We start from the raw sequence: 53,641 nt of genomic DNA on the forward strand, positions 1-53,641 counted from the left end.
CCGCCGTGAGGTCATGCCTGGACGTGACCGAACGACGCCCGCATCTGGCCGGCGCGGTCGGCGCGGCGTTGTGTTCTCACGCGTTGCAACAGGGTTGGGTAAGTCACATACCAGGCGGGCGTGCACTCAAGGTGAACGGCGCAGTACAAGCGTTCGGACTCTCGTCCGGAGTCTGAGAAGTGTATAAGGGAACACGCTTTCAGGCAGCGCTCAGCGTCGATAGCACTTAGCCTTCGGCCATGACTGAGTTCGAGCCCGGCACCGAGCTGGTGTCCCGTCTCCCTCTGCCCAGCCATGTGGTCGTCCGCGTTGACGGCCAGTGGCGTCGCGGCTGGCTGATCGGCCGCGACCATGAGAAGTCGGGATGGACCGCCATGGTGCAGTACGAGGGCGATGACGGTACGGAGCGGACGGAACGCCTCCCGGCGGACCGGATCGCCCTGCCGGAGTCGGAAGGCACGGAGAGAGCGTCCTAGGGAGAGGGAACGCACAGACGATGGCCCCCGGGTGAGCATCACCGGGGGCCAACGTCCGTATAACGCCGCCGTGGCGCCTCAGACGAACGAGAGGAACCCCGCCCCAGGCCCTTCGGGCGGTTGACCTGGGACGGGATCCTCAGTGGCGTTACACAGGGTGTATCGCTGATAACGGGGTGAGTGTTACAGGATCCCCCGGAATTTCTTCCGACCAGGTCACGCCACCGCGGCAATGCCGCGACCCCGGTGCACGTCCCTGAACACCGGGGCCTGGATCGGCGGCCTCTCGAGCGACAACCGTTCGTGACCCCCAAGTGCCCCGACAGCGCGTGATCAATCGTCACCGAAATCGACTCAGAAGTGCACGGCGAGCAGGATCCGGCCGGTCTCCGAACTGCGGATGTCCAGCGCCTTGATCTCACTCCGCTGCAGCTTCGTCGTCGCGGCCGGTTTCACCGTCGTACCGGGCGACGAGGTCCAGCTCGCGATCAGCGAAGCCTTGCCGGAAGTGTCGGTGACATACAGCTCGTAGCCGCGGGCCCGTTCGCTCGGCGTCGCGAGTTCGTCGTACCGGCAGCTGATCTCGATCGTCGTGCCCCAGCGCTCCGGCACCAGCCGGGCGTCCGCCGACAGCTTGCTGCTCACGGTTTGTGCGAGTACGACGTAGTCGCCCTGCGGCTCGTCATTGGTCAGTGGGATCGCGACGACGGCGCCGATCGCGGCGGCCACGACCGCGACTCCGGCGATCACGGCGCCGAGCCGGATGCGCTGCTTGCGCCGATCGCGCTGGACATTGCGGACCAGACCAGGCAACAAGTTCGGCGGCTCGGACTCGATGGTCGCCAGCGCCCGCTCGGCCGGAAGGGCGGCGAGTACGCCGGGCACGCCGGCCAGCGATGCCACCGCTGCCGAGCATTCGGCGCAGCCACGCAGGTGCTCCTCGTACGCGTGCCGGTCCTTCGCCGACAACGCCCCGAGCAGGTACGCCGAATCCCACTCCCGGTACGGGTCGCTCACTGACTTGTCACCCCCTTCTCCTGCAGCGCGAGCTTCAACGCGCGCAACCCGTAGTGCAGTCGCGACTTCACGGTGCCCGACGGGATGTCCAGTTCCTCGGCGATATCGGTGACCGTACGGCGGCCGTAGTACGCCCGAACGATGACCTGCCGATGCTCTTCCGACAACTGTGCCAGGGATTCGGCCACCAGCCACGCGTCGAGTACTGCGTTGGCGTGGTCGGCGCTCGGCTTCTCCGGAAGGTCGTCGCTGGCAACCTCCCGGCTGACGCGCGCACTGCGGCGGTCGTCGATGACGAGGTTGCGCGCCACCGTGAACAGCCAGGCCCGGGCTCCGGCCTCGTCCTCGGACAGGATGTGCGGCCGGCGCCACGCCCGGAGCAAGGTCTCCTGTACGACGTCCTCGGCCAGCCGATCGTCGCCGGTCAGCCGGACGACGAACCGCCACAACGCTGGGGCGTGCACGTCGTGCAGCTCACGAAGCAGCGCCGCCCGGTCGTCGGCCATCGGCGCTCCTGCTCTGTCGGACATCGCTCATTTGGCTGCGGTTGCTTGCTGTGGCTGGCTGTGGCGCTTTCCCGCCACCATTCTGCACAGGGAGCAAAGCACCTGTCCGGTGGATGCCGATCAGCGCGTGATTTGAAGATCACATTCCGGATCGGTTGCCTTGCGGGTGGTGAATTGATAGCCGCGGGCGGCGAGCGTGAGACCGGCGCCCCAGACGACGTACGCCGGCACCGCCACCCAGAAGAACGCGTCCGGCAGGCCCACATCGCCGTACACCGGTTTGCCTTGCACTACGTTGGCGATCATCTGGACCAGACCGACCCCGAAGTACGCCGTCATCGCGACGCCGAGCGTGAACCCCGGGACGAGCAGCATCCAGCGCGGGAAGCGCCGCCCGATCGGATGGACCAGCAGGAACGGCAGGAGCGTGCCGACGAGCAGGAAGCCGCCTTCGAACAGGACCAGCGACAGATCCCTGCCGTACGGCGTCGTGCCGAAGCCGACTGCTGCTTGAGCCGCGAGCCTGGTGAGACAGCCGGCAACCGCAAGGCACGCACCGAGGGTCGCAATCCAGTGGGGCCACGGCTTTGCTTTGGATTGGTGGGCCTTGGCGGTCAGGCCCAGCAGGACCGCGCCGAGGATCGCGCCGAGCCGGCAGAGCATGCCGAGGGCATCGAACGGGATACCGAGGCCCGGCAGGACGGCTGCGACGACGTCGAGGAGGATGAAGGCTGCTGCGGCAACCCAGCCGGCAGCCAGGACCCAGAACAACCGCCCAACCCAGACCCCGCCACCAAGCCGCTGACCGCGGTTGGCGGGCCGCTCGTCGCGGACGGTGATTGCAGCCAGGGCTGTGATGACGCAGCCCGCGACTGCAGCCCAGTGCGGGATGAGCAGATCGTTGCCGGGCAGCTTCCAGGTCGGTGCGTGGCCGGTCGCGAACCAGATCCGCAGACCGCCGTATGCCAACGCCCACAGGACAACCGCACGCCTCATGCAGCCAGTCTGTTGAGCCACGGCCGCAACCGGATCACCCGCGCGAGGGAGCAGGCTCCACCGTCAGCGTGAAGCGTGGAGCTGCTGCAAGAGGCGGATGAAGGTCTTGCGGTCCGGAACCGGGAGGCTCTCGAGGACCTGCATTTCCTTGACCTGGATACCCCGGCGGACGGCGCGTCGGACACGGCGGCCCTCCGCGGTGATGGACAACAGTCGGACTCGGCGGTCGTCCGGGTCCGGAGTGCGCTCGATCAGGCCGGCCTTCTGCAGCTCGTCGAGCGTGCCGATGATGCGCGACTTGTCCGCGCCGATCGCCTCCGCGAGAGCGGCCTGGGTCCGGACCGGGGTGTCGTCGAGTGCGGTGAGGACCGAGTAGCCCCACATCGAGACCTCGTGTGCGGCGAGCACCGGCAGCTCGAGCGCGATCAGTTCCCGCACCAGCGGGTAAAGCATCGCAGCCAGATCGGGGCGCTCGGTTGCCATGGATGAAAAGGTAGCACTGGCGCAATCATATGCGCGGGCTTACGATATGCACATGCCTATCGTTGACTACGTCGCACTAGATGCCGAAGCCGTCCGGACCAGCATCGAGCTGGTCTCCACCGTTACCGACGCCGATCTGTCCACGCCGACCCCGTGCCGCGCCTGGACTCTGTACGGTCTGCTCGCCCACATGGCCACCCAGCACTACGGTTTCGCCGCCGCCTCCCGCGGCGAGTCCGACCCGGCGATCTGGAAGCTCCGCGACCTCGGCGACGATCCGGTCAAGGCGTACGTCGAGTCCGCCGAACACGTCCTCGACGCCTTCGCCCAGCCCGGCGTCGCCGAGCGCACGTTCCCGCTGGCCGAGTTCGGACCCGACGCAGCCTTCCCGGGAGCGCAGGCTGTCAGCTTCCACTTCATCGACTACATCGTCCACAGCTGGGACGTCGCGAAGTCCATCGGCAAGACGGTCACCTTCGAGCCCGCCACTCTGGAGGCCGCCACCGCAGTCGCGCAGATCGTCCCCACCGGCGACGTCCGCCGCGCCCCCGGCACGCCCTTCGCCGCCGACATCCCCTGGTCCGGCGACAACCGTCTCGACCGCATCGTCGCCTACCTCGGCCGCAACCCCAACTGGCCGAACTGATCCGTCAGTTGATGTCGAACTCGTTGCCTTCCGGATCCTTCATCCCGACCGCGTAGTGGTCGAGCCCTTCCTCGAACGCGCCGGTGATGGTCGCACCCAACTTCGCCAACCTGGCCGCCTCGGCATCAACACGCTGAATCCGCGCCTCGATGGGGTCCGACCACTCACCGCTCGCGTGAAGGTCGAGGTGCCACCGGTTCTTCACCACCTTGCCCTCCGGCACCACATGGAACCAGATATCCGGCCCCCGACCCTCCGGATCACTGATCCGATCCACCCCGTCACCCAGCTCCTCCTCCGGCACCCCCAACCGCCGATAGAAGTCCTTCCAGGTCGCAAACCCCTCCGGCGCCGGCGCAAACTCATACCCCAACGCCCCAGCCCAGAACCGCGCCATCACCTCGGCCTCAGCACAATCAACCACCAACTGGAACTCCGCACCCATCAACTTCCCCTCACGCCGGCAACCATCCCCACCAGCGTGCCCGACCCCACCGACAACCCGCCTCGACGGAGCCTCAGAGCCAGATGTACTCCTCGGCGATGGCGCCGTCGCGCCACTTTGCGATGGTTACCATCCGACCGCCGGCCTCGAACTCGCCGACCACACAGGTCCAGTCTCCGGAGCCGAACATGATCGGGTGTGAGGCGAGCTGCATCGGCGTACCACCGGCAGACTCGACCAGCGCTTCCATCGCCTCGATGTGCTCCTGAAGACCATGAGTGGTCGGTTGGCCTTTGAGTTCCACGACCACGTCGTCGGTGTGGCAGCGCGCGAACACGCCGTGCCAGTCAGCCCGGTTCCAGCCGTGGAAGTCGAGCTCATCCATTTGCTTGAGGTTGCGGCCCACCTCGTCCTCTGCCATGACGGAGGCCTCCTTCCGGGACCGATCCCGATCCCCTGAGCGGACGTACACCGGCCCACCCGACGTCACCCACAACGACCGGGCAGGGCAACGCGATGTGACATCTGCCGGCTGCGCCTACCGGCGTTGGTGTCCTCGTGGGTGGCGCGATACATTGGATGGGAAATGGACTATATGGTCCATGGTCGACGTTTCCCGCACGAGGACGTAGTGATGACTGATCAGGTTGTTCGGCCCGATGGAACAGGTTTCTATCTCTGCGGTGGGGAGCTGATGGTGGGCGGCGTAGAGGGCGGGACTGTCGACGTCAGCGTGACCGCGCGCCTGCTCGACGGTTTCGATGTGACGCTGGCGAGCCGGAGTACTGCGGATCTGGGCGCCGCACGGTCGGAAGGCGGGCACAGCGTTCTGCCGTTGGAGACGCGGCCGCTGATGCTCAACTCGCTGCCGAGCAGCGTGCGAGTGGAATTGCGCACAGAGGCCGCCGAGAACGACTGGCGACTGGTCCTCCACTTCCGTAATCAGGCCGGATCGAGCCTCACCTGGCGGGCCGACCTTCCGCCTGAAGCGTTCGAGGCAGGGTGGGAGGCTCCCTTGGCCGATCTGCTGACCATCGACCGGACAGCCGATGAACCAGCGCCGCAGTCACCGACGGTCACCGTGGTCCACCACCCAGACGACGAGTACTACGAGCTCCTCGTCGACGGCCAGCAGGCGGGGCTCCTCGTGTATCACGTGATCGGCTCGCACCTGTCGATCACGCACACCGTGATCGAGCCGACGTACCGCGGACGAGGGCTGTCATGGGCGCTCATCGGCGGTGCGCTCGACGACATCCGCACGAAGTACCCAACCGTTGAGAATTACTGTCCGGTCGTCAGCCGATTCGTCGACGAGAATCCGGCGTACGGCGATCTTCTCAGCCGGCCGCGGCAGGTCTGACGGCCGTGATCCACGATGTGGTCGAGGCGCGGTCGCAGCTGGTACTCACCAGGGAAGAAGGCCTGCTGGCAAGTGTGAGAACTCTTGCCGGGTTGCGGCGCTGGCGCGACGCGCTCGTCCAGGCGAACACGCGGCCGGACGGCTCCTACGGATGCGCTCTCGGCACACTGTGCGCCCAGCTGCCCGACGACGACGAACGATCCCGCGCAGCGCTGGCGGCGGCTTTCGAGAGGTGGCATCAGCTGCTCATCGAGACGCTGACCCGCCTGCGCGATCTCGGCGTACTCACCGACGATGCCGACCCGCACAAGCTCGGGACCGGGCTACTGGCCGCTCTGCAAGGCGGATACATCCTCGCTCAGAACGCGCACAACCCCCAGCCGATGGCTGACGCGTTGGACATGGCTCTGGACCGCATCGACACCTTCGCCAACCGCTGAACGGTCACTTGGTGAGGAAGGACCGAATGTGGTCGAGCGCCATGTCGAGCGCAGTCTCCATCGGCGCGATGTCGTGCTGGGTCTCGGCGAGAAGATATCCGCCTTGTAGCGCAGCCATCAGTCCGACAGCAAGCTTGTCGGGGTCGGCTGTATCACTCAGCGAGCCGGCGTCCTGCATGCGGCGAAGGCCGGCCGCGATCAGCCCGGTCCACTCCGCGAAAGCCTCGGCCAGCGTTTGGCGGGCTTCGTCGTCCTGATCGGACAACTCGCTGGCCATCGAGCCGAGCGCGCACCCGTACGCCCCGTTCTGAAGGGCGTTGCGTTGGACCAAAGCGTCCCGCCAGCGCTCCAGTCCGCGAAACGACCGCAGGCGTTCCAGGTACCCCTGTTCGCGCTCGATGACCTGGCCGGCGCGCCTCGCGACAACCGCCCGGACCAGTTCGTCCTTGTCGGCGAAGTGCTGGTAGAGCTGCGACTTACTGGTGCTGCTCGCCGCCCGAACATCGTCGAGCGTCGTGGCATTCACGCCTTTCACGTACATCAGGTCCGCCGCCGCGTCGACGATCCGCGCCCGGGTCGCCAGACCGCGCGCCGTCAACTGGCGTGGCGGAGCTACCGTCGCGCTTCCGGGTCGAGTCACAATCCAACGGTACCTTTTCGGACCACGCCGGTCTCTTCGAATGGCTCAGCATCACCATCGAATGGACCAAATAGTCCATTTTTGGTCAATCATCGCGGCTGACATCGTTGCCTTTGGATGCCCGGTGACGAGCGACCCTCAGCGCTGTTTGCCGACACCACCGTCCCGTACTATTGTGGACGAATTAGTCCAGTCAACCCGGAGGCGCGTGATGAAGGCGATCGTTGTGACGGATGAGGCCGCGGGAACGGCCGGGATGACGCTGGTCGAGCGTCCTGAGCCGCCGGCGGCGATCAACGACGTCATCGTCGAGGTCCACGCGTCGGGATACGTACCGACCGAGGTGACGTGGCCGTCGACCTGGACCGATCGCGCCAACCGCGACCGCCGGCCGTCGATCGTCGGGCACGAGCTTGCCGGCGTGGTCACCTCACTCGGCTACGGTACGACAGGGCTGTCGGTCGGCCAGCGGGTGTTCGGCCTCGCGGACTGGCATCGCGACGGCACGTTGGCGGAGTACGTCGCGATCGAGGCACGCAACCTCGCACCGCTCCCAGGCGACGTCGACTTCACGGTCGGAGCAAGCCTGCCGATTTCGGGGCTGACGGCGTGGCAGGGGCTGTTCCAGCACGGCCGTCTGCAGGCGGGGCAGAGCGTCCTCGTGCACGGCGCGGCCGGCGCAGTCGGGTCGATCGTGGCACAGCTCGCGCGTGAGTTCGGCGCGTACGTGATCGGCACCGGGCGCGCGGCCGATCGTGAAGCCGCGCTGGATTTCGGCGTACAGGAGTTTGTTGATCTCGGCAACGACTCGTTGGAGGACATCGGCGGGGTCGATCTGGTGATCGACGTCATCGGCGGCGACATCCAGAAGCGTTCCGCCGCACTGGTCCGTCCCGGAGGAACGCTGGTGACCGTCGTCGGGCCGCCCGAGGCGCGCCCCGCCGACGGCCTGGCGATCGACTTCGTCGTCGAGGCCGACCGTGCCCAACTGATCGAGATCGTCCAGCGCGTGCGCGACGGGCGCCTTCGGACGAACATCGGCACCGTCGCCTCCCTCGACGACGCCGTCGCCGCCTTCAACCCGACCGAGCGCACCAGGGGCAAGACGATCATCAAGGTTCGGCCGTGAGCATGGACATCAAGGCAACCGCAGCCGGAACGCTGTTGGCAGAGGCCCCCGCCGCCGAGGTCGTCGTCATCGAGGGCAACCACTACTTCCCCCAGGCCTCGCTCACCATCGGCGTACTGCGCCCCTCAACGAAGCCCTACGTCTGCCCTTGGAAAGGCCACGCCGAGTACTTCGACGTCACAACCCCAAGCCGCACCCTCCCCGACGCAGCCTGGACCTACCCCGCACCGAAGCACTCCGCCATTGAACGGGTCGGCCGCGACTTCACCGGCTACATAGCCTTCGACCCCGTGCAGGTCAACGTGGTAATTCAAGGAGAGCGATCAGGAACAGAATGAAGGCCGACCAAGTCGTCGCCAGCTGAATCCAGTTGATGGTGAAGTACCGCTGCCGGTCCGCCTCCCAGCTTGCGGGCAGCGCGTCGGGGTCCCAGGCCAGGATCACCTTGTACTGCGGGGTTTTCCAGACGTTCGACACGACGTACACACCGACGATCACGATGACGAGACCGATCGCGGTCAGCACGAACGACGCGGAGCCGGGATCGTGCCGAAGCAGCACGAGCGCGACAATCGGCCCGATCCCCATCCCGAGCGACCAGGCGTAGTTGTATGCCTTGCCCCACCCGCTGTCGGCGTACCGAAGAAACGTCTCCATGAACCCGTGAAACTCGCGCCCGCCCATCTCCGCTTGCACCGGCCGCAAAATCAGACACAACCCACCCAAGAAACCCGCGGCCAGCCCCGCAAAGAACGAGGCCCCCACCAGCACCCACGCCTCAGCCATAGCGCACCCCCTCCCGAACCACGCCAGCACAAGCAGTCTCGGTCCCCCACGCTCGACTGTCACCCCTGAACAGGCCTCACGGGCGGCTCTGACAGGCTCGCCTGAAAATCGCTTCAGCGTTCGCGCGGCGGGAGCTCCGGCATCGAGTCGCCGTACAGGATTGAGGTCCAGGCGGTGGTGAGGGTATCGATGAGGACTTCCTCGTCATCGAACGGCGGGACAGAGGCTGCGGCGAGGTAGTAGAGGCGTTCGCCCATCCAGGTCAGCGATGCGGCGACGGCGCGCGCCCGTGTGGGGCCGAGTCGCGGGCCGGCGTGGGGGTCGGATTCGATGCGTGCGGTGGCGGCCTCGGTGAACAGGTTCATCTGCTCGAGCCATAGTTCTCGAAGCCCTTCGTCCGATCCCCAACTCTCGACAATCGCCATCAGAACGCCGGCGTTCTCGCGCCAGAGCCGCGCCCCATCGGTCACGCCGGCCCGAAGCGCGGTGATCGGATCTTGCTCCTGATCGGTCCAAGGGCGAGCCGCCTGCTGTCCCTGCGCGACCGCCTCGCGTACCAGGTCACCGAGCACTGCCTGCTTGCTCGGGAAGTAGAAGTAGAAGCTGGCCCGGGACACACCGGCGGCGTCGAGAATGTCCGCCACGCTGAGGTTGTCGAAGCGGGACTCCCGCAGCAACTCGCGTGTCGCGGACAAGATTCGCTCCCGCAGGTCCGCGGCGGCCGGGGATGCTGCGGATCGACGCGCAGAGCGCACGGTGCGTCTGGAAGGCATGCAACTCAGCATAGTGTCCGGACACTATGTATGGACGTCGTGACCAGACACGCTGTATGGTCACAAGCGTGACTCCTGTAGCGATTCATTTGGTCGTCAACGACCCGGATCAGGCCGCCTCCTGGTACGCCGACGCATTGGGCGCGCACGAGTCGAGCCGCGTCACCCTTCCCGATGGCAGGACGCTGACCGTAGAACTCCTCCTCGGCGACACGACACTGGCGGTAGCGGGAGAGATGCCCGACCGGGGCCAGCGCACACCGGCTGCACTCGGCGCTACGTCGGCCGCACTGCACGTCGAGGTCTCCGACATCGACTCCGCCTGGGCCCGAGCGCTGCAGGCGGGAGCCACGGTCGTCGACCCGGTCCACGATGCTTTCTGGGGGGACCGGACCGCCCAGTTCCTGGACCCGTCCGGACACCGCTGGGCATTGGATCAACACATCCAGGACGTGCCACCAGCGGAGATCGCCGCCCGGGCCGCCGAGCTGTTCGGATCGGCCACCCCATGAGATACCGCACCTTCGGCACCAGCGGCCTTCGAATCTCCGAGCTGATCCTGGGCGCAATGACGTTCGGAGAACAGGGCGGCGTCGGCGCACCGATGACGGAGTGCCGACAGATGCTGGATCTGTACTCCGAGGCGGGCGGCAACATGATCGACACCGCCGTCAACTACCGCGACGGAGCCAGCGAAGAGTTCCTCGGCGAGCTTCTGACCGGCCGTCGTGAGTCGTTCGTGCTCGGAACGAAGTACACCGTCTCCAGCGACCGCGCCGATCCCAATGCCGCCGGGAACCACCGCAAGAACCTCCGTGCATCGCTGGAGACCAGCCTGCGCCGCCTGCGTACCGACTACCTGGACCTGTACTGGGTGCACATGTGGGACCGGCACACGCCGCTCGAGGAGACCATGCGAGCGCTGGACGACGCAGTACAGGCCGGCAAGGTCTTGTACGTGGGCATCTCCGACTCACCGGCCTGGGTTGTGGCCCGCGCCAACACATTGGCCCAGTGGCGCGGCTGGAGCCCGTTCATCGGCCTGCAGGTTCCCTACAGCCTGCTCCAGCGCGACATCGAACGCGAACTGCTGCCGATGGCCGAGTCGCTCGGCCTCGGCATCACCGCGTGGAGCCCGCTGGCCGGCGGAGCGCTGTCCGGCAAATACACCCTGCCGACGCCGCCCTCGGGAGGACGACTGGCGCCAGAATCCCTGTCCGCTAGGGATCACGCCGTTGCTCGCGTGGTGCAAGACGTCGCCGATGAACTCGGCGCAACACCCTCACAAGTAGCGATCGCCTGGACGATGGGCCGCTCGCCGCTGATTCATCCGATCGTCGGAGCACGCACCGCCAACCAGCTCCGCGACAACCTCGCCGCCGTCGACCTTGTCCTCCCGCCCGAGACCATCACCCGCCTGAACGAGGCCACCGCCGTCGCCCTCGGATTCCCGTACGACTTCATCGCCCAGACGTCCTCATGGGTCTTCGGCGCCGCTCTCGTCGACTCAGCGGGGTAGCCAACTCCAGGGGCTGTTGGGGCGGCAGTCCTTGGTAGGGGTCTTGCCGAGCCGATCAAGGCGTACGTGCGGCCTGTCGGGTCGGCGCGGCAGGCCATGTAGTCGGCCGTCCGAAGCAGCCGGGGCATGGCCGAGTCGCGATCGAGTACGACGTCGCCGCGCCGCCGCCACGCCTGCAGGGAGACGGCGGACGTCAGGTCCTCGGCATCACTCGAGGACCCGGTCCGGCGGTGCAGGACGTTGTAGATCGCCCGAGCATGCCGGTCATACAGCTGCGCGAACGCCCGGAGTCGCCCTCCGCGGCCTGACCCCAAGATCCCGATCCGACACAGCAGCCACAGCCTGTACGCCGCCCACTCCGTCCTCCCTCACGACTCCCTTGCGATCGTTAGGTGTCGGGCCGAGCAGGCAGGTTCCCGATCCGACAGCGATTTCTCCAGGGGCGGGAGGCGGCCGCGAGCCGGGAGGCAGTGCAAACCAGCGGCCTCCTGCCGTCTGGTTCACCCCACCCGTGGGATCACGGTGCAGGGGACCGGTCTTACTCTTGTTCGCCATGAGGTGGCTGGGCAGGTGGTTGGAAGTTTCCGCGCGGCGCGAACTGGGTGTGTTGTCCAGGCTCGTTCTCAGCAGGATGGTCGTCACGCCGGCGGTTCAGGCCGCGATCGACCAGCACGCCGCGGCGGTCCGCGACATCCTCACCCTCAGCCCGGGCCGGATCGGCCCGGTTGAGTTGGCCGGGTATGCCCAAGGCGTCGAGGACGCCGCCTTTCGTCGGGGTTGGCGGCCCAGCGCCGATCTCAGCAGCGACTGGGTCGGCCTGCGACTCGCGGCGGCGTGTGGCCTCGCCACCGCGAGTGCAGGAGATGTGACGACGACGATTCAGTAAGGTCCGTCGTCCCGGGCAGATCCAGGCGCGGAGCCGGGCGCCTCGCCTGGGAGGTGACCGTGACGCAGGGGATCAGCCGTGCCCTCCGCGCCGTACTCTCCGAACGGCGCAGCGGACTCGCGACCGGTCGCCGGTGTCGGCCAAGCGTCCCGTTCAGCGTCTTCGCGCCCGCGCTGGTAGGCCTCTTCGCGCGACCGCGCCTGCGGCAGATCACGCTCGGCGCGATCCAGCCAGCGCTCCCAGCGCTGCTGCATCGGCCGAACCAGCCCGCCGCCCATACCGACCACGATCACGCCACCGACGGTCGCGAGGACCGCGATCAGGACCGGAGTGGTGACGGCGGTGGCGATACCCATCTGGTTCAGGGCGGCGATGACGCCCAACGCGATGACGAAGACCTGGACGATCCGTGCCACCACTTGGCCCCAGCTCAGCCCGCTGAGCGCACTGCCGACCAGGTCATGTAGTGCGTTGGCGATAGCCGCTGCGACGACGACGATCACGATCGCAACGACTGCCCTCGGTAGCCAGCGGACGATGGTCGCGAGCAGATCGCTGACCGGGTTTGGCCCGAACACGCCAAAAGCGAACTGCAGTGCGATCAGCAGCACCGCGTAGTACACCAATGCCGCGATCAGCCCGCTCGCGTCGTACTTCGACCGTTCGAGCGCGCGGCCGACCCCGCCGCGTTCGACGGCCCGGTCGAAGCCGACGCGACTCAGTACGACGTCGACGAGCTTGCGGAGCGCTTTGGCGATCAGCCACCCGACCAGGAGGATGACCAGGAAGATCGCGAACTTGGGCAGGAACGTGATGATCGCGCCGACCGCGTCATTCCACGACTTGGTGAGATCCATGGGTTTGTCCCTTCGACGAGCCCGGCGGATCTCCCCAGCCGATCTCGGGCACTCTCAATCTGTGCGCACTCCGGTACCCCGGCGAACCGGAAAGATTCGGAACTCCGAATCGCTTGCAGCCGGGCCGGGTACCGGGCGCCGGACGCGACTCACGAGATCTCGGTGGAATGGGGACTGCCCGTTGATCTCGGAGGCGCGGCCGCCCAGCTCGAGTACACCTTGACTGGAAGGTAGACCGATGACTGTCTCAGCCTCGGGTCCCCGGCGCTCCGGCGGCTATCTCGAGCGTCCCGGGTCGAGCAGTCTCGCGGATGTGATCGACAGCATCCTCGACAAGGGACTCGTCATCGATGCCTATGTGCGGGTATCCCTGGTCGGGATCGAGCTTCTCACCATCGACGCGCGCATCGTGGTCGCCAGTGTCGACACCTATCTGCGCTTCGCCGAAGCCACGAACCGCCTCGACCTGGACGAAAAGGACGGCGAGGGCCTTCCGGAAATCCTGGCTGATACAGCCGAGAGCGGCCTGGAAGCCGCAGCGCGCTGGAAGACCCGCAAGGTGATAGAGGGCCTCTTCGGACGAGACTAGATGGCTCGGCGCCGGACGCGTGGAGATAAAGACAGCGGGCAAATACAGCTACGCCCAAGCCCGAGACCAGGTTCGGGCGAAGGCCCTCGCAGAGTCACCGGGGCGGATCATGCCGCGGCGGCATGGACCGGGCCAGCTCTCGTTGCCATTGGTAGAGCGCTTGCAGGGCCTGCGCCCGCAGTTGCTCGGCCAGCGCGGCGGCCAAGGCGACGAGAACGGGCCGGTGAGCCCGCCAGTACGCCTCGGCCGACGCGCGCAGTTCCGCCGTATCGATCTGCCCTTCGCCTGCCCGGATCAATTGCCGATGCAGGTCGTCCAGGTCGGCGGTTGCCCGCTCGACCCATTGCGCGGATTCGTCTGCCGACCCGCCGGCCGCGCCGTTCACGCGGGAGGAACGAGAGGTCGCGCCGCACCGCCGCCGGCACCAAGGCCTTGGAGCAGCCGGATCAGAGCGTCGAGCAGGTTCTGTAGCAGGTTGCCCAGTACGCCGCTGAGATCGACGTTGTCGAGCAAGCCGGCAATGGCACAGAGCAGGTTGCCCAGCAGGTTGCCGGCGCCGGGGATGGCTTCGACGTTCAGAACCACCTCGTTCAGGTGGACATGCAACCCCAGAAGATTAAGGTCGAGAGGTCCCAGATCCAGGTGCAGGATCGGACACGGTGTGGGTGTGGGCGGGGGTTGGGTCATCAGGCACCTCGGTAACTTCAGCCGGGTTTCAGCCCTGGGGCGGAGGGGCCCTCCTGCCCAGTCTCAGACCGCCTCTCAACACGCGCAAGCACGCCCCGCCTCATACACGCCGAGGCCGATGACACCTCTCAGAGAGGCGACGTTCGAATCGTAGGCTGCAATGCCTGGAGAACAATGCCTTGGCCGCCCGTTGGGTCTGACTCGGAAACGAACGCTGTGTGGACGCCGCAGGATTTCGTACCTCCTCGCCGTGGCCGAATCCGCTGGCGACGGTGCGAAATCTCAACGTCTGCTGCGATCCAGTTCAGTCGCTGGACACTCGGCAAGCACGAGGTGGCTTCAGTTCGTGTCACGAACCGTGTCATGCGAGCCTCGCTGTAGTGCTCGCCGATACCTGACGGGCCGCCGACCATGGCCGCCGCGACCGCCGCACAGCACGCCGGCAGCGATGAGTACGGCGGTCGCGGCGACCGTAATCCAGCCGGCCCGGTATTTCAGCGGATCGCCGGTCGCGTCGGCGATGCTGATGCCGACGGCAACCATGATCGCGGTACCGAGCTGCGCGGCGGTGTTGAGGAGTCCGGCCGCGGGGGCCTGCTCGTCCGGTGCCACCGCCGTACCCAGTGCGTAGGCCGCGACCGCGCCGATTCCGTTGCCCAGACCGCTCACGGCCAAGGCGACGAGCACGATCCCCAGACCGGGATGCGCCGCGGCCAGAACCGCGCTGCCCCCGATCATCGCCAAGGCGATCAGCAACGCCGTCCCTGGAGTGATGAGCCGCAGCAGACGGCCCGCGACGGCCGCGCCGATCACCACGGCGAAGCTGAACGGCAGGATCAGCAGGCCAGCGTGCGCCGCGTCCAGGCCGCGACTGTCCTGGAAGTACAGCGTGGTGAGCACGACGAGGCTGCTCGTCGTCGCCGTGATGCCGAAGGATCCGATCACTCCCGCCGCCACCCCGGACCGTTGCCGGAGGCCCCTCGGAATCAGCGGTTCCGCCGTACGCCGCTCGCGGATCACCAGCGGCGGCACGGCGACCGCCGCCACGACCAGCAGCAAGACGGCGAGACGCCAGGACCCGTTGGCTGCGTTGGCGGCTCCAACGAGCGCGGCGACGGCCAGGACCTGAAGCGAGATCGACGGCAGGTTGAGCGGTCGCGACGCGGCAGGCTCGTCCGGTACTACGACGTACACGATGGCGACCGCGAGTACGGCGACAGCCACCAGCCCGGACCAGAAGATGACCCGCCAGCCAAGCGCGGACGTGACCAGACCGCCGACGAGCAGGCCGGACGCGCCGGCCAATCCACCGGTCGCGTTCCAGGCACTCAGGACGCGCCCGCGCCCGCGTTGACTCGCCGGGCGGACGAGAAGCACGAGCGCATTCGGGACCGACGCCGCGGCACCTACTCCCTGCAACAGTCGGCCGGCAACCAGCCAGACCGGCGACGCGGCGACCGCGCAGAGCAGCGAGCCGGCCGCGAAGACCGCGAGCCCGGCAAGCAGCACGCGACGCGGACCGTAGAGGTCGCCCAAGCGGGCCGTCAGGAGCAGCAGCCCGCCGAAGCCCACGGCGTACGCCGGCACCAGGAGCCCGGCGTACGCCGCGGGCGCATCGACGTCGGCCAGCATCCGCGGCAACGCCGCGACGACGACGGTCACACCCATCACGTCGACGAACTGCACGGCGCAGATGATCGCGGTCCGGAAGCGTTCGGAAGACATACCTCGACCGTAGATAATGGTTTTGCTCTCGTAAAGCGTTAGCGTGTCGCGATAGGGTCGGAACGTGAGCGAGACACCGACCTGGGAGTGGCTCGAGGGTTATCCAGCACTGGACCTGGCCAACACCGTGATCCGCCGCGGCTGGACCGAACTGGAGCTGATCCACACCCCCGCGGACCTCGACTCCTGGCTCGACGCCGCAGCCCTGCCCGCCCCACGGCCCTCGACGGTCGACGAGGCGGACATGGCCGCCTTCTTGACCCTCAGAGACCCATCCCTCCGCCTATTGCGGGCCGCGGTCGGCCGAGAGTCCTGGGAGGCCCAGGATGTGGAGACGCTCAACGAAACCATCGCCTCCGCCCCAGAGATCGAGGCGCTAGGCACCAAACCAGGCACCACGGAGCTCCGCCCGATCGGCTCCCCCGCCCCCTTCACCCTCCTGCTGTCCCGCCTAGCCCGCGAGGTCCGCGACGTACTGACATCTCAGCAGGCACTAGCTTTCTGCGACGCCCCCGGCTGCGGCCAACTCTTCTTCCGCCACCGCCCCAACCAATCCTGGTGCGGCCCCGCCTGCGGCAACCGAGCCCGAGTCTCCCGCCACCACAAAACCCCGTAGCGGATCCGCCAGCCCAGGCCGGTGGACGGCGCCACCTCCCGGATCGCCGGTCACTCAACTCCCGATGTCACCAGCCACACTGAGCCGCTCGCAGGCGTACGCGCCTTCTCCCCTGGCTTGCGCCAGCGTTGGCCACGACGCTGGCCAGAACCGGGTCGGTAAGCCGGGCCTCAGCGGCCGGCGAGCTCACGGTCCGGGGTGCGGCGCGCGACCAGTTGCTCGGCGGCCACCTGTTCACCGTCTCCGGTGACGAACGCCAGCCGCACCGGCGCACCGGACTCCCCGACCGCGAACGCCGGGGACGTCCCCTCGGCCAGCGGCCGGCGCGTCCGACCCCAGTCGCTGAGTGCGGCGATCACGACGTTGAGGCTGCGGCCGGCCTCGGTCAGCACGTACTCGTCCCGGGCCCGCGTGCCCGCCTCCTGGTAGGTACGACGGGTCATCAGCCCCTGCTCGACCAGGAACGCCAAACGCTGGGTCAGCAGGTTCGGAGCCACGCCGAGCGCCTCCCGGAACTCCTGGAACCGCGTCGATCCCGCGATCAGCGCCTCCCGCAGGATGAGCAGCGTCCAGCGGTCACCAACCACTTCCAGGCTGCGCGCGATCGAGCAGGTCGAGTCCTTGCCGAGCGACTTGGGCATTTCATCCATCCTCCGAGCTGAGTTATAGAACTATACCCAGGTGGTGCTAGGTTTAAAAAGTCTACTCAGCTGTGCGGCGATCGCCGCACCTTTCCTTGGAGGATCCTTGCGATCGCTCAGAGAGCGCGCCAGTTTCTGGACCGCCGGCGCGGTAGTCGCGCTGGCGCTGTGGACCAGTGCCTGCCCGACGATGATCTACCCGCTCTACCAGGCCGACTGGGGCCTCTCCTCGACGACCGTGGCCTGGATCTTCGCCGCCTACCCGATCGCGCTGATCCCGGTGCTTGTCGTCTTCGGTGATCTGTCCGACCACATCGGCCGGAGGGCGGCGATCCTGCTGGGTCTGGCCGCCGAACTCGTCGGCGTGCTGCTGTTCGTGCTGGCCAGGGACGTCACCTGGCTGCTGGTCGGCCGTGCATTCATGGGGCTCGGTGTCGGCCTGTCCCTCAGTCCGGCGAGTGTGGCGATGGTCGAGTTCAGTGCCGCCGGGGCCGAGCAGCGAGCCGGTGCGATCGGAACCGCCGTCTCCGCGTTCGGGATCGCGCTGGCGATGCTGGTCGGCGGCGGACTGTCGGAGTACGCGCCGTATCCGCTCCGGCTGACCTTCGTCGTCCTGGCGGTAGCGATCGCCGTTGTCGCCGTTGTCGCCCTCGGCCTGCCCCGGCACACCCGCAACGAGACCAGTGCGCGCTGGCGGGTGCGTGCGATCGTCATCCCGCGGGGCAACCGGTGGATCTTCGCTGCCGGCTCGATCGCGTTCGCCTCCTCGTTCGTGCTCGGCTCGCTGGTGCTGCCACTCGGCGCCAAGATCGCTCATCAGCTCGCGGGCTCGGACAACGCCCTGGTCACCGGTGCACTGCTCTCGGTCTTCGCACTCTCGATCGCCGTCACCGCTCTGCTGGCCAAGCGGCTGGACACCTGGACGACCGTGATCCTCGGAGCCGTCTTGTCGGCCGGCGCGGTGTGGTTGTTCGTCCTCACCGGGACCACGCACTCCCTCGTCGTCTTCTTCCTCGCCTCGGCCTGCGCCGGGATCGGGTACTCCTTCGACTTCGCCGGTGGACTGACCATCCTGAACCGGTACGCCGCCCCGCACCACCGCGCGAGCATGGTGTCCGGCGGCTACCTGGTCGGCTACACCTCCCAGAGCATCGGCGCCCCGGCACTGGGCGCCGTCGTAACGGCCAACGGCCTGATGCCCGGGCTACTCACCGGCGCAATCACGTTCAGCGTCGTCTTCGGTATCTCACTGGTCGGAAGTCTGGCCGTGAGCACGTCGCTACGCAAGGCGCCTTCGCAGAAACGCATCCCTGAAGCAATCGCCACCGACTGACCACCTCAGCCCACCAATCCCTGGCAGCATCCGCAATCTGCCAGGGACCTGGCGCTCATGCCCGAAGGAAGCTCCGACGCCCGCACCGCTGAAATGCAGACCTGACGGCCGCGGCCAACGCGCCGATCTACACCTGACCTGCGGACAGCGGTAGGCCCCGTGGGACTCGAACCCACAACCCGCGGATTGGGGATCCACGTCGTGCGCTGACATGTATCACGACTCGAAATCAGCCTCTGACCTGCGAACTCTCACGCAGTGTGGCCGTCACCCGCGATCGTAGTTTTTCAGCACCTTGCATTCAAAGAGGTGGCCAAAGAGGTGGGGGTTCGACCTCAGCCGTGCCATGGGCTTCGGCGCGGGTCCTACTGTTGCCTGATCCAGACCTCTCGAGCTCAGACCCACCAAACTGCGAAGTCGCTGATTTATCGAGTCGGCGGCCGACTGCACGTTTGACAGTAGCCAATCAGTCGCGGCGCTACTTACAGACACCGCCCGTCTCAGCCTGCGGGCGCGCTTTGGAGTGCTTCACCTCTGCCTCGGCGGTCCTACGGCTCGGGAAGGGTGTCGACCTCTTCCCCGAGTTCGACAGCCTCTCTTTGATCCAGTCCGTGGTAGGCGGCAGTTATCTGCCAGCAGCGAACGAAGCACATGATTGCCATCCGGGCGATGCGATAGGGCAGAGTTACATCCTCCAACCCAAATCCGGTGATCTTGCCGCCCACGACATCAAGGGAATCTGTAATTACATGAAGAGTGGGGTGGCTACTGTTGGAAAGATATGCATACATGCCGCTCGTATTCCAAGGTACCTCAGACGCCTCGCCAATATACCCGAGCGCCTCTTCGAGTCCTGGATAAGACTGTCCCCTGAGTTTGATCGTTCCGCGTGGCCCAGGCGCGATTTCCGAAGCATAGAAATAAGACGGTATTGTTCGGCGTCGGAAGTCACTGACTTCGCCTCCGAATATCGGAGACTGCGGGTGGTTTACTGCGAGAGCGGCCGTCTTCCTGCGGGTACCATCCTGAAGACGAGCAAGGAATGTTCGAGCGGCGCGATCTCGAAGGCTCTGCAGTCGTGGATCCAGCAGCCAGAATACGTGGCCGGCGATCTCTAAAATCGAACGGGCGGGCGGCGCCGGGGCGAAGATCACCTCGCGGGCGCGCAAAAGTAAACGAAGGCCTTCCAGATGCTGACCAGAAACTGCCGTGAACAAGACTCCGCTCGATGCAGCGTAGTTGGCTGCGCTGCCATCCCAGTACACATCGGGGCCATAGTGGCGGCTGAGCCACCGCCGTTCATACACGAGTGGCGAATCGTCAGTCTCTGTCCAATTACTACGAACACCGAAGTCATAAAAGCGGTCGAGGATTTTGTCGATATGATCCGCAAGACTATCAAGCACAAACGCTTGGTCCGGAGGAAGCTGTGGGCCGGGTCGCATCGCCCCACCTTCTCGCATTTCGGGCCAGGTGGCGACCGTAAGCCAGTGGGCTCGGAGTCTGGGCCGACGACCTCGCCAGAGCTACCCTCGGTCTGCCACCAAGCAGGCAGACCATGAGCAGGGTCATCCACAGGCGGGCGTTGCCACGTGTGAATCAACCGCCAACTGCCAGTCACTCATCGAACAGGTGTTCCATAGTCCCTGCTTTTGGGGATCAGTCGACGGTACTCTGCCGAGCTGTCGCCGAACCTGATGGCGCGGCGCTGATGACGCTCCGCACGGGCGCACGGGGGCGTTCCGTGGCCGAGCCTGATCTTGGAATGGCGCCGGACGAACTCCGTAGCCTGGACAGCTCGTGTCACCTACATCCCCAACGCAAGTTGCCGGCGCTTGGCGGAGGACTGGTTCACGGCCAGGCATCTGGGATCCGCCGAGACCTGGCCGGACAGAGCAACCCAGGACGCCACGCAACGGTGACTCTGCTCGCAAACGTGTCGGTGGTCGGCGGCATGGTTGGCATGGTGTTGGATGGCTGCGAGAACGGAGGAGTCAGGTGACTGTGGAGACGGAGTTCGACTCGGCGGAGCTTCGCAAGGCCCGAGGAGCGTTCTTCACTCCTCCGGAGGTCTGTGACTTCGTTGTGCGATGGGCCATTCGCTCCTCCGATGACGCTGTGCTTGAGCCCAGCTGCGGCGAGGCAGCATTCATGCTTCCAGCGGCGAGGCGACTCACGACCCTTGGCGCTGAAGTCTCCCGAGTGGCGGGTTACGAGCTTCACGAGCCCAGCGCCAAGCGGGCTCGACACCTGCTCGCGCTAGCAGGTGTCCCTGACGCTCAGGTGCGAGTTGGTGACTTTCTTGCTGCGGCGCCAGAGCCTCGGTACTCGGCGGTCGTTGGGAATCCGCCATATATTCGGTACCAAGGCTTCCACGGGGAAGCCCGGGCCACAGGGCTTCGGGCAGCATTAGCCCAGGGTGTTCGCCTCACCAATCTCGCGAGTTCGTGGGCGTCGTTCGTCGTACACTCAGCCGCCTTTCTGACACCGTCTGGTCGGTTAGCGCTCGTTCTACCAGCTGAACTATTGTCCTCGAACTATGCGGCAGAGATTCGCGAATTCCTCCTCGCTAGGTTTGCGAGTGTGAAGTTGGTGCTTTTCGACCGACATGTTTTTCCGCGGGTGCAAACAGAAGCGGTACTGCTGTTAGCCGAGGGGACTGGTGGCACCGAAGTAGTCTCAATTGGACGGGTTCACAAGGCATCCGACTTGGATGGCTTGACGTTCGATCTCTCACTACAGCCGAGCAAGAGTGGCGGAAAATGGACTCATGCCTTAGTGGATCCGCTTGCAACCTCGGCCATCGAGGAATTGACGTCTGTGAGCGCGTTTTCAGAGTTGGCAGCATGGGGACGTATCTCGCTCGGCGGCGTTACAGGAAACAATAAGTTCTTCACGCTCAGTCCGAACCGGGCTGCCGACCTCGGCCTCAGCCGCTCCGACACTACTCGCATCTCTCCTCCGGGCTCGGGCCATCTCCGTGCCCTCTCATTGTCTCGCGCCGCGTATATGCGGCTCGGAAAAGAAGATCAGGCCACTCTGCTCTTTTCACCCCGGAACCCTAGCGCCGCCGCTATGCGATACATCAAACAAGGAGAGCAGAAGAAGGTTCACGAAGCCTTCAAGTGTCGTGTCCGAGATCCATGGTGGCGTGTCCCGATGCCATCTGCTCCATCTCTCTTCTTTACATACATGAATGCTCAAACCCCGCAACTCTGCGCTAATCCGCTTGGCCTGCAGCATCTTAATTCACTGCATGGGCTCTATCTGAGTGAAGGATTTAGCCAGTTCGCTGACGTTCTTGCTCTCGCATCGCTTAACAGTGTGACGATGCTTAGCGCTGAGATCGTCGGCCGATCGTACGGAGGCGGCATCCTCAAGATGGAGCCTCGAGAGGCCGCTGCCCTCGCAGTACCTGCACCTGCGGTAGTGACGATGCTGACCGACTCCCTCAGCGATCTCTTCCCACGCGCGAAGCGGCTGCTACAGGCAGGTCAGCTGGCCGAGGCGGTAAGCCTCGTCGACCGCTTGGTCCTCGAAGACGGCATGGGAGTATCGAGCGAGATTGTGAGTGAGATCCGCCGAAGCCGTAACCTTCTTGCACACCGTAGGCAGACGCGAGGTAGCAAGAAGGCTGCCGAAACTGGAAGGACGTAGATGGCTAAACCGCCCGGCCAAGCCCTCCGTACCGGCAAGGCGTGCGCGCCGTTCCGGGCACATCTCGAGCAAGTCCGAAGCCCTTCCGCCTCGCCTTCCTCATGGAACACCGTGCAAACCGGGTTCTTGCAGGCTATGCAGCAATTCGACGATCTTGTGGTTGCGGGCATGGCGACGGAGGGCGAGCGACAGAATGGCAAGGGCGACTACTTCAATGACCTTCTTGCCGTCATCCTCGAGAACGCATCGGGCGCGACCCTCAATCGGCGCTCCGGTGTAGGGGGGCTCATTTTTCCAAACCACAATCTCGATGTCACTTACCCTCCCACTGGACAAATCGTAGATGTTCTGGTGGAAGCGAAGATGCTTGGCACTCCACAGCACCCAGGTAATGCGTCCACTCAGAAGGTGACCGGTCGCCCAGGTTCGGCGGACATGCTCAAGCGCTGCAAGGAGGCCGGCTTCAAGACCATCGACCTCAAAGCTGCCTATGGCATGCTTCAGTCGGCGAGCGGAGTGCAACAGCAAGAGGGCATCACGGGTGACTTGACAAGCTGGCTCCGCACAGCGAAGCCAAAGAGCTATTTGGTTGCTGGTATCCGAGTTGTGAGTAAGCAGGACGCGGACGCAGCCATCACCATGTCCGCCGCGATGACTCAAGTGATGGATGGCGTGGGCATCTTTCTCTACAGCCCGCGCGGCTACATGCCGAGAAGCTTACGTCCTGCGGATTATGAGCCGGTCCCGGTGCCCTCGCATCTCGAACTCGTCCGCGTCCTCCAGCGGGTCACGCAGGACCTGAGCGCTGCACGAGTGCGCTTCGCCGCGGCAGGGCCAGAGACGTCAGATGTCCGTCCACCATCAGCGTCCGTCAGAGAGGCGCTCTCGAAGGCTGACGTCGAGCCCACTTCATCCGACTAGGATCCGTCTTCCGAGATCCAGCCGGCCGATGTTGGTCGGGGCCAGACTCGCCCGGTATCTCGTTACCCCTTGCTGGGCAGGGCACGCCGGCTGCCTTGGACGCCCTTGACACGCGAATGTCCGCTTGACGTACTAGTCTGCGCTCATGCTCGAGCACCTCGCGATAGAGAAGACGACCTACCCAGTTGTCGACTTCCTGAACTGGCAACGCTCAGGAGGGCTTGACCTCAACCCTCCATATCAGCGGCGTCCGGTATGGAACAGCCGAGCGAAGAGCCTGTTGATTGACTCGGTATTGCGCGGGTTTCCGTTGCCGCTGATTTTCCTGCACACTCGTCTCGATGTTGGTACCGCTAGCACTGTCCGTCAGGTCGTCGACGGACAGCAGCGACTCAGGACCATCCTCTCTTTTATCGACATCACATGCCTTGACGACATCGAGGAAAGAGATCAGTTTACGGTCCTTCGCGCACATAACTCGGAATTCCATAGCAAGCGTTTCGAAGAACTACCCGAGGATATCCGCAGCAGAATTTTGCAGACTCCGCTGTCGGTAAATGTCCTGCCGCCGGATATTGACGACGTCACAGTCCTGACAATATTCCAGCGTATGAACTCGACCGGGCTGAAGCTCAACGCCCAAGAGCTCAGGAATGGGCGCTATTATGGCGAGTTTAAAGAATTGTCATATTCTCTGGCCTACGAGCAGTACCAGCGTTGGCTCCAGTGGAAGCTATTCGACCTTCAGAAGATTGGTCAAATGGCTGAAGTAGAATTTGTGTCGGACCTCCTCGGACTCGCCGTCCAAGGTGTTCGCGCACGTACACGCTCGGTCATTGACAAGCTCTACCGTGATTATGACGACGGAGTCCCGAATGCCGAACTAATTGCAGCCAAATTCCGAGGGGCATTTTCACAGCTCGACGAGGTCTTTGGCCGGCAGAGTCAGGCTCCGCAACTCAAGAGATTCAGAACCACCGGCTGGGTCTACTCGTGCTTTGCCCTCATCTCACGTCTCGACTATTTCGATCCGACCGGCAAACCGCGGAATGGCAGCGTTGGGGCCGAGCCGCCTCGGATCGACGGCGCAGATCTCACAGACATTCTGCGCGCCGCTGAGGCCGTCCTTCGGAGAGATGGTGCGATCGACGAAGGACTGTCGCGTGTGCTGCGAGGTGCGACTTCCGATCGCGCAAGTCGTGTCCGCCGGATCGAGTTCCTTCGTTCTCTTGCATGAGTACTGCACCTAGCGCCGAAGACATCTTCGCCAACTTTGACAATGAGATCGAAGCGCTGCGCGAAACCCTCAACGAAGCCGCCGCCGCCAATGCTGGCGCGCATCTGGGCCCGACTGCATACGGGTCAGTCGTTGAGATGGTCCATCTTGGGGCGGTGCGACTCTTCGAGGCGTTTCTCGAAGACCTGTTTTATGCCTGCCTATTGGGAAGGTCAGGGCTCGATGACGTTGAACCCATCATTCCGAATCTGGACCAAACTACGGCAGACGCAATTCTGTACTCTGATCGAGCCGGGAAGAATCGGTACCTCGATTGGCTGCCGTATGAGTCGACTCTGACGAGGGCGACGACATACCTTCTGAACGGAAACCCGTTCTCGAGGATTCAGTACCGCGATGCGGAGATGCGCGTGCTGAAGGAGGCTGTAATAGTTCGGAATGCTGTCGCGCACTCAAGTAGCCACTCCCTTGGCGAGCTGAAGAAGTTGGCCCAGGCGAAGAGCTATCAAGTCGAACGGCCGGCGGACTACCTGCTCAGTGTTCGAAGTCAGTCCCAAGAGGCTTTCCTGTTTATCGCGTCATTTCGATTGATTGCTCGGGGTCTGATCGAACCGGATGAGGCCACTGCTGGCGCTGTGTTGGGAGCCGAAAGACCGTTCTCGGAAAGTCAGATTTCGCCATCAGGTACCTACGAGTGCTCCTCATGCGGCGTCAAGATAGTGACCACGAGCGCTGAAAAGATCGGACCATGCCGTGCATGCGCTCCCAATAGGCGCTGCAGCACATGTGGCCGGGGTGGCGCCACGACCTGGATTCGGTTGCTACCCGCTCCGCCTGCGCCGGTCGACTCAGGCGATCACGATGGTTCCTTGGACTCTGCGGGTACGTAGGACGCGACCTGCTTCGGGACAGGCCAGCAGATCTCGTGCTCCTCGAGCATGCGCGCAGCTCTCCGCATCGCCCCGATAGCTGCCGACCCTAGGTTCGGAGCGGTGCGGGTCAAGGGTCGAGCTTGCTCGATCGCTTGCGATGCCGGAGGCACCCTTGACGCGCGCCGGGCCGGACCGCACTTCCCATGATTGCTAGCGGGGCGATGCGGAAACCCACGGCCAGGCGGAAGTGGGCATCAACCGCGGGCAGCGGTGGCCGGCTGTTTTCGGCGAGTACTACATCGGCATGGTGTCGCGCGCGCCTAGCCAAGGGACGCGCCCAGAACGTAGCGAAGCGGAGTGGCGGGCAGGCGTCCCGCCCTGCGGTGGCGGCGCGCTTCGGGCCCTATAGGGCCCGTCTTGAAGACGTAGAGAAACTTGTCAGGGATTACGGCCAGACAGCCGTGTCCTCCGTCGACAGATGCGCGAAACTCGTCCGCCAGATGATCTGCGACAGTCGAAAGCTCGAATCGCGGCATGTGCGAGCATCCCTCTGTGAGCGAACCTCCATTCTCGGATGCGATGAACCAGTGGGTGGACTGGGACGGCGCGGCATGGCTTCTGGCCCGCGCAATCGGGGTGCCGCTGCCCTCCAAGTTTTCGGCGAGCAAGGCAACGTTCTGGACCGACAATCCGATGGGCAACGGCCTCCACGACGCGCTGCTGGCGCTATGCCGAGCGGGCATCTTGGATCGGCGCGACGAGCCCGACGAACAGTTCCGATGGAATCTGAGCGACCGCAGTTGACCCGCAGCAGGCTAAGCGGCACTGAACCCGACAGCCCTCGCGGTTCCACATCAGAAACGGGCACCCGGCGGCGGCGATCAACGATCTGTCATCGGCAGATCAGTGCGTTGGCCGGCTCGCCAGGGGGTCGCCCAGGCTTCTAGCCTGTCGCACGTCAATTGGCGGACGAGTATCGCGAATCTGTTGGCGGATCACAACGGCCAGACAGCCGCGGAGAGCTCTGGTCTAGTCAAGCTTTGCCGCTGGCACGTAGCATCAGCGCATGCCTGGGGAGGGGTTACTAAGTCTGCCGTCAAGACCACCGTTGAGAGGGTCACCTAAGCGGATTACCGACTTGATGGAGTCATTTCAGGAAGGCTATCTGCGGGCTGTCTGCGCGTCTGCAGGTTGCGTCATCGCGAGACCTGAGATTGATGAAGGCATCGACGTAAATCTCACGCACCGGGCCGAGTCTCATCTGGCAACCGATCGCGTGGCGCGGCTCGAAATTCAGCTTAAAGCCACAACTACATCTAATCTGAGTAGCGACTTCGTCAAGGTACGGTTGAGGCAAGATCGATACAACTACTACGCGGTATCTAATCCAAGCGTGCACAAGATCGTTGTGGGCCTGGCGATGCCCACCGATCAGGCTGCATGGATCGCGTCGAATCATAACGCCCTGTCAGTGCACTATTGCGCCTATTGGATCAACCTTGCGGGGGCGGGGGAGACATCAACAGAAGCGAAGGATGTTAAAATACCGAAGGCGCAGATCTTCGATGACGTTGCACTCTGCGACATTATGGAACGTATCGGCCAAGGTGGCGCCCCATGACAGAGTATGCGGACTCCGTCTCCGACCTCGAAGTATTGACTGCGCTTCTCAGACACTTCGACTGGACTCCAACGTCTCGCGTTCCAGGCGCATATGAGGTCTGGACTGAACGCCTGCGGGATTCGGACGACGAGGTCTTGCTTCCGCTCGATCCTTCGCGGGGGGACTTCGGGGCACTGCTAAGTAAAGCGCGCCGTCATCTGACCCGGCAATACGGACGAAACGCTGACGAGCTGTTGGCGATATTCCAGACCCAATCGAACTCTGCGCTCGACTCGACGCATTGGGAGAAGGAAACTTCACTGACGCCCGGCCTGATTGGTTGGGAGTCTGGTGAGCTTCTTTATGAATCAGCAAAGGCGCAGTTGATTGCGTCTGCCAAGTCATCGCGAGAGAATCGGCGCTACCACGGAAATGCGAGTGCGTACCTCGCAAAGCAATTCCTTGAAAGCACGTTGATGGGACAGACTGCAATCGGCAGCTTCATCATCACTGCCTTCACTCCATCGCAGCGGCGCTTCCACCTGACACAACAGAGTGCTAAAGTCGCAGTCTCCACGCCGCGTAATACCGAGACCTTGAGCGGCGGAACTATCTTGGCAACGTTCGAGCGTGCACTCGTGACGGCAAGAGATTGCCTCAATCAATACAGAACGAATCCGAATCTCGCTGTGTTTGTCGAAGCAGTTCCGGATGGAATTTCGTATGAGTTTACGAAGGCGCTCAGCGATTTCTGTGCTGGCAGCGATTCCGGTGTGTCGACGACTAGGAGTCGGAGCCGCGTCGACATCGAGGCCCGACCTGGAGTCAACGTAGGCTTTGAGGCGGTCGATTCACAAGTACTAGCACGGGCGGCAACGGAGTTGGCGCTCGATCCAGAACCTCAAATGGTCAATCTTGTGGGTGAGGTGACATTTCTAAGCCACGAGTCTGGTGATCCCGATCGCCTGATTAGATTGAATATCGAGGAGGGAGGAGTGACGGCTAAGAAGGCTCGAATCAGGCTCAGCGAGGATCAGTACGAGGTTGCGATGTACGCTCATCGCAACGAGCTTCGACTGCTAGTAGGCGGCGAGATGGTCAAGGAAGGTCATCTCTACTGGATTTACGAGCCTCACTATGTCGAGATTCTGGATGACTCCGATCAGCTCGAACGCCAGCCTGACTCGTCGCACGAACAGCAATCCTTCGAGTTTTGAGGCTCGGCTGGATCTAGGACGACATGGGCTTGCCAAGAGATGGTCGGGGGCACGCTCGCAAGCCCATCCAGCTGCCAGCTACGCGGCTTCTGTGACAGCCGCGGCTAGGAGGCCCATGTTCTCTACAACGACATCGGCACCCGCTGCCGCGAGGTCGCTCGACTTACCTGGCTTGTTGGCGTAGCCGATTCGGCCGGCGCCCGCCGCGATCGCAGCCGTCATGTCACTCGCCTGATCCCCGATCAGTACAGTTCGCGCCGGATCGATCCCAAGAACTCCGGCTGCTTGCTCGAGAAGGAACGGGCTGGGCTTCATTCGGTCGACGTGTATTGGATCTCGGGCTTCGATGTGTCGGATGCGCGGCAACAGTCCTGAGTGGTGTAGGTACGAGCGTACGGATGCCTCGCAATTGTTGCTGACGATCGCTACGGGACGATCTGACACATCGCAGGCATTGAGGAAGGCGTCAACGCCTGGAGTGGCCGTCGCGCTCTCCACGGCCTTGATCTCGGCCGCCTGAAGGGCCTCCTCGACTCGTCGCCACAGATCGTCGCCGAACCCTGCCGAGGCAGCCAGAACCTCATGCGGGCCGTTGGCTTCGGTGATCACCTGTGGCCGCTCGCCCAACTGGTCCTGGATGAGTGCTCTGAGTTCTTCTGCGATCTGACTCGCTGGGTAACCCGCGAACACCGAGCACACTGGACCATCGAAGTCCAGGAGCACGGCTTGGGTACGGCGGAAGACAGATGCAGGGGATTCGCCGGTCACGGCGTGTGGGTCCTGCCGATCGTGCCCCAGACGCTCTCGAACCAACTGCGGGCCTGGTCGACGTACTGCGAACCAGTAGCCCGGTCATCATCTGTAACTGAGTGATGGAACAACACGGTGTCCTTACCTACGGCATCGAAGATGGGAACGCTCTTCCCATCGATACGGACTTCCCGCTCAACTACGGGATAGAAGCCGAAGAAGACCTCTTCCTCGTTGAGGAGATACAGCTTGAACATCATCGGGAGACTCACGACGCGGCACTCGACGTTGGCCTTCTGGACCAAGCCGATGTTGCCGAGCTCTTCGATGGACTCGATGATTTGGCCGGCCGATCGATGTGCGATCTGCTCGACTCGGCCACGTACAGCCGGGTCGTCGCCCGGCTTACGTCCCGCTCGTGACGGCACAGCCAGCGGCTGCGACATATCCGGGATGAGGAGCCGAATACTGATCGACTCGGGAGTGAGGCGCCCACGCCGGATTCGGTCGACCGGCTCCTCCAGGGCACCAAGCAGGGTCTCTCCTGTCAGGCCGGCGAAGTCGATGGTGACCCTAGCGTGCTCGAACGCGCGCTCAATCGACGGGCGTAGCCCTACAGCCTGGTCGGCCCGGTCGCGGACGTAAACGCCACTGCCTGCACGAGACACAATCAGTCCCTCGTCCCGCAGGAGACGCAGCGCTTGCTGGATGGTCATCCGAGCAACCCCAAACTGCGTCGCAAGATCGTTCTGCGACGGCAGCTTCTCCCCCGCATTGAAGCGTTGGGTGAGGATCGCCGCACGCAGTGTGTTGGCTACCTGCTTGTACGGCGGACGCGAGTCATTCGGGTCGAGCTCCATACATCGATGGTATCTCCTGGCTAGGCAGCCTAGGAAAAGGTTGTCCAGGTTCTTGACCTGGCTAGGCAGGCTGGGTAGCTTAGGCGCTACGAAATCTGACTAGCGAGGCTAGCTCGCTTGCTCAGTAGCACCGCAGTGGTGCTGACCAAACGCCTAGGAGGGCGATTCCTGATGAAGCTGACCATCGACACCACGGGCAAGACGTTCACGGTCACGAAGGGTGTGGAGGAGAAGACCGAGCAGGCGCAGAACGGCCGGCCGGGTCGTCAGAAGATGGACCGGAACACCGGTGAGCCGCTGTGGTCGGTTCAGGTGATGGCGCTCGACGAGACGGGCGGCGAGGTGATCAGCGTGACTCTGGCGGGCAATGCCATGCCGAAGGTCAACGTTGGCTCCGTCGTCGTGCCGGTCGAGCTGGAGGCCATGCCGTGGGCCACCAACGGGCGGAACGGTGTCGCGTACCGGGCCAAGGCTCTCAACGCCGCGTCGGGTTCTGCGAAGTAGTTCTCCACTCGTTCCCGTGATTCGTGTACTGCTCAGCTAGGGGGTAGTCATGTCGCAACCGATGGAAGACCGAACCGTCACAGCGAATCAGGCACGGGCCGAGTATGTGGCCAAGTGCAACGAAATCATCGAGATCGAGGTCGTACTTGAGTACCTCGAAGTAGCTCTCGTGCGCGGCCTGCGGGTCGCTGAACCGGTCGTGACCGACCATCGCGAGGTGCTCGCCGTCTACGCGTCTGACGCGTTCTGGCAGCTGCTGGATCTGTACCGCGAAGCCGAGAACCGGCGTCGTGATCTGTACGCCGCACGCGACTACGCGCTGCTGGTGTGGAAGTCGGCTTCGCCCGAAGCCACCGCGGCTGACACCTACGTGTCAACGCCGATCAACACCGTCAAGAACCGCTAGAACCAAGAACGGCCCTCGAAAGGGCCGCTCCCTGGAACACAGACGCCAAGTCGGGCCTTCGGCCTAGGAAACCTGTCCCGGCTTGGTGTCTCTCCTGACTCAACCCCCTCATTGGGAGGTCTTGTCATGCCCAAATCTACTCGCTCGAAGTCGTCCTGGCGATCCCGCCGAAGCGGCGGCTCGACGCGTGTCCTGCCAGGTGCGGTCGAAACCATCACCCGCCCGAATCAGACCTGGCCGGTCATCCTTCTGCTCACCCTGTGGCGTTGGCGCTGGGAGCTGGCCTGTGTGGCCGGACTCGCCTACGTCTGGTTCTGCCACCTGGACGAGATCCGGGTGTTCCTCACCGAAAGGATCCCGACCTGGCTCGCGGTCGCGTTCATCATCAACGCGGCCTACTGGCTGTTCGCCGACACCCCGGTTCGCCGGTTCAGCCGTAACCGGTTGTGGTGTGTGATCACCCGGCACCGGGTCAGGGCCTGTCTGATCGAAACCCGGATGCTCAACTATTCCGGCAACTTGCCGTTCATCGTGGGCTGCTTCTCCACCAAAACCGGACAGGTCGTCTGGCTGTGGATGCGCCCCGGCCTGTCGGTCGAAAAGCTCGAGAACCAGGCCGAAACGCTGGCCTCTGCCTGCTGGGCGCGCAAAGCCACCATCGCGCGGCACAAGCGCAACGCCGCCCTCGTGCGGATCGATATCGATCGCCGTGACCCGCTGGCGAGCAAGACCATCGACTCGCCGCTGATCGAAGACACCCGCGACGTGCCGGAAGCGGCAGTCGCCGACGACGCAGTCCTGGCGTTCCTCACGCCTGACAGCGCCCCCGACGAGTCCACCCAGACCGAGAGGCCGGCCAAAACCGGTGCCGGTGGTGAGACCCGCACCCGAACATCCAAGACCAAGACCACCGCTGCCGTAACCGACAACACGACGGTGATCTTGGGCGCCAACGGAGAAGACGTGTCCGACTATGTCTAGCTTCAAACCCGATCGTTACAAGGTGTTCCCCCGGCGCACGCCGGGGGCCACCCCCGTACCCAAGGGCGCGCTGTCGATCTACAACCCGATCTACCTGGGCCTCGACACACGCGGCAAGCCCGTCTACGTGACCCTGATGTATCGCAACATCCTCATCGGCGGCGAACCCGGCGCGGGCAAGTCCGTAGCCCAAGGCAACATCGTCGCCCACGCCGCACTCTGCGTGGACGTGGACCTGGTCCTGATCGACGGCAAGATCGTCGAACTGCTGCCGTACGCGCCCGTCGCGAAAGAGTTCGTCGGCAACGACATGCGCAAGGCGCTGCGCGTTCTGCACACCCTGCAAGACGATCTCGATGAACGCTACCTGCACCTGGCCCGCACGGGCCGTAAGAAGATCGTCGATGGCGACGGCTTCCGCGCCAAGCTCCTGTGCATCGACGAGCTGGCCTACTTCACCGTCACCGTAGGCACCAAGGACCAGCAAGAGGAGTTCCGAATCCTGGTGCGCGACATCGTCGCTCGTGGCCGCGCCGCCGGCATCATCACGGTCGCCTCCACCCAACGCCCGTCGGCTGACATCGTTCCGACCTCCCTGCGAGACCTGTTCGGCTACCGGCTCGCGTTCCGGTGCGCCACCGATTCCAGTTCGGACATCATCCTCGGCACCGGCTGGGCCTCCCAGGGCCACACCGCCGTGGATATCGAACCCGAAGCCCTCGGCGTCGGACTGCTCCGCGCCGAAGGCGGCCTCCCGCGCCGCCTCAAAGGCGCACTCCTCAAAGACCACCAACACCGACAGATCGTCCGCCGCGCAGTACACCTCCGAAAGGCGGCATAACCACCCATGATCACCATCACACCCGTCCCCGTCGACGCCGTCACCAGCGTCCACGACAACAACGGAAACCCATCGATCAAGACAGGCTGGCTCCACGACTGCGGAGCCTTCACCTACTCACCCGACCAACCCCACCGCTGCGGCGTGTGCTGGTCCGCACTGCGCAACGGCCAAGCCCACAACGGTTCTTGGCAACGCGCCTACATCACCCGTTCCACCACACCGACCGAGCAGGTGGCGTCATGACCTACCACGACGCCAATGGCGGCGAACGCGACGACCGCATGTTCATCGGCTACGAGTTCACCGACGACACCGTGGCCGGCATCAACCTCGCCTGCAACGGCGAAACCCCGCTGGTCGCGATCGACCTCGGCAACACCCCGATCGAGCTCGAACTCATCACCGGCTCCGTGACCGCGCTGAGCCAACTGATCGACGCGCTCTACGAGGCTCGCGCACTCCTCGAGGAACACCTCGTCGATCACGCCACCCAGACCGACACCTGGACCCAAGACCAGGTCTACATCCCCAACGACTGGACGGAGGACCAGCCATGAACAACGACCGATCGAGCCGGTTCGAGTCCTGGAAACGAGGGCTCGAAGACATCGGCGCACTCATCGCCAACGACGGGCGACTGCCCGAAGGCATGAAGGTCTGGACCCCGTACGGGGACATGGACTGCGGCGGCGATATCCCCGTGACCTACCGCGACCCCGCGTGGGCCTGGTACCAGGGACGGATCCTCGGTCAGTGCGATACGCACTGGTGGTTCGTCTTCCTGGGCTACGAAAACCTGCCGTTCATCTGCCAACGGCACATCAGCGAACTCCGACCGGTCATCACGACCGAACTCCGACCTGTCCTCACCCAGAACACCATCCAGGACAGCCCGCAGAACAAGGCGGTGGACCGGTCATGAGCACCGTCCGTAAGCCGTCCCCGGCGCAGCTGGCAGCCCGCTACCGGCGACTCGACCAAGCCATGCACGCCGTGTTCCGCGATGTCGTGGCCCACTGCGAGGACATCCGCGAGCAGGCCGAACAACGCCTCGGTTCGGCCGACGAAGACCTCGTCGTCACCGATTCCGAGTACGGCAAGGCACTCGACCTGTTCGGCGAGGCCTTCGACATCAAGACCCGCATCCAACAGTTCCGCACGACCTGGATCGGAGACAACTGATGCACACCGCAACCACCAACGTCTCGGGCGCTCCGGTCGCCGCGGCAACTCTGCAACCGGCAAGGCCGGCCACAACAACCAAGCTCACCGGTCTCACCACCCACAACACCACAGCGCTCACGGGCCTCGACGGATGGACGGTCACCAAGACCACCGCCACCTACGCAGGCAGCCCCACCGCGGCCCTGAATGCCGTCCAGACACGCATGGACCACGTCCGAGCCACCGAAGGCGGCAAAGCCACCGGCTACGCGTCGCTGATCGCGGTCCGCAACAAGCTGAAGGAACTCAGCACCGGCGGCAGTCACCCGGCCGTCTCAGTGACGATCAAGCGAGCCAAGAAGACCACCACCGGTACCGGCTCGAAGACCCGGACCGGGTCACCGAAGGCGCGACTGACACGTAAGCGTCAAAACGAGTACACCACCGCCGAGTTGGTCTCCGCGCTCGAAACCGCCTGGGCGGCCATCCGCAACAACCACACCGAAGTACCTGCCGTGGTGATCATCGTCGGCTCCGGCACTGCCACCAAGCGGGCCAAGTACGGGCACTTCGCACCGACCCGCTGGCAGCACGGCGAACAAGCCCTGGCCGAAGTCCTCATCTCCGGCGAAGGACTCAAACGATCCGTCGAAGAGGTCTTCACGACCCTGCTCCACGAAGCCGCACATGCACTCGCCAACACGCGCGGCATCAAGGACACCAGCCGTCAGGGCCGCTGGCACAACCAGAAGTTCGCCGCACTCGCGGGCGAGCTCGGCCTCGACACCACCAAAGATGACCGCGTCGGCTGGTCACCCTGCACCCTGCGTACCGAGACCGCGACCACCTACAAGAGCGTCCTGATCGAACTGAAGAAGGCGCTCATCGCCTACCGCCACCCCGAGATGGTGGCCGGCACTACCAGCAAGAACAACAACAACGCCATCGCCTGCGCATGCCAATGCCCACGGCGTATCCGCGTCGCCAAACAGGTCCTCGAGCTCGGGGACATCACCTGCGGCGTCTGCGAAGCCACCTTCGTACCCGACGAATAACCCCCAGCCACCGAACTCGTTCGTTGCTGGCTCCCGTCTCCGGATCCCACCAGGTCTCGGAGACGAGGGCGAACACCGAAGACCCAACCACCGAAGGGAACACGACAGTGACGACCGTCGACATCAACGCCTACGCCAACATCACCGCCCACCGAGCCATCGCCGACCACCAGTTCCTCTGCGACTGGGTCGCCAACGACCACCTCGGCGGCCACGACTGGTGCCCCACCGTCCTCGAACCCGGCGACGACTACGCCCTGGTCGTCATCATCAACCCCTCCACCGACCCCGAGCCCTACAAGGTGATCGGCCGCTACTGCATCGGCTGCGGCTACCACCTGTTCGGCACCCCGGACTTCGAGATCGCACCTCCCCCGCTGGCTTGACACATAAGCGTCTACCCGAGCAGTCCCGACGCTTCTGGACTGAACGCCGGGACCTGGACCACACCTCACCCGGGCCCGGACGCAACAGGGCGGCCTTGATCGCCCGGTGGCCCCCACAAACGACACCAAAACGTTCCGGAAGGAGGACCGACGATGACCACCACCAGCAACGACCCACAGCACGCTATCGGCGGCTTCCAGGAGCCACTGGTGGCACTCAAACCGCTGCTGCCCCGGCCTAAGGCTGGCAAGCGCTACAACCCGGCCTCTGGCCTCGAGCAAGCCGTCGCCCGCGCCGCCTCAACCGCGAACTACGCGCAATACACCGCCTGGCTGGACCACACCGGCTCGGCAGGCGGCTGCGTCCGCCCCATCCAGCTGCGCGGTCAAGCCCATGTCGTGTCCGAACGCACCGGACGGATCATCTCCACCCGCCACACCGACGACATGCCCGACCGGGTCATCTACAAGGCCTGCGGGAACCGCCGCGCTGCCGTCTGCCCCTCCTGCGCGGAGACCTACCGAGGCGACACCTACCAACTCGTGTTGGCCGGCCTTCAAGGCGGCAAGGGCATCCCGGCGAGCGTCGCGCAGCACCCGTCCGCGTTCGTCACGTTCACTGCCCCCACGTTCGGTCCCGTGCACGGCACCCGCTCCATCCGCACCCGCCACGGCCAGACCTGGACCATCAGGAACCGGCCCTGTCGCCCCCGCCGCGAGCCCGACCTCTGCCCCCACGGCGTCGACCTGCGCTGCCACCAGACCCACCGCGACGGCGAGAAGATCCTCGGCACACCGCTGTGCCTGGACTGCTACGACCACGACCACCAAGTCGTCTGGAACGCTCTGTCCGGCGAACTGTGGCGACGCACCATGGACCGCGCCAAAGAGATCCTCCGCACCGAAGCCAAGAAGCACGGCTGCTCGGTCAAACTCTCCTACGGCAAGGTCGCCGAACTCCAAGCACGCGGCGTCGCCCACTTCCACGCACTCATGCGCCTCGACGGCGTCAACACCCTCGACCCTGGTGTCATCGAGCCGCCAGCATGCGCCGCGACCTTCACCATGCTCGCCGACGCCGTCCGCCGCGCTGCCGCGACCGTCCGGTTCCGGTCCCTCCCGCACCCTGACCGGCCCGAAGGCTGGCTCATCCAGTGGGGCACCCAACTCGACCTTCGCCCCGTCCGGCTCGCCGTCGACGGAGCGATCACCGATACCGCCGTCGCCGGATACCTCGCCAAGTACGCCACCAAGGGAGCCGAAGCCACCGGGCACTCCTCCGCACGCCTGACCAACGCCACCGTCAACCGCTACGCCACACGAGCAACCCACGCCGGCCGATTGGTCGACGCCTGCTGGCGACTCGGACGCCCCGGCTCCGACCTCGACGAAACCGAAGCAGCCAAGAACTCCGGACGACTCTCCTACCGTCGCTTGCAGCGGTGGGCGCACATGCTCGGGTTTGGCGGCCACTTCTCGACCAAGTCCCGCCAGTACTCCACCACCCTCAAGGCGCTCCGCGCGGCACGGGCGAACTGGCGACGCGACCACCACCGCACCCAAGACCGCACCGACGACACCGAAACAACCCTGATCGTCGGCAACTTCACCTACGCCGGAACCGGCTGGAAAACCATCGGCGACGCACTCCTCGCCAACACCGCCGCGGCCAAAGCCCGCGAACACCGACGACTCACCAAGGAACTAATTGCTGAGAGCAACAACGAATGACACATAACTGTCAAGGAGGAATGAAATGTCTGTGCCGAGGCATCGAGATGAGCGGCTTTGGAGTGTCGAGGATCTGTCCGAGTTCCTCGGGATCCCCGTGCATACGTTGTATCGCTGGCGAACGACGGGCTACGGCCCGAAGGGTGTCCGCATCGGCAGGTACGTCCGGTACCGGCGGGAGGTCGTTGAGACCTGGCTCAAGTCCCTCGATGGAGTGGCCTAGCCATGTCCCGTGAGCTGCTGTCGATCGGTACCTGGGGGATCATCCGGACACACGAGGTCAAGGACTCCAAGGGTCGCAAGGCATACCGAGCAATCACCAACTTCCGCGATTTCAACGGGAAGCTCGTGCGCGTCGAGCGGCGTGGTAAGACCAAGGGAGCCGCGATCTCGAAGTTGCAGGCCGTTCTGATGGAGCGCGCCAAGATGGGCCAGGCCGGCGAGTGGACACCAGGTCACCGATTCGGTGATGTTGCCGACGCGTGGGTCCAAGAGATCGAAGAACTCGTTAGCGGCGGATCGCGTTCGCCTCGAACCGTTCAGAGCTACAAGTTGATCCTGGAGAAATATGTCCTTCCGGCGCTGGGTGAACTGCGGCTCTCTGAGGTGACCACAGCACGCGTTGACACTTTCATCCACAGGGTCAAGACGCAGGTCAGCGTTCCCACTGCCAAGCTTTGCCGGAGCGTGACGTCAGGTGTCATGGGCCTTGCCGTTCGGAGTGGATCTCTCGACGCCAATCCCGTTCGTGAGATTCGTCGAATCGAGACACCCCGGAAGAAGAAGCTCGCCCGGGCGCTCACGGTCGAAGAAGTCGAGCTCTGGCTGAACGAGGTTTACGAAAACGAACTCGCGGTCCGGAAGGACATAGCTGACTTGACCTTGTTCATGTTGAGCACCGGCGTCCGCATTGGCGAAGCACTGGCACTGGTCTGGGAAGACGTCGACCTGTCGGCTCATGTCGTCGACATCGAATGGACACTCGGTCGGGTGACTGGCCAAGGCCTCGTTCGGGGGCCAACGAAGTCTGAGGCTGGCGAACGAACCCTCGGCCTTCCTCAGCGCGCTCTCGACATGCTTCGTCGGCGCTTCGCGGCAGGCGTGCAGCCGGATTGGCCGGTGTTTCCCGACGGCATTGGCGGCTTCCGCGATCCGAACAACACCCTGCGAGACCTTCGTGACGTCCGAGCGCAGATCGGTTCCCTCGAGTGGGTCAAGTCACACAACTTCCGCAAGACGCTCGCGACGCTCCTGGACGCCGCCGGCCATTCCGCTCGACAGATCGCCGACCAGCTGGGGCACAGCCGGGTCTCGATGACGCAGGACGGGTACCTCGGCCGCAAGATCCGCAATGCGCAGGCCGTCGATGCGTTGAACGCGGTGCTCGGTACAGGCCATGACCAGGTGTCAGGCGACGAAAGAGGTGGCAAACGTGTGGGCTGAGCAAGTGGTAGCCGCGGTCATGTGTGCTCTGACCTGCGTGTTTGGTAGGCCCCGTGGGACTCGAACCCACAACCCGCGGATTAAAAGTCCGCTGCTCTGCCAGTTGAGCTAGAGGCCCTCAGTTGGTGAGGGGAACAGTGTGTCAGGTTTGGGGTGGGATTGCTTGGGTGGGGGGTGACCCTGGGGGCGCTTACGGTGTGTAGTGGAGTTGGGGCAGGGTGAGACTGCTGATCCTCGGGGGAGGAACACGTTGTGGGTTTTCGGATCGAGTTCGGGTGTGCTGATCTGGCTCGTACGACGATCGCGCGGGAGCCGGATCCGTTGTGGGAAGTGTTGCTCGGGATGCATATGGTGCAGACCGATGACGAGCCTGAGGTGTTCGGGGCGTGGCGGCTGCGGACTCGGGCGCGACTGACGGCGCTCGAGCGGGAGTTGATGGTGCTGGCGCAGCCGGTCGGGTACTCGCCGGACTTTCTGACGCCGGCCGAGTCCGCGGACGGGTTGGAGGCGGGGCTGGCGGCGGTCGCGGCGACGCCTCCGGGGCGGATCGCGGCCGAGTTGAGCATCTTGGCTGAGCAGGTGCGGTTGCCGAATTGGACGCGGCGCCTCGCGGCCGGCGATCACGACGTACTGGCGAAGCTCTGTCATGGGCTGAAGCATTTTCATCGGACGAATATCGCGCCGCTGATGCCGGTCATCAACGCGATGATCAGCCGGGATGTGAAGGTGCACAGCGACACCGTGACGACCGGCGGGTTCGAGTCGCTCGCGGGGACGTTGCATCCGGTGTTGCAGTGGCAACCGCCGTACCTGCACGTCGATATGGGGCACATCGATCGCGAACTGGAGCTCGGCGGGCGTGGGCTCCGGCTGGTGCCGTCGTATTTCTGCTGGCGGCACCCGATCATGCCCGCCGACCCGAGTCTTCCGCCGGTGCTCGTCTATCCGGTGCAGCACGACCCGGCCTGGGCCGCGCCGATCGAGCAGTACGCCGATCCCGAGCGCGCCGTCGCGGATCTTCTCGGGCGGACGCGGGTGGCGGTACTGCGGACCATCTCGGCCGGCGCGTGCTCGACCAGCGAACTCGCGGCTCGCGCCGGGATCTCGCTGGCCTCCGCGAGCGAGCACGCACGCGTGCTGCACCGGACCGGGCTGGTGACTACGCGGCGCGCGGGTGGCGCCGTGCGGCACACGATCAGCCCGATCGGCTCGCATCTGCTGTCAGGCGCCTATCACTGATCCGAGGGCGGTACTACACGGTAGGTCACAAAACCAACGCGGTCCGCCGTGAGCCCTCGCGCCGCCGTTCGGGATGGTGGTACAGATCAGAATTCGCCCGGGTTGTCCGGGTGCTGACAATCCCGCCGCGGGGGGAACCGACGGCGGGTGGGGGGAACACCGTGTCATTCATTCGGGCTGCGCTGATCACAGCGGTCGGCGTCCTCGCCGTTGGATGTGGAGCCGATTCGGGTACGACTGACGGCCAGCCGGCCGCGATCGCCAGCGTCCACGTCACCAACACACCGCAACCGTCACCGATCATCAGCCAACCCACGACCGCGCCCAAGCCGATCACCAAGGCCACACCGACACCGACACCGACACCGACGCCGACGACTACGACCACGTCGAAGGAGGTCGTCGAGCTGCGCACCATCCCGTTCACGAAGAAAACGGTCACCGACGACTCGCTGCCGAAGGGCGAGAAGAGGATCCGGACCGCAGGCGTCAACGGCACGCGTCGACTGACCTACCGGGTGACGTTCGTGGACGGCGTACAGACGGCGAAACACCTGCTCAGGCAGGAAGTTGCCAAGGAGCCGCGTACGCAGATCACCGCCGTCGGCACGAAGGTCGACGAGCCGGAACAGTCCTCGGGCTGCGACCCGAACTACTCCGGGTGCGTTCCGATTGCGAGTGATGTGGACTGTTCGGGTGGGAGTGGGAACGGGCCGGAGTACGTCGCTGGGCCGATCGAGGTGATCGGTACGGATATCTACCGTCTGGATTCCGATCACGACGGGATTGCCTGCGAGGATTAAGGGGCGACGAAGACCTGGAGGTCTAGGAGGACGGTTGGGCTGACCAAGGCTGTGGTGAAAGCGTTCCAGTTGACCTGCCAGTGGGCGCGTTCGATCGTCAGCGCGGCTGCGAAGGCGATGTCGTCGGTGGGCGTGGAGACGAGTTCGAACGGGACCGTTACCGGGTGGGTGATGCCGCGGATCGTCAGGTCGCCCGTCACCTCGAACGCCGATGAGGAGACCTGCGAGACCTTCGTCGACACGAAGGTAATGATCGGGTACGTCGCCGCGCCGAGAAAATCCTTGCGGAGTTGGGCATCGCGCCGCGGATTGCCGGTCTCGATGCTCTCCGCCCGGATCGTGAGCTGCGCGCTCGACCTGGCCGGCTCGTCGCCGTCCAGGTGTACGGCGCCTTCGAACACGTCGAACTGCCCGCGTACCCGGGTGGCCATCCGGTGGCGCGCGACGAACCCGATCCGCGTCCGCGCGGCGTCGAGTACGTAGTCACCGGTGAGCTGGTTGAGTGTCGTCGTCATGCCGGGTACGACGAGACAGCGAGTCGAAGTGTCAGCCGATGACCCCCGTGGTGATGCGTCGCGGGGTGATGTCGAACATCGAGTCCTCGGGCGGATCGGCCAGGTACGCCGCGCGGAACTCCTTCGGCAGATATTTCTCCACCATCGCGTTGAGCAGGTCGGGGCTCAGCGGAAGCAGCCGGGCAACACCTTGCATATTGACGTACTTCGCGGTCGGTCCGTCGGCTGTCTGGACCGAGAGCGACAACTCGCCCGAGCCCTCGCGGTGCAGCCTGGCCTTCTTCGACTTCGCCGGCGTCATCACCTGGAATCTGTTCTCGCCCGGCAGGTGGTGAAACCACACCGGCGTCACATGCGGCGACCAGCCCGGATCGTCGATCGCCAGCACAGCAACCAGCGGCTGCGCCAGAAACTCGGCTGCCTCGTCGTCCTCCATCGTGCGAAAACCCATGCTTCCTCCACTCGTGAAGTCGGCACCGACCCTTCCATCAGCCACCGACAATTCCAGGAGCCACCGACAATTCCGGACTCGTCACCTCGGCGTCGGACAGGTGGTTCATACTGCCGTCGTACGACGGGAGCTAGGAGGGGTTATGAGTGATCGCGAACCGGATGAGGTCGACCCGGATCTGGCTGAGGAAGAGAGCGAGGTCGGCTTCGACCTGGGGACGGACGTGGCCGAGCCGCAGGCGCAGTACGGGTCGGAGAATTTCGACATCGCCAACGACCTCGGGTACGGCAACGGCCCCTCCTGAGTAGCACCGCCGATTTAGGATCGGGCTACATCGGCGGAGGGACTGTGGTGCTGACTTACAAGCTGACTTCGCGTGATCTGGCGGAGGTGCGGTTTGCGGTCTCGCCGGTCGCGGAGATGGTGTTGTCGTTGCGCGCGTTGCGGGAGCCGGGCCGGTTCCCGTTGCAGCTGGGCTGGATCAGGGCGGTCCAGCCTCGCGTGGCGGAGCTTGACTGGGAGGTACTGCGGTGGCTCGTCAACGACACGATGGGAAGCCCGGACTTCCTGACGCCACGACCAACCTCCCCGCTCACCCAGCTCGCCGACGAGCTGCAGGTGATCGCCGAGGTGGACCGCGAAACGTTCGAGCGGCAGGTCGTGGCGGTGCACGGCGAGCTCCCGGCCGATCTGACTCTGACCATCGACAAGGTCATCGAGGCCCTGCGTCAGTACTGGGACGCCATGATGGCGCCGTACTGGGACCGGATGCGCACCCTGCTCTCGGCAGACATCAGCTACCGCGGCCACGTCCTCACCCAGCACGGCACCGGCGCCATGCTCAACGGACTGGCACCGGCGATCACCTACGCAGACGGACTGCTGAAGGTCGACCGCGTAGCGGCCGTGAGCCGGACCGAGGCTGTCGACGGCCGCGGACTCGTGCTCCAGCCGAGCCTGTTCGGCCCGCACGCGGTCATCCCATTCGACCCAGGAGCCGAACCGATTCTGGGCTACCCGCCACGCGGCCAAGCGAACCTGTGGTCAGTCGTCGAACCACCATCGCAGCAGGACCTGGCCCAGTTGATCGGTACGCCGCGCGCACACATTCTCGAGCTGCTGACGCATCCGCGCACCACGACCGACCTGGCGGGCGAGCTGAAGGTGACCCCGTCGGCGGTGAGCCAGCATCTCCAGCTGCTCCGCCGGACCGGTCTCGTCGAGCCGCAACGCACCGGCAAGCAGGTGCTGTACCGACCCACCGAGCTCGCCGCCCTCCTCACCGGAGCCAACCTCAGCTGAGGCAGGCGGTGGCGAGCTGTTGACACCGCGATCACCCACAGCGATAGTACAAATCGATTTGCATCACGTCGTGGCAGCCGACGTCTCACCTACACCGCCCTGATTCAAGGAGTCGGCATGAGACGTAGTCTTGCCATCGTTCTCGGAGTTCTCCTCCTCTGCTTCGGCACCATCGGCACCACAGCCCCGGCCCACGCGGCGACCCTCGCCCTCACTCCCCTCACCCTGGGCAACGTGTTCACCGACGGCCAGCCGGTGAAGATCGGCCTCAGCACCGATGCGTCCTCGGTGAACTGGTCGGCGGCCGACGTCAACGGCACCGTCGTCGCCACCGGCAGCCAGGCCGCCGCGAGCACGCTGCAGGTCTCGGTCACCACCCGCGGCTGGTACAAGCTGACCGTCCAGGCGGGCACGGTCAGCGCACAAACCACCTTCGCGATCCTCAGCCCGCTCAGTACGGCGTCGATCGCCGGCCTCACCACCAACCGGGTCGGCGATTTCGAGAACACCGCGGAAGGCTGGACCTTCTACCCAGGCAGCGAGTTCCCTGGCGCAACGGGAAGCTTCGCACTCGACACCACCGACAACCACTCCGGCACAAGCTCGGGCAAACTGTCCGGGAACTTCAGCGCCGGCGGTGCCTACGTCAGCGTCAACCGCACCCTCCCGTCGGTCAACGCCTCCAGCGTCAGCTTCTGGGCCAAGTCCCCGAACCTGTCCTTCCTCACGTTCCGCATCACCGACTCCACCGGCCAGGTCCATCAGCAGCGCCTAACGTTGTCTGGGGCAACTGATTGGCAGCCGCTCGGTGTCACCCGGTTCGACGGCGGCAAGCAGTACGTCCACTTCGGCGGCGCCAACGACGGCGTCTGGCACGGTCCCGCCAAGGGCCTCGAGATCGTTCTCGACAAGGGCGCGATCACCGGCGCGACGAGCAGCAGCGTGAGCATCGACGACCTGAGCCTGAACGCCCTGTCGACCAAGCCGACGACACCGCTCGGCAACTACGAGAGCGCGGCGGAAGGCTGGTCGTTCTATCCCGGCAGCGAGTTCCCCGGCGCGACCGGCAACCTCACCTACGACACGACCGGTCCGCAGTCCGGCGCGCAGTCCGCGAAGCTCTCTGGTGACTTCACGGGCGGCGGAAACTACGTCGCGATCCAGCGCAACCTCGTCCCGATCGACCTGGCCGCGCTCAGCCTCTGGGTGAAGACGAGCCAGTTATCAGCCATCGGTCTCCGGCTGACCGACGCGACCGGCCAGGTCCACCAGCAACGGCTCACGCTCTCCGGCTCCACGGCGTGGCAGCAGCTCAATGTCACCACCTTCAACGGGGGCATCGGCTACCTGCACTTCGGCGGCGCCGACGACGGCCTCTGGCACGGTCCGGCCAAGGCGATCATGCTCACGCTGGACAAGAGCCTGATCAGCGGCGGCGGTACGACGGCCTCCGTCAACGTGGACGCGGTCGCGGCAACCACGCCCACGACGTACAACGGAGTCGGCACGCACTTCGCCGGCTCCTGGGCGCCTGACGTGATCCCGTTGGTAAGCCAGGCCGGTGCTCGAACGGCGAGAGATGAGGCGTACTGGTCCGCCGCCGAGACCACACCCGGCACCTACGCCTTCCCGGCCAAGGTGACGACCTACCTGCAGTCGTACCAGTCGAACGGTCTCGACCCGCTCATGGTCGCGGACTACGGCAACTGCCTCTACGACTGCCCCGATCAGCTCTTCAACGCGCCGTACACCGACGCCGGCCGGACCGCGTTCGCCAACTACGCCAACGCGCTCGCGAACCAGTACCCGCAGATCCACAACCTGGCCGTGTGGAACGAGTGGGACGTCAACGCGGCCGGTCCGGCGAACAAATCCCCCGACAGCTACCTGGCACTGCTCAAGGCGACGTACACGAAGCTGAAGGCCACGCACCCTGATCTCACCATCGTCGGCGGCGGTGACACCGACGTGACGCAGCAGGACTGGTTCACGACCTTCTGCCAGCTCGGCGGTTTGAAGTACCTCGACGTCGTGTCCATCCACCCGTACAACTTCCTGCACGCGCCCGAGAGTCTCGGTACTGCGATCGATCAGGTGCGCGCGACGATCCGGCAGTACAACGGAGGCGTCGACAAACCGATCTGGATCACCGAGGCCGGCTGGTACACCGGCTCCGGCAGCGCGGTACCGGTCGACGAGCCCACGCAGGCGATGTACATGGCGCGCGAGATGCTCAACGTTCCCGGGCACGACGTCGACCGGTTCTACATGTACGACTTCAAGAACGACGGCATCGATCCGGCCGCGGCGGAGAACAACTTCGGGCTCGTGCACAACGAGGCCGACGCGCTCGGTAAGTACACCCCCAAGCCGTCGTACGTCGCCTATGCGACAGCCGCACGTCAGCTCCGCGGCGCGACGTTCCTCGGCAAGGAGAATCCGGGCAACGGGCTGATCGACCAGGTCTACGCGGCGAACGACGGTACGCCGTTCCGCGCGATCTGGGCCGCATCCGGATCCAACACGACGGTGACGGTCAACGCGACCGGACCCGTCCAGGTCACAAGCCTCTACGGTCTGACCAGCACGATGACACCTAACGCGAACGGCCAGATCACGGTCACGGTAGGCATCTGGCCGACGTACATCTCGGGCTCGACCGTGACGTCGGTCAGCGCGCCCTAGGCGGATTCCCGCGGTACGACGGAAGGCGCGAACAGAATGCGCTGCGGCAGGCTGGCGGCCGTCCCCTCCAGCCTGCTCAGCAGGACCCGGCCGACCGCGCGACCCTGCTCACGCGGATCGCCCGCGATCGTGGTCAGCGACGGCGAGATGAGCGCTGCCGCCTCGATGTCGTCGAAACCCATCACCGCAAGGTCATCGGGCACGCGAAGGCCGCGGGCGCGGGCGACATCTAGGGCGCCGATCGCGACCATGTCGTTCGTACACAGCACGGCCCGCGGCGGTTTGCGCAGTTCGAGCAACTTCTGCAATCCCGCAGCGCCGCCGGCTCGGGAGAACTCCTCGCGGACGACCAGCTGACTGTTGAACCGCAGCCCGGCCGAGGTCAGCGCGCGACGGTAGCCCTTCACCCGATCTGCGGGCGGCCCGTCCCCCAGGGCGCCGGTGATGAAGCCGATCCGGTGATAGCCGCGCCTGATCAAGTACCGCGTTGCGATCTCTCCGGCTGCGAGGTCGTCGGAGGTCAGTACGTCGATCCCGGCCGAGGCCTTCCGCCCGCCCATCAGTGCCACCGGGATCCCCGCCTCGACGGCGGCCGCCACGTCGCTCGCCTTGCTGTAGTAGCCGGCGAACACGATTGCGTCGACACTGCGAGTCACCATCCGCGCGACCAGATCCTTCTCGGCTGAAGGCGAGCCGTCGGTGTTGCCGATCAGCACCTGGTACCCGGGCTCGCTGACCACGTCGAGCAGACCACGCGCGACCGACGGGTAGAACGGGTTGGTGATGTCCGGCACGATCAGCGCGATCGTCTGGGTCCGCTGCATCCGGAGGCTGCGCGCGAGCTGGTTCGGCTCCCACCCGAGCTCGTCCATCACCGACCGCACTCGAGCCCGCGTCACCTCCGACACGTGCCGTCGCCCCGACACGACATGCGAAACCGTCGTCGGACTGACCCCTGCCCGAGCAGCCACGTCCGAGATCGCGACCCGCTTCGCCAAGACGCTCCCCTCCCCGCGCAGTTCTGGTCACGATAACTGCCCATCGCCACCAGGGCGCTATAGTCGAGAGGTCCGCGGGAGCTCGCATGGAGTGGGCTGAGAGGGTGACTAGCCGTCACCGACCGCTGAACCTGAATCGGGTAATTCCGGCGTAGGGAGGAAGCGCGATGGAATCCGTGTGGGTGAACGGTACGGCGGTTGACGTGCCGGCCGGCAAGTCCGTGGCCGAGTTGATCACGGAGTACTCCGATCGCACCACGGGGATCGCGGTCGCGGTGAATCAGAACGTGCTGACCAAGGCCGAGTGGGCGCAGACCGCGTTGCAGCCCGGTGACCGGGTCGAGATCGTCAGCGCGACGCAGGGAGGCTGACATGGATGACCCACTGGAGCTCGGCGGGCGGACCTACACGTCCCGACTCATCATGGGCACGGGCGGTTCGGCCAATCTGGAAGTGATGGAGGAGGCATTGATTGCCTCCGGCACCCAGTTGACCACGGTCGCGATGCGCCGCCTCGGCACGGGGCACGAGGGCTCGGTGCTCGACGTGCTCAAGAAGCACAGCATCGACGTACTGCCGAACACCGCCGGCTGCCACACCGCAGCCGAGGCTGTGCTGACCGCGAAGCTGGCGCGGGAGGCGTTGGAGACCGACCTGATCAAGGTCGAGGTCGTCGCCGACGATCACCTGCTGCTGCCCGACCCGTTCGAGCTGCTCGACGCCGTGGAAGCCTTGGTGGCGGACGGTTTCACCGTGCTGCCGTACACGAACGACGACCCGATCCTGGCCCGCCGGCTCGAGCAGGCCGGCTGTGCGGCCGTCATGCCGTTGGCCGCGCCCATCGGTTCGGCGCTCGGGATCCGCAACCCGCACAACATCGCGCTGATCGCGGAAGCGGCCGAGGTGCCGGTCATCGTCGACGCCGGGATCGGTACGGCGAGCGACGCCGCGCTGGCGATGGAGCTCGGATGCGACGCGGTCATGCTCGCGACCCCGGTCACCCGTGCGGAGAAGCCCGCCCTGATGGCCGCCGCGATGCGTGATGCCGTCTCCGCGGGACGAGCCGCACGCCTCGCCGGGCGGGTCCCTCGCCGTTGGCAATCCGCGCTGGCGTCGTCGCCTACAACTGGTCTGCCGACGTCCTGACGTACGACGGCGCTCAGGCGAGGAACTCCTCGACGGTGGTCACGTGTCCCACCAGCTTCGCGGTCTCCGCGACGTCGACCGTGACCTGGTTGACCGCCAGCCAGCGCCACATCGTGGTCAGGTCCGTGCCCACGAACCGTTCGAAGAGCCGGACCGGCATCCGGAAGCTCCGTGGCGGTCGGCCCTTCGCGTCGGCCCAGGCTCGCCGGCACCCGTCGATCGAACGGAGCTCGGCCGCCAGCGCGAGCTCCTTTCCGGCGAAAACGGACGGCTCGGCGAAGGCCCGGGCGGCGACCGCACCGAGGTTGTCGACGGCCAGCCAGGGGATCCTTGTGCTCTCGCCGGCGAGCTTGGGCATCACATGCCAGACCGAGACCGCCGGATAGAAATCCTTGTGCGTCATGAGTTCCATGAAGGCCATCGGCCGGAGAACGGTCAGCGGCAGGTCCGAGTCGCGCAGGTAGTCCGCGATGACGAGCTTCGATTCCCAGGAGTCGACGCCGGTACCACGTAACCCTGGTCCGGCCGAGCCGTAAACCACGTGCTGGACGCCGGCGGCGTGAGCAGCGTCGGCGACGTTCTTACCCTGCCGTACCTCGCCTTCATGGCCGGCAGTCATCGGGTTCTGGACGCTATAGACGCCGTAGGCCCCCTTGAAGGCCGGGAGCAGCGATCGCGTGTCCGCCATGTCGCACGGCGCGACCTCGGCGCCGGCTGCCTGCAGCGCGCGGCCGGGCAGGGAGTCCGGCTTCCGTGTCAGCGCGCGAACCCGCCAGCCGTCGGCCAGCAGATGCCTGGCGACCGCTCCACCCTGACGTCCAGTAGCCCCCAGCACCGCGACGAGCCTGTTCGGTTCCATTCCACGCCCCTCGCTGACAGGCTAGGCGCGCGGAAGCCTCCCGACCAGATCATGAGCCTCGGCGACCTTGATCGCGCGATCCAGCAACAACGCCGTCAGCGACAGCTTCAGCTCCTGGTTGGGTTGCAGCGTGAGCGGACTGTCCCAGGCGAGGGCTGGGCACGCGCCGACATACGAGTCGGTGCGGAGGAACCACCGCCGTACGTCATCGGGCTGCACCAGCAGCACGGTCACGTCACCCTGGACGAAGGCCAGCCACGGACTGGTTGAACCGAACGCGGCATCGAGGCCCTCTCCATCAGCTGAAAGCACCGTCGTATCGGCCACAGGTAGTCGCCAGAAGATCCCGCCGTACGCGGCGCCTTCTCGACCGGCCGTGGTCGGGTTCTCGATCTGCACCGATCCGTAGCGCGCGGTCAGGACGCTCTGCCAGTCGAGTCGCCAGCCGCCGACAGCCAGCTCTCCGGCGAGACGACGGCGTTCGACCAGCTGCGGTCGGCCTTGTTCGTCGTACCAGGTGATGTCGTCGATCAGCTCGTGCTCGTTGGCCGTGACACCACGGCTGCGTTGCTGACCGTGGTTGGTCAGCAGGGTCGGGCCCTGGCCGCGGACATACGTCCGGCCGCCCCAGTGCGACGTGCCGTTGACGACCGGTACTGCGAGCGAGACGCCGTAGTGATGCCGGTGATCCACCGGGCTCACCTCGGTCAACGGGTGGCCGCCGAGCGTACGGACCGGGTGCAGGTACGGCCGCGGCGCGTGCACTTGCGGCATCCGCCGCCCGAACTCGTACCGCGCCAGCATCCCGGAATCGCTCCCGAGCGCGAAGATGTCGCCCTGCTGCTGCCACCCGAGCCGACCAGGCGCAGTACCGCCACGCAACCGCGGCTGCTGCGGCACTGGCCCCGTGCTCGCGCGCACCGCCAACCGCAACTCAGGTACGTCGTCCGCGTCGCCGTTCGGTGCAGCGATCGACGCGTGCAAGCGCCGCCACGCCAGCTCCCCGAGGTCCTTCTGCGGCACGCGAACCGTCGTCAGCGACGGCACGGCGAATCGCGCCAGCCCGATGTCGTCCATCCCGGTCACGGAAAGATCAGCCGGTACGGCGACACCGACCTCGTTGAGCCTGGCCAGCAAACCGAACGCGACCAGATCGTTGAACGCGACCACTGCGGTCACGTGCGACTCGAGCACCCGTTCCACCGCGGCGTACCCGTCCTCGATCGACCGCCCACACTCGAGCCGGACGAGGTCCAGCCCGGGGATCTCCCGCTCGGCGACCTCGAGCGCCCGCAGCCGAAGCGTGTTCGACGCACTCGCCGCCGGCCCCGACAGGAACGCGAGCCGCCGATGCCCCAGCCCGACCAGATGATCGACGACGATTCGTACGGCGCGGCCGTAGTCGACCACCACCGACGCGACGTCCTCCGGCCCTTGCCTGTTGACGAGCACGACCGGCTGCACCTGCGGCAACAGTTCGAGCAGCGCCTCCTCGTCCATCCGCGGCGAGACCATGATCAGCGCGTCGCACCGCCGCCGCGCCTCGATCGCGATCGCGGCCTCAGCGGCCGGGTCCTCGTCGGTCTCGGCGACCAGCACCCGGTACCCGGCCGCCGCGGACGCGTTCGTGATGCCGCGAAGGATCTGCTGGAACAGCGGGTTGCCCAGATCGGGGACCACCAGCGCGACCATGTTCGTCCGGCCCAGGGACAGGCTGCGGGCCAGGTCGCTGGGCCGGTAGTTCAGCTGGTCCGCGGCCGCGCGCACCCGGGCGACGATCTCGGGTGCGACACTGAGCCGTCCGTTCATCACCCGGGACACGGTCGCCCGCGACACCTCCGCCAGCCGCGCGACGTCGGCGATCGTGATCGAGTCCTTCGGTGTCCGGCCCACCCCCGTATCCTCTCCCGACGGAAACCGGTTTCTCAACCCTTGCCGGGGTATATCTGGTGCATGAGCAAGCTGGAGTATCCGCGTGCGGTTGGAGTCGCCCCGGGCAACGGTTACAGCCATGTCGTGACCGGTCACGGGCAGTGGGTGGCGATCGCCGGGCAGGTCGCCCTGGACCCCGACGGGAAACTCGTCGGCGTCGGTGATCCCGGCGCCCAGGCCGAGCAGGTGTTCGCGAACCTCGAGCGCTGTCTGGCCGCCGCCGGCGCGACCTTCGAGGACATCGCGAAGATGACGATCTTCGTCACCGACATGGCGCACATGCCGGCGATCCGCGCAGTGCGCGACAGATACATCCCCGGCACCAAACCGGCCGCCTCCGCCGTCCAGGTCGCGGCCTTGTTCAACCCCGACGTGCTCCTCGAGATCGAAGCCTTCGCGATCGTCTAACGCAGCAGATCGACGGCCAGGCGGGCCGCCTGGCCGATCGCGGCGTCCACGCGTGGCTGGCGGATGTCGCCCCGTGCGGCGAGCGTGAAGACGGCGATCGCGTACGCCGTACCGCCCGGCAGCGTGACCACGCCGACCTCGTGCCGCAACGCCCCGAACGTCCCGGTCTTCCCCGCGACACGTACGCCGTCGTGCGGGAAGCCGGACGCCAACCGGTGCATGAACACCTGTCGATGCATCGTCGCCTTGACGAACTCGGTCTGCTCCGGCGACAGCAACTCGCCCGCCCACAACCGCCGCAGCAACAGCGTCATCTCGCGGGCGCTGGACGCCGACCCGTTCGCCGCTTCGTAAACCCCGGCCGGATCGGTCTGGTCGTTGTCCGCCAGTACGGCGAGGGCCGCATCCGGATCGTTCTTTCGGGTACGGCGTTGCAGATCACGCAGATTGTCCGCGGTACCGCGGCGTACCCAGGTCCGTTGCAGACCGAAGGACCTGAGCAGCTCGGCCAATCGCGGGAGCCTGACGACATCCAGGAGCGCATCGGCGGACGCGTTGTCGGACAGCGTCATCATGGAGAGCGCGAGGTCTCGCAGCGATGCCGTGACCGGATCGGCGAAGGTGGACAACCCGGTAGGCCCGCTCGTCTTCGTGGCCGGGTCGAGCGTGAGTTGCTGCCGCGGATCGATCTCGCCGAGATCCACGAGCCGGCAGAACCCGGCCAGCAACGGCAGCTTGTACACCGAAGCGAGCGGCACGATGCCGTCGGCGTCGACCTCGACCGTCGACTCGGGCTCGTCGAGCGCGACCGCGTGCAGCCAGCCGCGTACGCCGGCGTCCTCGAAGACCGCGCGGATGCGGGCGTTCACGACGCCACCAATGCCTCGGTCAGTTGCGCCATCACGTCGTTCGGCCGGAGGAACGGCGTACGCGTCCTCGACCACACGAGTCTGAGCCGCAACGGCAGCGGATTGTCGGCCAGTCGGTGGCGGGTCACACCGGGCGCCGTCAATCCCGGGTCGGCGGTCACCACGATCGCCTGGCCAGCGGCGGCCATCGCCAGCCCGGCCCGCTCATCGGTGACGACGACCGTGCCGCCGGTGGGTCGATGCAAGGCGAGCGTGTCCAGGAACAGGTCGCGGGCCGCCGGAGCCTCCGTCCGCGGACGGATCGCTACTGGCAGCCCCTTGAGCTGCCGCAGCCCGACGACCTCGTCGTCCACGAACCCGGCCGGCGCGAGCGCCCAGGTCGGAAGCAGCGAGACCGGGCCTGCTTCCAAACCATCCAGTACGACGGGATGCAGTACGGCGGCCAACGTCAGCCGACCGGTATTGACCTGGTTGATGAGTGAGCTCGTCGAGGCGGTGACGACCGTGACCCGGCTGCCCGGGATCACCGCGCCGGACGCGGCGGCCACGGCAGCACCGGCTGAGGGCGGGACTTCGGGAGCCAGACCGAGCCGAATCTCCGGCCCCTCGGGATCGCGGTCGACCGCGGCCTGATGCAGCTCTTCGATCGAGGTCAGCGCGCGGCGTGCATACGGCAGGAGCGCGGCTCCGGCAGGAGTGAGCTCGACCCGGCCGGCCCCGCGTTCGAACAGCTTGGCGCCGACAAGAGCCTCGAGGCGACGCAGGCCCTGGGACAGCGGCGGCTGGGTGATGCCCACGACTCGGGCCGCGTCGCCGAAGTGCTGTTCCTCGGCGAGCGCGATGAAAATCTGCAGATGCCTTTCAGTCAGCATGACTGTATTAATTGCCGCGACTCCGTCGCGGCGGGTCATGGGGCTGGAACTCCCGGCCTTCCCTCGTCGCTCCGGTCGCTTCGCTCCCTCCGCTCCTCAGTCCAGGCCGGGAGGCCCCATGACCGGACTGACCTGCGGTGATATCTCCAGACAATCGCCTCATGCCTGAGAGCATATTCGACACCCGCTGCGCCGCTCGCCTTGACTGACGGTCCAGGACGAGCAGAGGAGACAGCGTGAAGGTAAGTCGGAGAGGAATGCTGACCGGCGCGGCGGCGGTTGGAGCCGCCGCGGTCGGGGCGGCCGGTGTGGTCGGCCTTGAAGGCCGGAGTGAGGCAGCGACGGCGCCGACGGTGCCGACGGTGCCGACTGGCAAGCGCGAACCGGTCGAGCTGACCTGGTTCGGAACACACGCTTGGCAGCTCAAGTGCGGCAAGAGCGTCGTACTGACCGATCCGTGGCTGACCCGGTTCAAGACGGGGACGTTCACGCCGGAAGGTGCGGACCCGAAGACGAAGCTCGTGATCAAGCCCGAGGTGATCGACAAGCACCTGAGCACGGCCGACGCGATCCTGGTCCATCACGGGCACTACGACCACATGGCCGACGTACCGTATGTCGCGCAGAAGACGCAGGCGACCGTGCTATGCACCGAGACGCACGCCAACCTGCTCCGTGCGATGCGAACGCCGAACGACCTGCTCTCACCGGTCCGCGGCGGCGAGTACCTGCCGTTCGACGGCTTCTCGATCGAGGTGTTCCCGTCGCTGCATTCCTGCGGCGGCAAGCGGCACACGTACGCGTACCCGGGCTATCGGTACGACGTTCCGCAGCGTCCGCGCGTGATCGAGGACCTGGTCGAGGGCGGCACACTCGCGTTCGTGATCACGATCGGCGGCCTGCGCATCCTCAGCCTGAGTACGGCGAACTTCGACCCGAACGCCTTGCGCGATCTGCAGGTCGACGCGATCTTCGCGGCCCCCGGAGGCGAACCGGGGATCACGGACCGCTTGCTCCAGACCATCAAGCCGGTCCGCAAGGTGATCGCGACACACTGGGACGACTTCGACAAGCCGCTCGAGGACCCCGGCGTCCCGTGGACCGACCTGGCCCCACTCCGCCGGTCGGTGGAGCGAACCGGCGCCGAGTTCGTCGTCCTCGATCACCTGCAGAAGGTCACGCTTTGACGCGGTAGTGGTACCGCGAGACGGTCCGGAAGCCGAGGTTGTCGTAGAGGGTGCGGGCCGGGGTGTTGTCTTCCAGCACGCTCAGCCAGACCCACCGGGCTGTTGCCTCCTGCAACAAACCGCGGATGACGGCGGAGGCGAGGCCCTGCCGCCGGAAGCGTTCGTCGACGGCCAGGCAGTAGAGGCCGGCG

Annotated in this window: 66 protein-coding genes, 1 tRNA gene, 2 pseudogenes and 1 riboswitch (2 of these 70 only partly in view); of the genes and pseudogenes, 42 read left to right on the plus strand and 27 right to left on the minus strand. The window is 65.4% G+C overall.

Annotation, left to right across the window (positions count from 1 at the left end; translation table 11 throughout):
- Both AB0J62_RS34380 and AB0J62_RS34385 read left to right on the plus strand, forming a co-directional pair.
- Window positions 1-176: the 3' end of a helix-turn-helix domain-containing protein gene (locus AB0J62_RS34380; protein WP_363880362.1), read on the plus strand. It extends 502 nt beyond the left edge of the window; only the last 176 of its 678 coding nucleotides appear in the window; its start codon lies beyond the left edge, outside the window; it ends in the stop codon at window positions 174-176.
- 63 nt (window positions 177-239) lie between these two features.
- A complete protein-coding gene (locus tag AB0J62_RS34385) occupies window positions 240-476 on the plus strand; it encodes a hypothetical protein (RefSeq protein ID WP_363880365.1) in 237 nt (78 codons plus the stop codon).
- 354 nt (window positions 477-830) lie between these two features.
- On the opposite strand, the gene AB0J62_RS34390 is transcribed toward AB0J62_RS34385, so the two are convergent.
- The 4 genes from AB0J62_RS34390 to AB0J62_RS34405 all read right to left on the minus strand — a co-directional run bounded on the left by AB0J62_RS34390 (window position 831) and on the right by AB0J62_RS34405 (window position 3,478).
- Window positions 831-1,493: a zf-HC2 domain-containing protein gene (locus tag AB0J62_RS34390; RefSeq protein WP_363880368.1), complete on the minus strand. Its 663-nt coding sequence runs from the start codon at window positions 1,491-1,493 to the stop codon at window positions 831-833.
- A complete protein-coding gene (locus AB0J62_RS34395; protein WP_134105726.1) occupies window positions 1,490-1,999 on the minus strand; it encodes a sigma-70 family RNA polymerase sigma factor in 510 nt (169 codons plus the stop codon). Before AB0J62_RS34395 ends, AB0J62_RS34390 begins: the two co-directional genes overlap by 4 nt.
- A gap of 120 nt (window positions 2,000-2,119) precedes the next feature.
- Complete coding sequence (locus tag AB0J62_RS34400) at window positions 2,120-2,995, minus strand: hypothetical protein (protein WP_363880372.1); 876 nt, start codon at window positions 2,993-2,995, stop codon at window positions 2,120-2,122.
- A gap of 63 nt (window positions 2,996-3,058) precedes the next feature.
- Window positions 3,059-3,478 (minus strand): MarR family transcriptional regulator, encoded by a 420-nt coding sequence (locus AB0J62_RS34405; protein ID WP_363880375.1) that lies wholly within the window; start codon window positions 3,476-3,478, stop codon window positions 3,059-3,061.
- Window positions 3,479-3,530: 52 nt separating this feature from the next.
- Here AB0J62_RS34405 and AB0J62_RS34410 point away from each other — a divergent pair, with 52 nt between their 5' ends.
- Window positions 3,531-4,124: a TIGR03086 family metal-binding protein gene (locus tag AB0J62_RS34410; protein ID WP_363880378.1), complete on the plus strand. Its 594-nt coding sequence runs from the start codon at window positions 3,531-3,533 to the stop codon at window positions 4,122-4,124.
- 4 nt (window positions 4,125-4,128) lie between these two features.
- Here the strand turns inward: AB0J62_RS34410 and AB0J62_RS34415 are convergent, their stop codons facing one another.
- Together AB0J62_RS34415 and AB0J62_RS34420 are read right to left on the minus strand one after the other, a co-directional pair.
- Complete coding sequence (locus AB0J62_RS34415) at window positions 4,129-4,569, minus strand: VOC family protein (RefSeq protein ID WP_363880381.1); 441 nt, start codon at window positions 4,567-4,569, stop codon at window positions 4,129-4,131.
- A gap of 73 nt (window positions 4,570-4,642) precedes the next feature.
- Window positions 4,643-4,990 carry a hypothetical protein gene (locus AB0J62_RS34420; RefSeq protein WP_363880384.1) on the minus strand — a complete coding sequence of 116 codons (348 nt, stop codon included), beginning with the start codon at window positions 4,988-4,990 and terminating at the stop codon, window positions 4,643-4,645.
- Between the two features lie 213 nt (window positions 4,991-5,203).
- Between AB0J62_RS34420 and AB0J62_RS34425 the strand changes: the two genes are divergently transcribed.
- Together AB0J62_RS34425 and AB0J62_RS34430 are read left to right on the plus strand one after the other, a co-directional pair.
- Entirely contained in the window at window positions 5,204-5,932 is a 729-nt protein-coding gene (locus AB0J62_RS34425; protein ID WP_363880387.1) for a GNAT family N-acetyltransferase, read from the plus strand.
- Window positions 5,933-5,937: 5 nt separating this feature from the next.
- Entirely contained in the window at window positions 5,938-6,372 is a 435-nt protein-coding gene (locus AB0J62_RS34430; protein ID WP_363880390.1) for a TetR family transcriptional regulator C-terminal domain-containing protein, read from the plus strand.
- 4 nt (window positions 6,373-6,376) lie between these two features.
- On the opposite strand, the gene AB0J62_RS34435 is transcribed toward AB0J62_RS34430, so the two are convergent.
- Entirely contained in the window at window positions 6,377-7,012 is a 636-nt protein-coding gene (locus AB0J62_RS34435) for a TetR family transcriptional regulator (protein ID WP_363880393.1), read from the minus strand.
- Between the two features lie 211 nt (window positions 7,013-7,223).
- Here AB0J62_RS34435 and AB0J62_RS34440 point away from each other — a divergent pair, with 211 nt between their 5' ends.
- Both AB0J62_RS34440 and AB0J62_RS34445 read left to right on the plus strand, forming a co-directional pair.
- Complete coding sequence (locus tag AB0J62_RS34440) at window positions 7,224-8,141, plus strand: NADP-dependent oxidoreductase (RefSeq protein WP_363880396.1); 918 nt, start codon at window positions 7,224-7,226, stop codon at window positions 8,139-8,141.
- 2 nt (window positions 8,142-8,143) lie between these two features.
- The gene (locus AB0J62_RS34445) at window positions 8,144-8,479 is read left to right on the plus strand and encodes a DUF427 domain-containing protein (protein ID WP_363881018.1); all 336 of its coding nucleotides are present in this window, start codon (window positions 8,144-8,146) and stop codon (window positions 8,477-8,479) included.
- Here AB0J62_RS34445 and AB0J62_RS34450 read toward each other — a convergent pair.
- Both AB0J62_RS34450 and AB0J62_RS34455 read right to left on the minus strand, forming a co-directional pair.
- Window positions 8,439-8,927: a hypothetical protein gene (locus tag AB0J62_RS34450; RefSeq protein ID WP_363880399.1), complete on the minus strand. Its 489-nt coding sequence runs from the start codon at window positions 8,925-8,927 to the stop codon at window positions 8,439-8,441. The two genes, AB0J62_RS34445 and AB0J62_RS34450, sit on opposite strands and share 41 nt — an antisense overlap.
- Window positions 8,928-9,040: 113 nt before the next feature.
- Window positions 9,041-9,622, minus strand: a complete 582-nt coding sequence (locus tag AB0J62_RS34455) for a TetR/AcrR family transcriptional regulator (protein ID WP_363880402.1) — start codon at window positions 9,620-9,622, stop codon at window positions 9,041-9,043.
- 146 nt (window positions 9,623-9,768) lie between these two features.
- Between AB0J62_RS34455 and AB0J62_RS34460 the strand changes: the two genes are divergently transcribed.
- Window positions 9,769-10,212: a VOC family protein gene (locus tag AB0J62_RS34460; protein ID WP_363880405.1), complete on the plus strand. Its 444-nt coding sequence runs from the start codon at window positions 9,769-9,771 to the stop codon at window positions 10,210-10,212.
- A complete protein-coding gene (locus AB0J62_RS34465; RefSeq protein WP_363880408.1) occupies window positions 10,209-11,219 on the plus strand; it encodes an aldo/keto reductase in 1,011 nt (336 codons plus the stop codon). The genes AB0J62_RS34460 and AB0J62_RS34465 overlap by 4 nt, the downstream gene beginning before the upstream one ends.
- 209 nt (window positions 11,220-11,428) lie before the next feature.
- Here AB0J62_RS34465 and AB0J62_RS34470 read toward each other — a convergent pair.
- Window positions 11,429-11,533: pseudogene (locus tag AB0J62_RS34470) on the minus strand (hypothetical protein); the annotation flags it as partial.
- 317 nt (window positions 11,534-11,850) lie between these two features.
- Here AB0J62_RS34470 and AB0J62_RS34475 point away from each other — a divergent pair.
- Window positions 11,851-12,105 (plus strand): DUF6401 family natural product biosynthesis protein, encoded by a 255-nt coding sequence (locus AB0J62_RS34475; RefSeq protein ID WP_363880411.1) that lies wholly within the window; start codon window positions 11,851-11,853, stop codon window positions 12,103-12,105.
- Here AB0J62_RS34475 and AB0J62_RS34480 read toward each other — a convergent pair.
- Window positions 12,099-12,962 carry a hypothetical protein gene (locus tag AB0J62_RS34480; RefSeq protein ID WP_363880414.1) on the minus strand — a complete coding sequence of 288 codons (864 nt, stop codon included), beginning with the start codon at window positions 12,960-12,962 and terminating at the stop codon, window positions 12,099-12,101. The two genes, AB0J62_RS34475 and AB0J62_RS34480, sit on opposite strands and share 7 nt — an antisense overlap.
- 238 nt (window positions 12,963-13,200) lie before the next feature.
- On the opposite strand from AB0J62_RS34480, the pseudogene gvpJ reads away from it, so the two are divergent.
- A pseudogene (gvpJ, locus tag AB0J62_RS34485) lies at window positions 13,201-13,413 on the plus strand (gas vesicle protein GvpJ); the annotation flags it as partial.
- 232 nt (window positions 13,414-13,645) lie between these two features.
- On the opposite strand, the gene AB0J62_RS34490 reads toward gvpJ, so the two are convergent.
- The 3 genes from AB0J62_RS34490 to AB0J62_RS34500 form a co-directional block, all read right to left on the minus strand.
- Window positions 13,646-13,936, minus strand: a complete 291-nt coding sequence (locus tag AB0J62_RS34490; RefSeq protein ID WP_363880417.1) for a hypothetical protein — start codon at window positions 13,934-13,936, stop codon at window positions 13,646-13,648.
- Window positions 13,933-14,238, minus strand: a complete 306-nt coding sequence (locus AB0J62_RS34495) for a hypothetical protein (protein ID WP_363880420.1) — start codon at window positions 14,236-14,238, stop codon at window positions 13,933-13,935. The genes AB0J62_RS34490 and AB0J62_RS34495 overlap by 4 nt, the downstream gene beginning before the upstream one ends.
- A 339-nt stretch (window positions 14,239-14,577) precedes the next feature.
- Window positions 14,578-15,963: an MFS transporter gene (locus tag AB0J62_RS34500; RefSeq protein ID WP_363880423.1), complete on the minus strand. Its 1,386-nt coding sequence runs from the start codon at window positions 15,961-15,963 to the stop codon at window positions 14,578-14,580.
- Window positions 15,964-16,027: 64 nt separating this feature from the next.
- On the opposite strand from AB0J62_RS34500, the gene AB0J62_RS34505 reads away from it, so the two are divergent.
- A complete protein-coding gene (locus AB0J62_RS34505; RefSeq protein ID WP_363880427.1) occupies window positions 16,028-16,579 on the plus strand; it encodes an ABATE domain-containing protein in 552 nt (183 codons plus the stop codon).
- A gap of 170 nt (window positions 16,580-16,749) precedes the next feature.
- On the opposite strand, the gene AB0J62_RS34510 is transcribed toward AB0J62_RS34505, so the two are convergent.
- On the minus strand, window positions 16,750-17,220 hold the full coding sequence (locus tag AB0J62_RS34510; RefSeq protein WP_363880430.1) for a helix-turn-helix domain-containing protein: 471 nt from the start codon (window positions 17,218-17,220) through the stop codon (window positions 16,750-16,752).
- A gap of 106 nt (window positions 17,221-17,326) precedes the next feature.
- On the opposite strand from AB0J62_RS34510, the gene AB0J62_RS34515 reads away from it, so the two are divergent.
- Window positions 17,327-18,553, plus strand: coding sequence for an MFS transporter (locus tag AB0J62_RS34515; RefSeq protein WP_363880433.1), 1,227 nt, complete (start codon window positions 17,327-17,329; stop codon window positions 18,551-18,553).
- A 548-nt stretch (window positions 18,554-19,101) separates the two neighbouring features.
- Here AB0J62_RS34515 and AB0J62_RS34520 read toward each other — a convergent pair.
- The gene (locus tag AB0J62_RS34520; RefSeq protein ID WP_363880436.1) at window positions 19,102-19,959 is read right to left on the minus strand and encodes a hypothetical protein; all 858 of its coding nucleotides are present in this window, start codon (window positions 19,957-19,959) and stop codon (window positions 19,102-19,104) included.
- 598 nt (window positions 19,960-20,557) lie between these two features.
- On the opposite strand from AB0J62_RS34520, the gene AB0J62_RS34525 reads away from it, so the two are divergent.
- From AB0J62_RS34525 to AB0J62_RS34555, 7 genes are all read left to right on the plus strand, one after another.
- Window positions 20,558-22,210 carry an N-6 DNA methylase gene (locus AB0J62_RS34525; RefSeq protein WP_363881021.1) on the plus strand — a complete coding sequence of 551 codons (1,653 nt, stop codon included), beginning with the start codon at window positions 20,558-20,560 and terminating at the stop codon, window positions 22,208-22,210.
- On the plus strand, window positions 22,211-23,131 hold the full coding sequence (locus AB0J62_RS34530) for a hypothetical protein (RefSeq protein ID WP_363880439.1): 921 nt from the start codon (window positions 22,211-22,213) through the stop codon (window positions 23,129-23,131).
- A gap of 145 nt (window positions 23,132-23,276) precedes the next feature.
- Window positions 23,277-24,368 (plus strand): DUF262 domain-containing protein, encoded by a 1,092-nt coding sequence (locus tag AB0J62_RS34535; RefSeq protein ID WP_363880442.1) that lies wholly within the window; start codon window positions 23,277-23,279, stop codon window positions 24,366-24,368.
- Window positions 24,365-25,258 carry a hypothetical protein gene (locus AB0J62_RS34540; RefSeq protein WP_363880445.1) on the plus strand — a complete coding sequence of 298 codons (894 nt, stop codon included), beginning with the start codon at window positions 24,365-24,367 and terminating at the stop codon, window positions 25,256-25,258. The genes AB0J62_RS34535 and AB0J62_RS34540 overlap by 4 nt, the downstream gene beginning before the upstream one ends.
- Before the next feature lie 561 nt (window positions 25,259-25,819).
- Window positions 25,820-26,044, plus strand: coding sequence for a hypothetical protein (locus AB0J62_RS34545; RefSeq protein WP_363880448.1), 225 nt, complete (start codon window positions 25,820-25,822; stop codon window positions 26,042-26,044).
- A gap of 337 nt (window positions 26,045-26,381) precedes the next feature.
- Window positions 26,382-26,861: a DUF4365 domain-containing protein gene (locus AB0J62_RS34550; protein ID WP_363880451.1), complete on the plus strand. Its 480-nt coding sequence runs from the start codon at window positions 26,382-26,384 to the stop codon at window positions 26,859-26,861.
- Window positions 26,858-28,060, plus strand: coding sequence for a hypothetical protein (locus AB0J62_RS34555; RefSeq protein WP_363880454.1), 1,203 nt, complete (start codon window positions 26,858-26,860; stop codon window positions 28,058-28,060). The genes AB0J62_RS34550 and AB0J62_RS34555 overlap by 4 nt, the downstream gene beginning before the upstream one ends.
- A gap of 78 nt (window positions 28,061-28,138) precedes the next feature.
- On the opposite strand, the gene AB0J62_RS34560 is transcribed toward AB0J62_RS34555, so the two are convergent.
- Entirely contained in the window at window positions 28,139-28,828 is a 690-nt protein-coding gene (locus AB0J62_RS34560; protein WP_363880457.1) for an HAD family hydrolase, read from the minus strand.
- A complete protein-coding gene (locus AB0J62_RS34565; RefSeq protein ID WP_363880461.1) occupies window positions 28,825-29,670 on the minus strand; it encodes a GntR family transcriptional regulator in 846 nt (281 codons plus the stop codon). The genes AB0J62_RS34560 and AB0J62_RS34565 overlap by 4 nt, the downstream gene beginning before the upstream one ends.
- Before the next feature lie 171 nt (window positions 29,671-29,841).
- On the opposite strand from AB0J62_RS34565, the gene AB0J62_RS34570 reads away from it, so the two are divergent.
- The 13 genes from AB0J62_RS34570 (at window position 29,842) to AB0J62_RS34630 (ending at window position 38,184) form a co-directional block, all read left to right on the plus strand.
- Entirely contained in the window at window positions 29,842-30,174 is a 333-nt protein-coding gene (locus AB0J62_RS34570; protein WP_363880464.1) for a hypothetical protein, read from the plus strand.
- A 61-nt stretch (window positions 30,175-30,235) separates the two neighbouring features.
- Complete coding sequence (locus AB0J62_RS34575; RefSeq protein WP_363880467.1) at window positions 30,236-30,580, plus strand: hypothetical protein; 345 nt, start codon at window positions 30,236-30,238, stop codon at window positions 30,578-30,580.
- A gap of 111 nt (window positions 30,581-30,691) precedes the next feature.
- On the plus strand, window positions 30,692-31,561 hold the full coding sequence (locus AB0J62_RS34580) for a hypothetical protein (protein ID WP_363880470.1): 870 nt from the start codon (window positions 30,692-30,694) through the stop codon (window positions 31,559-31,561).
- Window positions 31,554-32,402 carry an FtsK/SpoIIIE domain-containing protein gene (locus AB0J62_RS34585; protein WP_363880473.1) on the plus strand — a complete coding sequence of 283 codons (849 nt, stop codon included), beginning with the start codon at window positions 31,554-31,556 and terminating at the stop codon, window positions 32,400-32,402. Before AB0J62_RS34580 ends, AB0J62_RS34585 begins: the two co-directional genes overlap by 8 nt.
- 6 nt (window positions 32,403-32,408) lie before the next feature.
- Window positions 32,409-32,648 carry a hypothetical protein gene (locus tag AB0J62_RS34590; protein WP_363880476.1) on the plus strand — a complete coding sequence of 80 codons (240 nt, stop codon included), beginning with the start codon at window positions 32,409-32,411 and terminating at the stop codon, window positions 32,646-32,648.
- Window positions 32,645-32,962: a hypothetical protein gene (locus AB0J62_RS34595; RefSeq protein ID WP_363880479.1), complete on the plus strand. Its 318-nt coding sequence runs from the start codon at window positions 32,645-32,647 to the stop codon at window positions 32,960-32,962. The genes AB0J62_RS34590 and AB0J62_RS34595 overlap by 4 nt, the downstream gene beginning before the upstream one ends.
- On the plus strand, window positions 32,959-33,327 hold the full coding sequence (locus AB0J62_RS34600) for a hypothetical protein (protein WP_363880482.1): 369 nt from the start codon (window positions 32,959-32,961) through the stop codon (window positions 33,325-33,327). The genes AB0J62_RS34595 and AB0J62_RS34600 overlap by 4 nt, the downstream gene beginning before the upstream one ends.
- Window positions 33,324-33,587 (plus strand): hypothetical protein, encoded by a 264-nt coding sequence (locus AB0J62_RS34605; protein WP_363880485.1) that lies wholly within the window; start codon window positions 33,324-33,326, stop codon window positions 33,585-33,587. Before AB0J62_RS34600 ends, AB0J62_RS34605 begins: the two co-directional genes overlap by 4 nt.
- Window positions 33,587-34,624, plus strand: coding sequence for a hypothetical protein (locus AB0J62_RS34610; RefSeq protein ID WP_363880488.1), 1,038 nt, complete (start codon window positions 33,587-33,589; stop codon window positions 34,622-34,624). Before AB0J62_RS34605 ends, AB0J62_RS34610 begins: the two co-directional genes overlap by 1 nt.
- A gap of 107 nt (window positions 34,625-34,731) precedes the next feature.
- Complete coding sequence (locus tag AB0J62_RS34615) at window positions 34,732-35,010, plus strand: hypothetical protein (RefSeq protein WP_363880491.1); 279 nt, start codon at window positions 34,732-34,734, stop codon at window positions 35,008-35,010.
- A 153-nt stretch (window positions 35,011-35,163) separates the two neighbouring features.
- Complete coding sequence (locus AB0J62_RS34620) at window positions 35,164-36,741, plus strand: replication initiator (protein ID WP_363880495.1); 1,578 nt, start codon at window positions 35,164-35,166, stop codon at window positions 36,739-36,741.
- Between the two features lie 25 nt (window positions 36,742-36,766).
- Window positions 36,767-36,964: a helix-turn-helix domain-containing protein gene (locus AB0J62_RS34625; RefSeq protein ID WP_363880498.1), complete on the plus strand. Its 198-nt coding sequence runs from the start codon at window positions 36,767-36,769 to the stop codon at window positions 36,962-36,964.
- 2 nt (window positions 36,965-36,966) lie between these two features.
- Window positions 36,967-38,184, plus strand: a complete 1,218-nt coding sequence (locus AB0J62_RS34630; RefSeq protein ID WP_363880501.1) for a tyrosine-type recombinase/integrase — start codon at window positions 36,967-36,969, stop codon at window positions 38,182-38,184.
- Window positions 38,185-38,226: 42 nt separating this feature from the next.
- Here the strand turns inward: AB0J62_RS34630 and AB0J62_RS34635 are convergent.
- Window positions 38,227-38,302, minus strand: a tRNA-Lys gene (locus tag AB0J62_RS34635).
- 134 nt (window positions 38,303-38,436) lie between these two features.
- Here AB0J62_RS34635 and AB0J62_RS34640 point away from each other — a divergent pair.
- Both AB0J62_RS34640 and AB0J62_RS34645 read left to right on the plus strand, forming a co-directional pair.
- A complete protein-coding gene (locus tag AB0J62_RS34640) occupies window positions 38,437-39,423 on the plus strand; it encodes a winged helix-turn-helix domain-containing protein (RefSeq protein ID WP_363880505.1) in 987 nt (328 codons plus the stop codon).
- A 161-nt stretch (window positions 39,424-39,584) separates the two neighbouring features.
- Window positions 39,585-40,226 carry a G5 domain-containing protein gene (locus AB0J62_RS34645; RefSeq protein WP_363880508.1) on the plus strand — a complete coding sequence of 214 codons (642 nt, stop codon included), beginning with the start codon at window positions 39,585-39,587 and terminating at the stop codon, window positions 40,224-40,226.
- On the opposite strand, the gene AB0J62_RS34650 is transcribed toward AB0J62_RS34645, so the two are convergent.
- Together AB0J62_RS34650 and AB0J62_RS34655 are read right to left on the minus strand one after the other, a co-directional pair.
- Complete coding sequence (locus AB0J62_RS34650; RefSeq protein ID WP_363880511.1) at window positions 40,223-40,741, minus strand: YceI family protein; 519 nt, start codon at window positions 40,739-40,741, stop codon at window positions 40,223-40,225. The two genes, AB0J62_RS34645 and AB0J62_RS34650, sit on opposite strands and share 4 nt — an antisense overlap.
- Before the next feature lie 31 nt (window positions 40,742-40,772).
- Window positions 40,773-41,192, minus strand: coding sequence for a pyridoxamine 5'-phosphate oxidase family protein (locus tag AB0J62_RS34655; RefSeq protein ID WP_363880514.1), 420 nt, complete (start codon window positions 41,190-41,192; stop codon window positions 40,773-40,775).
- 142 nt (window positions 41,193-41,334) lie between these two features.
- Here AB0J62_RS34655 and AB0J62_RS34660 point away from each other — a divergent pair, with 142 nt between their 5' ends.
- The 3 genes from AB0J62_RS34660 to AB0J62_RS34670 all read left to right on the plus strand — a co-directional run bounded on the left by AB0J62_RS34660 (window position 41,335) and on the right by AB0J62_RS34670 (window position 45,179).
- Complete coding sequence (locus tag AB0J62_RS34660; RefSeq protein WP_363880517.1) at window positions 41,335-41,496, plus strand: hypothetical protein; 162 nt, start codon at window positions 41,335-41,337, stop codon at window positions 41,494-41,496.
- A gap of 44 nt (window positions 41,497-41,540) precedes the next feature.
- Complete coding sequence (locus tag AB0J62_RS34665) at window positions 41,541-42,494, plus strand: DUF5937 family protein (RefSeq protein ID WP_363880520.1); 954 nt, start codon at window positions 41,541-41,543, stop codon at window positions 42,492-42,494.
- A 117-nt stretch (window positions 42,495-42,611) separates the two neighbouring features.
- Window positions 42,612-45,179 carry a glycosyl hydrolase gene (locus AB0J62_RS34670; protein WP_363880523.1) on the plus strand — a complete coding sequence of 856 codons (2,568 nt, stop codon included), beginning with the start codon at window positions 42,612-42,614 and terminating at the stop codon, window positions 45,177-45,179.
- Here the strand turns inward: AB0J62_RS34670 and AB0J62_RS34675 are convergent.
- Complete coding sequence (locus AB0J62_RS34675) at window positions 45,176-46,177, minus strand: LacI family DNA-binding transcriptional regulator (RefSeq protein WP_363880526.1); 1,002 nt, start codon at window positions 46,175-46,177, stop codon at window positions 45,176-45,178. The two genes, AB0J62_RS34670 and AB0J62_RS34675, sit on opposite strands and share 4 nt — an antisense overlap.
- Before the next feature lie 64 nt (window positions 46,178-46,241).
- Window positions 46,242-46,352, plus strand: a riboswitch (TPP riboswitch).
- Between AB0J62_RS34675 and thiS the strand changes: the two genes are divergently transcribed.
- Complete coding sequence (thiS, locus tag AB0J62_RS34680; protein WP_134105784.1) at window positions 46,345-46,548, plus strand: sulfur carrier protein ThiS; 204 nt, start codon at window positions 46,345-46,347, stop codon at window positions 46,546-46,548. It overlaps the preceding riboswitch by 8 nt.
- 1 nt (window position 46,549) lies before the next feature.
- Window positions 46,550-47,323: a thiazole synthase gene (locus AB0J62_RS34685; protein WP_363880531.1), complete on the plus strand. Its 774-nt coding sequence runs from the start codon at window positions 46,550-46,552 to the stop codon at window positions 47,321-47,323.
- Between the two features lie 13 nt (window positions 47,324-47,336).
- Here AB0J62_RS34685 and AB0J62_RS34690 read toward each other — a convergent pair whose 3' ends face one another.
- Together AB0J62_RS34690 and AB0J62_RS34695 are read right to left on the minus strand one after the other, a co-directional pair.
- Window positions 47,337-48,182: an NmrA/HSCARG family protein gene (locus AB0J62_RS34690; protein ID WP_363880534.1), complete on the minus strand. Its 846-nt coding sequence runs from the start codon at window positions 48,180-48,182 to the stop codon at window positions 47,337-47,339.
- Between the two features lie 21 nt (window positions 48,183-48,203).
- Complete coding sequence (locus AB0J62_RS34695) at window positions 48,204-50,075, minus strand: DUF6807 family protein (RefSeq protein ID WP_363880537.1); 1,872 nt, start codon at window positions 50,073-50,075, stop codon at window positions 48,204-48,206.
- Window positions 50,076-50,135: 60 nt separating this feature from the next.
- Here AB0J62_RS34695 and AB0J62_RS34700 point away from each other — a divergent pair, with 60 nt between their 5' ends.
- Entirely contained in the window at window positions 50,136-50,522 is a 387-nt protein-coding gene (locus AB0J62_RS34700; RefSeq protein ID WP_363880540.1) for a RidA family protein, read from the plus strand.
- Here the strand turns inward: AB0J62_RS34700 and AB0J62_RS34705 are convergent.
- The gene (locus tag AB0J62_RS34705) at window positions 50,519-51,391 is read right to left on the minus strand and encodes a serine hydrolase (protein WP_363880543.1); all 873 of its coding nucleotides are present in this window, start codon (window positions 51,389-51,391) and stop codon (window positions 50,519-50,521) included. The two genes, AB0J62_RS34700 and AB0J62_RS34705, sit on opposite strands and share 4 nt — an antisense overlap.
- Window positions 51,388-52,263, minus strand: coding sequence for a LysR family transcriptional regulator (locus AB0J62_RS34710; protein ID WP_363880546.1), 876 nt, complete (start codon window positions 52,261-52,263; stop codon window positions 51,388-51,390). Before AB0J62_RS34710 ends, AB0J62_RS34705 begins: the two co-directional genes overlap by 4 nt.
- A 236-nt stretch (window positions 52,264-52,499) precedes the next feature.
- Between AB0J62_RS34710 and AB0J62_RS34715 the strand changes: the two genes are divergently transcribed.
- Window positions 52,500-53,450, plus strand: coding sequence for an MBL fold metallo-hydrolase (locus AB0J62_RS34715; protein ID WP_363880549.1), 951 nt, complete (start codon window positions 52,500-52,502; stop codon window positions 53,448-53,450).
- Here the strand turns inward: AB0J62_RS34715 and AB0J62_RS34720 are convergent.
- On the minus strand, window positions 53,440-53,641 hold the end of the coding sequence (locus AB0J62_RS34720) for an N-acetyltransferase (protein ID WP_363880552.1). 533 nt of this gene lie beyond the right edge of the window; only the last 202 of its 735 coding nucleotides appear in the window; the start codon falls outside the window, past its right edge — the gene reads right to left on this strand; the stop codon is at window positions 53,440-53,442. The two genes, AB0J62_RS34715 and AB0J62_RS34720, sit on opposite strands and share 11 nt — an antisense overlap.

The organism is Kribbella sp. NPDC049584, assembly GCF_040675555.1.
In the GTDB taxonomy this organism is placed as follows: domain Bacteria; phylum Actinomycetota; class Actinomycetes; order Propionibacteriales; family Kribbellaceae; genus Kribbella.

Excerpts from the sequence above, each read along its gene's own strand:
- AB0J62_RS34475 (WP_363880411.1), top strand. The coding sequence starts at position 11,851 with ATGGTCGTCACGCCGGCGGTTCAGGCCGCGATCGACCAGCACGCCGCG.
- AB0J62_RS34540 (WP_363880445.1), top strand. The coding sequence starts at position 24,365 with ATGAGTACTGCACCTAGCGCCGAAGACATCTTCGCCAACTTTGACAAT.
- AB0J62_RS34530 (WP_363880439.1), top strand. The coding sequence starts at position 22,211 with ATGGCTAAACCGCCCGGCCAAGCCCTCCGTACCGGCAAGGCGTGCGCG.
- AB0J62_RS34660 (WP_363880517.1), top strand. The coding sequence starts at position 41,335 with ATGAGTGATCGCGAACCGGATGAGGTCGACCCGGATCTGGCTGAGGAA.
- AB0J62_RS34545 (WP_363880448.1), top strand. The coding sequence starts at position 25,820 with ATGAACCAGTGGGTGGACTGGGACGGCGCGGCATGGCTTCTGGCCCGC.
- AB0J62_RS34500 (WP_363880423.1), bottom strand. The coding sequence starts at position 15,963 with ATGTCTTCCGAACGCTTCCGGACCGCGATCATCTGCGCCGTGCAGTTC.
- AB0J62_RS34400 (WP_363880372.1), bottom strand. The coding sequence starts at position 2,995 with ATGAGGCGTGCGGTTGTCCTGTGGGCGTTGGCATACGGCGGTCTGCGG.
- AB0J62_RS34650 (WP_363880511.1), bottom strand. The coding sequence starts at position 40,741 with ATGACGACGACACTCAACCAGCTCACCGGTGACTACGTACTCGACGCC.
- AB0J62_RS34535 (WP_363880442.1), top strand. The coding sequence starts at position 23,277 with ATGCTCGAGCACCTCGCGATAGAGAAGACGACCTACCCAGTTGTCGAC.
- AB0J62_RS34620 (WP_363880495.1), top strand. The coding sequence starts at position 35,164 with ATGACCACCACCAGCAACGACCCACAGCACGCTATCGGCGGCTTCCAG.
- AB0J62_RS34465 (WP_363880408.1), top strand. The coding sequence starts at position 10,209 with ATGAGATACCGCACCTTCGGCACCAGCGGCCTTCGAATCTCCGAGCTG.
- AB0J62_RS34630 (WP_363880501.1), top strand. The coding sequence starts at position 36,967 with ATGTCCCGTGAGCTGCTGTCGATCGGTACCTGGGGGATCATCCGGACA.
- AB0J62_RS34415 (WP_363880381.1), bottom strand. The coding sequence starts at position 4,569 with ATGGGTGCGGAGTTCCAGTTGGTGGTTGATTGTGCTGAGGCCGAGGTG.
- AB0J62_RS34685 (WP_363880531.1), top strand. The coding sequence starts at position 46,550 with ATGGATGACCCACTGGAGCTCGGCGGGCGGACCTACACGTCCCGACTC.
- AB0J62_RS34550 (WP_363880451.1), top strand. The coding sequence starts at position 26,382 with ATGGAGTCATTTCAGGAAGGCTATCTGCGGGCTGTCTGCGCGTCTGCA.
- AB0J62_RS34385 (WP_363880365.1), top strand. The coding sequence starts at position 240 with ATGACTGAGTTCGAGCCCGGCACCGAGCTGGTGTCCCGTCTCCCTCTG.
- AB0J62_RS34410 (WP_363880378.1), top strand. The coding sequence starts at position 3,531 with ATGCCTATCGTTGACTACGTCGCACTAGATGCCGAAGCCGTCCGGACC.
- AB0J62_RS34480 (WP_363880414.1), bottom strand. The coding sequence starts at position 12,962 with ATGGATCTCACCAAGTCGTGGAATGACGCGGTCGGCGCGATCATCACG.
- AB0J62_RS34585 (WP_363880473.1), top strand. The coding sequence starts at position 31,554 with ATGTCTAGCTTCAAACCCGATCGTTACAAGGTGTTCCCCCGGCGCACG.
- AB0J62_RS34655 (WP_363880514.1), bottom strand. The coding sequence starts at position 41,192 with ATGGGTTTTCGCACGATGGAGGACGACGAGGCAGCCGAGTTTCTGGCG.
- AB0J62_RS34600 (WP_363880482.1), top strand. The coding sequence starts at position 32,959 with ATGAACAACGACCGATCGAGCCGGTTCGAGTCCTGGAAACGAGGGCTC.
- AB0J62_RS34510 (WP_363880430.1), bottom strand. The coding sequence starts at position 17,220 with ATGCCCAAGTCGCTCGGCAAGGACTCGACCTGCTCGATCGCGCGCAGC.
- AB0J62_RS34420 (WP_363880384.1), bottom strand. The coding sequence starts at position 4,990 with ATGGCAGAGGACGAGGTGGGCCGCAACCTCAAGCAAATGGATGAGCTC.
- AB0J62_RS34700 (WP_363880540.1), top strand. The coding sequence starts at position 50,136 with ATGAGCAAGCTGGAGTATCCGCGTGCGGTTGGAGTCGCCCCGGGCAAC.
- AB0J62_RS34610 (WP_363880488.1), top strand. The coding sequence starts at position 33,587 with ATGCACACCGCAACCACCAACGTCTCGGGCGCTCCGGTCGCCGCGGCA.
- AB0J62_RS34670 (WP_363880523.1), top strand. The coding sequence starts at position 42,612 with ATGAGACGTAGTCTTGCCATCGTTCTCGGAGTTCTCCTCCTCTGCTTC.
- AB0J62_RS34605 (WP_363880485.1), top strand. The coding sequence starts at position 33,324 with ATGAGCACCGTCCGTAAGCCGTCCCCGGCGCAGCTGGCAGCCCGCTAC.
- AB0J62_RS34405 (WP_363880375.1), bottom strand. The coding sequence starts at position 3,478 with ATGGCAACCGAGCGCCCCGATCTGGCTGCGATGCTTTACCCGCTGGTG.
- AB0J62_RS34625 (WP_363880498.1), top strand. The coding sequence starts at position 36,767 with ATGTCTGTGCCGAGGCATCGAGATGAGCGGCTTTGGAGTGTCGAGGAT.
- AB0J62_RS34595 (WP_363880479.1), top strand. The coding sequence starts at position 32,645 with ATGACCTACCACGACGCCAATGGCGGCGAACGCGACGACCGCATGTTC.
- AB0J62_RS34440 (WP_363880396.1), top strand. The coding sequence starts at position 7,224 with ATGAAGGCGATCGTTGTGACGGATGAGGCCGCGGGAACGGCCGGGATG.
- AB0J62_RS34425 (WP_363880387.1), top strand. The coding sequence starts at position 5,204 with ATGACTGATCAGGTTGTTCGGCCCGATGGAACAGGTTTCTATCTCTGC.
- AB0J62_RS34445 (WP_363881018.1), top strand. The coding sequence starts at position 8,144 with ATGGACATCAAGGCAACCGCAGCCGGAACGCTGTTGGCAGAGGCCCCC.
- AB0J62_RS34710 (WP_363880546.1), bottom strand. The coding sequence starts at position 52,263 with ATGCTGACTGAAAGGCATCTGCAGATTTTCATCGCGCTCGCCGAGGAA.
- AB0J62_RS34565 (WP_363880461.1), bottom strand. The coding sequence starts at position 29,670 with ATGGAGCTCGACCCGAATGACTCGCGTCCGCCGTACAAGCAGGTAGCC.
- AB0J62_RS34590 (WP_363880476.1), top strand. The coding sequence starts at position 32,409 with ATGATCACCATCACACCCGTCCCCGTCGACGCCGTCACCAGCGTCCAC.
- thiS (WP_134105784.1), top strand. The coding sequence starts at position 46,345 with ATGGAATCCGTGTGGGTGAACGGTACGGCGGTTGACGTGCCGGCCGGC.
- AB0J62_RS34570 (WP_363880464.1), top strand. The coding sequence starts at position 29,842 with ATGAAGCTGACCATCGACACCACGGGCAAGACGTTCACGGTCACGAAG.
- AB0J62_RS34690 (WP_363880534.1), bottom strand. The coding sequence starts at position 48,182 with ATGGAACCGAACAGGCTCGTCGCGGTGCTGGGGGCTACTGGACGTCAG.
- AB0J62_RS34575 (WP_363880467.1), top strand. The coding sequence starts at position 30,236 with ATGGAAGACCGAACCGTCACAGCGAATCAGGCACGGGCCGAGTATGTG.
- AB0J62_RS34495 (WP_363880420.1), bottom strand. The coding sequence starts at position 14,238 with ATGACCCAACCCCCGCCCACACCCACACCGTGTCCGATCCTGCACCTG.
- AB0J62_RS34395 (WP_134105726.1), bottom strand. The coding sequence starts at position 1,999 with ATGGCCGACGACCGGGCGGCGCTGCTTCGTGAGCTGCACGACGTGCAC.
- AB0J62_RS34450 (WP_363880399.1), bottom strand. The coding sequence starts at position 8,927 with ATGGCTGAGGCGTGGGTGCTGGTGGGGGCCTCGTTCTTTGCGGGGCTG.
- AB0J62_RS34555 (WP_363880454.1), top strand. The coding sequence starts at position 26,858 with ATGACAGAGTATGCGGACTCCGTCTCCGACCTCGAAGTATTGACTGCG.